This is a genomic window from Pseudomonas fluorescens (assembly GCF_902497855.1).
Classification (GTDB): domain Bacteria; phylum Pseudomonadota; class Gammaproteobacteria; order Pseudomonadales; family Pseudomonadaceae; genus Aquipseudomonas; species Aquipseudomonas fluorescens_BI.
This window is the reverse complement of record NZ_CABVHU010000012.1, coordinates 169559-225443: the sequence shown is the minus strand read 5'-3', so window position 1 is coordinate 225443 and position 55885 is coordinate 169559. Positions and strand designations below refer to the sequence as shown.

General features: G+C 61.0%; 52 protein-coding genes, 4 tRNA genes and 1 pseudogene (1 of these 57 only partly in view). 42 read left to right on the top strand and 15 right to left on the bottom strand.

The window, feature by feature from the left end:
* The 3 genes from relA to F8N96_RS23495 all read left to right on the top strand — a co-directional run.
* On the top strand, positions 1-1060 hold the 3' end of the coding sequence (gene relA, locus F8N96_RS23505; protein WP_150799843.1) for a GTP diphosphokinase. Its footprint begins 1184 nt before the window's first position; 1060 of the gene's 2244 nt are visible here — the last part of the coding sequence; the start codon falls outside the window, past its left edge; its stop codon occupies positions 1058-1060.
* A 150-nt stretch (positions 1061-1210) separates the two neighbouring features.
* The gene (mazG, locus tag F8N96_RS23500; protein ID WP_150799842.1) at positions 1211-2044 is read left to right on the top strand and encodes a nucleoside triphosphate pyrophosphohydrolase; all 834 of its coding nucleotides are present in this window, start codon (positions 1211-1213) and stop codon (positions 2042-2044) included.
* A gap of 28 nt (positions 2045-2072) precedes the next feature.
* Positions 2073-2615 (top strand): DUF2058 domain-containing protein, encoded by a 543-nt coding sequence (locus F8N96_RS23495; RefSeq protein ID WP_150799841.1) that lies wholly within the window; start codon positions 2073-2075, stop codon positions 2613-2615.
* Between the two features lie 157 nt (positions 2616-2772).
* On the opposite strand, the gene F8N96_RS23490 is transcribed toward F8N96_RS23495, so the two are convergent.
* From F8N96_RS23490 to F8N96_RS23470, 5 genes are all read right to left on the bottom strand, one after another.
* Positions 2773-2961, bottom strand: a complete 189-nt coding sequence (locus F8N96_RS23490; protein WP_150799840.1) for a hypothetical protein — start codon at positions 2959-2961, stop codon at positions 2773-2775.
* A 401-nt stretch (positions 2962-3362) separates the two neighbouring features.
* Positions 3363-4583 carry a beta-ketoacyl-ACP synthase I gene (gene fabB, locus F8N96_RS23485; RefSeq protein WP_150799839.1) on the bottom strand — a complete coding sequence of 407 codons (1221 nt, stop codon included), beginning with the start codon at positions 4581-4583 and terminating at the stop codon, positions 3363-3365.
* Between the two features lie 11 nt (positions 4584-4594).
* A complete protein-coding gene (fabA, locus tag F8N96_RS23480) occupies positions 4595-5110 on the bottom strand; it encodes a 3-hydroxyacyl-[acyl-carrier-protein] dehydratase FabA (RefSeq protein WP_003179264.1) in 516 nt (171 codons plus the stop codon).
* A 247-nt stretch (positions 5111-5357) separates the two neighbouring features.
* Positions 5358-7259 carry an ATP-binding protein gene (locus tag F8N96_RS23475; protein WP_150799838.1) on the bottom strand — a complete coding sequence of 634 codons (1902 nt, stop codon included), beginning with the start codon at positions 7257-7259 and terminating at the stop codon, positions 5358-5360.
* The gene (locus F8N96_RS23470; protein ID WP_150799837.1) at positions 7256-8185 is read right to left on the bottom strand and encodes an ABC transporter substrate-binding protein; all 930 of its coding nucleotides are present in this window, start codon (positions 8183-8185) and stop codon (positions 7256-7258) included. Before F8N96_RS23470 ends, F8N96_RS23475 begins: the two co-directional genes overlap by 4 nt.
* A 290-nt stretch (positions 8186-8475) precedes the next feature.
* Here F8N96_RS23470 and F8N96_RS23465 point away from each other — a divergent pair, with 290 nt between their 5' ends.
* The 11 genes from F8N96_RS23465 (at position 8476) to pyrF (ending at position 18047) form a co-directional block, all read left to right on the top strand.
* Complete coding sequence (locus tag F8N96_RS23465) at positions 8476-9501, top strand: NAD(P)H-dependent glycerol-3-phosphate dehydrogenase (protein ID WP_150799836.1); 1026 nt, start codon at positions 8476-8478, stop codon at positions 9499-9501.
* A gap of 31 nt (positions 9502-9532) precedes the next feature.
* Complete coding sequence (locus tag F8N96_RS23460) at positions 9533-9880, top strand: DUF4389 domain-containing protein (protein WP_150799835.1); 348 nt, start codon at positions 9533-9535, stop codon at positions 9878-9880.
* Entirely contained in the window at positions 9877-10329 is a 453-nt protein-coding gene (gene sixA / locus F8N96_RS23455) for a phosphohistidine phosphatase SixA (protein ID WP_150799834.1), read from the top strand. Before F8N96_RS23460 ends, sixA begins: the two co-directional genes overlap by 4 nt.
* A 203-nt stretch (positions 10330-10532) precedes the next feature.
* The gene (locus tag F8N96_RS23450; RefSeq protein ID WP_150799833.1) at positions 10533-12200 is read left to right on the top strand and encodes an AMP-binding protein; all 1668 of its coding nucleotides are present in this window, start codon (positions 10533-10535) and stop codon (positions 12198-12200) included.
* A gap of 33 nt (positions 12201-12233) precedes the next feature.
* Positions 12234-12677, top strand: a complete 444-nt coding sequence (locus F8N96_RS23445; protein ID WP_150799832.1) for a hotdog fold thioesterase — start codon at positions 12234-12236, stop codon at positions 12675-12677.
* A 175-nt stretch (positions 12678-12852) separates the two neighbouring features.
* Positions 12853-13659, top strand: coding sequence for an alpha/beta fold hydrolase (locus tag F8N96_RS23440; protein WP_150799831.1), 807 nt, complete (start codon positions 12853-12855; stop codon positions 13657-13659).
* Complete coding sequence (locus tag F8N96_RS23435) at positions 13656-14510, top strand: alpha/beta hydrolase (RefSeq protein WP_150799830.1); 855 nt, start codon at positions 13656-13658, stop codon at positions 14508-14510. The genes F8N96_RS23440 and F8N96_RS23435 overlap by 4 nt, the downstream gene beginning before the upstream one ends.
* A 50-nt stretch (positions 14511-14560) precedes the next feature.
* Positions 14561-15220, top strand: a complete 660-nt coding sequence (locus F8N96_RS23430) for a glutathione S-transferase family protein (protein ID WP_150765727.1) — start codon at positions 14561-14563, stop codon at positions 15218-15220.
* Positions 15221-15228: 8 nt separating this feature from the next.
* Positions 15229-16035 carry a DUF4892 domain-containing protein gene (locus F8N96_RS23425; protein ID WP_150799829.1) on the top strand — a complete coding sequence of 269 codons (807 nt, stop codon included), beginning with the start codon at positions 15229-15231 and terminating at the stop codon, positions 16033-16035.
* A 68-nt stretch (positions 16036-16103) separates the two neighbouring features.
* Entirely contained in the window at positions 16104-17159 is a 1056-nt protein-coding gene (locus F8N96_RS23420) for an AI-2E family transporter (RefSeq protein ID WP_150799828.1), read from the top strand.
* 189 nt (positions 17160-17348) lie between these two features.
* On the top strand, positions 17349-18047 hold the full coding sequence (gene pyrF / locus F8N96_RS23415; protein WP_008148060.1) for an orotidine-5'-phosphate decarboxylase: 699 nt from the start codon (positions 17349-17351) through the stop codon (positions 18045-18047).
* Positions 18048-18283: 236 nt separating this feature from the next.
* Here pyrF and F8N96_RS23410 read toward each other — a convergent pair whose 3' ends face one another.
* Positions 18284-19288: an NADP-dependent oxidoreductase gene (locus tag F8N96_RS23410; protein WP_150799827.1), complete on the bottom strand. Its 1005-nt coding sequence runs from the start codon at positions 19286-19288 to the stop codon at positions 18284-18286.
* 234 nt (positions 19289-19522) lie between these two features.
* Between F8N96_RS23410 and F8N96_RS23405 the strand changes: the two genes are divergently transcribed.
* From F8N96_RS23405 to F8N96_RS35900, 4 genes and pseudogenes are all read left to right on the top strand, one after another.
* A complete protein-coding gene (locus F8N96_RS23405) occupies positions 19523-20284 on the top strand; it encodes an SDR family oxidoreductase (RefSeq protein ID WP_150799826.1) in 762 nt (253 codons plus the stop codon).
* A 154-nt stretch (positions 20285-20438) separates the two neighbouring features.
* Positions 20439-21830, top strand: coding sequence for a PLP-dependent aminotransferase family protein (locus F8N96_RS23400; RefSeq protein ID WP_150799825.1), 1392 nt, complete (start codon positions 20439-20441; stop codon positions 21828-21830).
* Between the two features lie 108 nt (positions 21831-21938).
* Positions 21939-23042: pseudogene (locus F8N96_RS35905) on the top strand (HAMP domain-containing protein); the annotation flags it as partial.
* Positions 23022-23903: a methyl-accepting chemotaxis protein gene (locus tag F8N96_RS35900; RefSeq protein WP_412071823.1), complete on the top strand. Its 882-nt coding sequence runs from the start codon at positions 23022-23024 to the stop codon at positions 23901-23903. The pseudogene F8N96_RS35905 and the gene F8N96_RS35900, both read left to right, overlap by 21 nt.
* A gap of 170 nt (positions 23904-24073) precedes the next feature.
* Here the strand turns inward: F8N96_RS35900 and F8N96_RS23390 are convergent, their stop codons facing one another.
* The gene (locus tag F8N96_RS23390) at positions 24074-24832 is read right to left on the bottom strand and encodes a hypothetical protein (protein ID WP_191635383.1); all 759 of its coding nucleotides are present in this window, start codon (positions 24830-24832) and stop codon (positions 24074-24076) included.
* Positions 24833-25233: 401 nt separating this feature from the next.
* On the opposite strand from F8N96_RS23390, the gene F8N96_RS23385 reads away from it, so the two are divergent.
* The 4 genes from F8N96_RS23385 to F8N96_RS23370 all read left to right on the top strand — a co-directional run bounded on the left by F8N96_RS23385 (position 25234) and on the right by F8N96_RS23370 (position 25646).
* A tRNA-Glu gene (locus F8N96_RS23385) sits at positions 25234-25309 on the top strand.
* Between the two features lie 2 nt (positions 25310-25311).
* Positions 25312-25387: transfer RNA gene (locus F8N96_RS23380), tRNA-Gly, on the top strand.
* 104 nt (positions 25388-25491) lie between these two features.
* A tRNA-Glu gene (locus F8N96_RS23375) sits at positions 25492-25567 on the top strand.
* A 3-nt stretch (positions 25568-25570) separates the two neighbouring features.
* A tRNA-Gly gene (locus F8N96_RS23370) sits at positions 25571-25646 on the top strand.
* A gap of 147 nt (positions 25647-25793) precedes the next feature.
* On the opposite strand, the gene cqsA is transcribed toward F8N96_RS23370, so the two are convergent.
* From cqsA to F8N96_RS23350, 4 genes are all read right to left on the bottom strand, one after another.
* A complete protein-coding gene (gene cqsA, locus F8N96_RS23365; protein WP_150799822.1) occupies positions 25794-27029 on the bottom strand; it encodes an alpha-hydroxyketone-type quorum-sensing autoinducer synthase in 1236 nt (411 codons plus the stop codon).
* A 215-nt stretch (positions 27030-27244) separates the two neighbouring features.
* Positions 27245-27883, bottom strand: a complete 639-nt coding sequence (locus tag F8N96_RS23360; protein ID WP_150799821.1) for a LysE family translocator — start codon at positions 27881-27883, stop codon at positions 27245-27247.
* 1 nt (position 27884) lies between these two features.
* Positions 27885-28655, bottom strand: a complete 771-nt coding sequence (locus tag F8N96_RS23355; RefSeq protein ID WP_150799820.1) for a 2OG-Fe(II) oxygenase — start codon at positions 28653-28655, stop codon at positions 27885-27887.
* A gap of 92 nt (positions 28656-28747) precedes the next feature.
* Positions 28748-29374 (bottom strand): alanyl-tRNA editing protein, encoded by a 627-nt coding sequence (locus F8N96_RS23350; protein WP_150799819.1) that lies wholly within the window; start codon positions 29372-29374, stop codon positions 28748-28750.
* Positions 29375-29465: 91 nt separating this feature from the next.
* Between F8N96_RS23350 and F8N96_RS23345 the strand changes: the two genes are divergently transcribed.
* Complete coding sequence (locus F8N96_RS23345; protein WP_150799818.1) at positions 29466-30464, top strand: LysR family transcriptional regulator; 999 nt, start codon at positions 29466-29468, stop codon at positions 30462-30464.
* Between the two features lie 66 nt (positions 30465-30530).
* Here F8N96_RS23345 and F8N96_RS23340 read toward each other — a convergent pair whose 3' ends face one another.
* Positions 30531-30938, bottom strand: a complete 408-nt coding sequence (locus F8N96_RS23340) for a PA2817 family protein (protein WP_150799817.1) — start codon at positions 30936-30938, stop codon at positions 30531-30533.
* A 74-nt stretch (positions 30939-31012) separates the two neighbouring features.
* The gene (locus F8N96_RS23335; RefSeq protein ID WP_150799816.1) at positions 31013-33460 is read right to left on the bottom strand and encodes an acyl-CoA dehydrogenase; all 2448 of its coding nucleotides are present in this window, start codon (positions 33458-33460) and stop codon (positions 31013-31015) included.
* 249 nt (positions 33461-33709) lie between these two features.
* Here F8N96_RS23335 and F8N96_RS23330 point away from each other — a divergent pair, with 249 nt between their 5' ends.
* The 4 genes from F8N96_RS23330 (at position 33710) to F8N96_RS23315 (ending at position 36878) form a co-directional block, all read left to right on the top strand.
* On the top strand, positions 33710-34369 hold the full coding sequence (locus F8N96_RS23330) for a transglutaminase-like domain-containing protein (protein ID WP_150799815.1): 660 nt from the start codon (positions 33710-33712) through the stop codon (positions 34367-34369).
* 43 nt (positions 34370-34412) lie between these two features.
* Positions 34413-35036, top strand: coding sequence for a glutathione S-transferase family protein (locus tag F8N96_RS23325; RefSeq protein WP_150799814.1), 624 nt, complete (start codon positions 34413-34415; stop codon positions 35034-35036).
* Between the two features lie 133 nt (positions 35037-35169).
* Positions 35170-36102: an ABC transporter ATP-binding protein gene (locus tag F8N96_RS23320; protein ID WP_150799813.1), complete on the top strand. Its 933-nt coding sequence runs from the start codon at positions 35170-35172 to the stop codon at positions 36100-36102.
* Entirely contained in the window at positions 36099-36878 is a 780-nt protein-coding gene (locus F8N96_RS23315; RefSeq protein ID WP_129437484.1) for an ABC transporter permease, read from the top strand. The genes F8N96_RS23320 and F8N96_RS23315 overlap by 4 nt, the downstream gene beginning before the upstream one ends.
* Before the next feature lie 108 nt (positions 36879-36986).
* Here the strand turns inward: F8N96_RS23315 and F8N96_RS23310 are convergent, their stop codons facing one another.
* A complete protein-coding gene (locus F8N96_RS23310; protein WP_150799812.1) occupies positions 36987-37505 on the bottom strand; it encodes a DUF2062 domain-containing protein in 519 nt (172 codons plus the stop codon).
* A gap of 136 nt (positions 37506-37641) precedes the next feature.
* Here F8N96_RS23310 and F8N96_RS23305 point away from each other — a divergent pair, with 136 nt between their 5' ends.
* The 12 genes from F8N96_RS23305 to F8N96_RS23250 all read left to right on the top strand — a co-directional run bounded on the left by F8N96_RS23305 (position 37642) and on the right by F8N96_RS23250 (position 49098).
* Positions 37642-39864: a DNA internalization-related competence protein ComEC/Rec2 gene (locus tag F8N96_RS23305; RefSeq protein WP_150799811.1), complete on the top strand. Its 2223-nt coding sequence runs from the start codon at positions 37642-37644 to the stop codon at positions 39862-39864.
* Between the two features lie 97 nt (positions 39865-39961).
* Positions 39962-40600 (top strand): MotA/TolQ/ExbB proton channel family protein, encoded by a 639-nt coding sequence (locus F8N96_RS23300; protein ID WP_191627561.1) that lies wholly within the window; start codon positions 39962-39964, stop codon positions 40598-40600.
* Positions 40597-41028: an ExbD/TolR family protein gene (locus F8N96_RS23295; protein ID WP_150765707.1), complete on the top strand. Its 432-nt coding sequence runs from the start codon at positions 40597-40599 to the stop codon at positions 41026-41028. The genes F8N96_RS23300 and F8N96_RS23295 overlap by 4 nt, the downstream gene beginning before the upstream one ends.
* Positions 41028-42038, top strand: a complete 1011-nt coding sequence (lpxK, locus tag F8N96_RS23290) for a tetraacyldisaccharide 4'-kinase (RefSeq protein WP_150799810.1) — start codon at positions 41028-41030, stop codon at positions 42036-42038. The genes F8N96_RS23295 and lpxK overlap by 1 nt, the downstream gene beginning before the upstream one ends.
* A 25-nt stretch (positions 42039-42063) precedes the next feature.
* Positions 42064-42249 (top strand): Trm112 family protein, encoded by a 186-nt coding sequence (locus F8N96_RS23285; protein WP_007945752.1) that lies wholly within the window; start codon positions 42064-42066, stop codon positions 42247-42249.
* The gene (kdsB, locus tag F8N96_RS23280; RefSeq protein ID WP_150799809.1) at positions 42246-43010 is read left to right on the top strand and encodes a 3-deoxy-manno-octulosonate cytidylyltransferase; all 765 of its coding nucleotides are present in this window, start codon (positions 42246-42248) and stop codon (positions 43008-43010) included. The genes F8N96_RS23285 and kdsB overlap by 4 nt, the downstream gene beginning before the upstream one ends.
* A complete protein-coding gene (locus F8N96_RS23275) occupies positions 43010-43474 on the top strand; it encodes a low molecular weight protein-tyrosine-phosphatase (protein WP_150799808.1) in 465 nt (154 codons plus the stop codon). The genes kdsB and F8N96_RS23275 overlap by 1 nt, the downstream gene beginning before the upstream one ends.
* Complete coding sequence (gene murB, locus F8N96_RS23270) at positions 43471-44490, top strand: UDP-N-acetylmuramate dehydrogenase (RefSeq protein ID WP_150799807.1); 1020 nt, start codon at positions 43471-43473, stop codon at positions 44488-44490. Before F8N96_RS23275 ends, murB begins: the two co-directional genes overlap by 4 nt.
* Before the next feature lie 246 nt (positions 44491-44736).
* Positions 44737-45207 carry a (2Fe-2S)-binding protein gene (locus F8N96_RS23265; RefSeq protein WP_150799806.1) on the top strand — a complete coding sequence of 157 codons (471 nt, stop codon included), beginning with the start codon at positions 44737-44739 and terminating at the stop codon, positions 45205-45207.
* On the top strand, positions 45204-47525 hold the full coding sequence (locus F8N96_RS23260; RefSeq protein WP_150799805.1) for a xanthine dehydrogenase family protein molybdopterin-binding subunit: 2322 nt from the start codon (positions 45204-45206) through the stop codon (positions 47523-47525). The genes F8N96_RS23265 and F8N96_RS23260 overlap by 4 nt, the downstream gene beginning before the upstream one ends.
* The gene (locus tag F8N96_RS23255) at positions 47525-48508 is read left to right on the top strand and encodes an XdhC family protein (protein WP_150799804.1); all 984 of its coding nucleotides are present in this window, start codon (positions 47525-47527) and stop codon (positions 48506-48508) included. The genes F8N96_RS23260 and F8N96_RS23255 overlap by 1 nt, the downstream gene beginning before the upstream one ends.
* A complete protein-coding gene (locus F8N96_RS23250; RefSeq protein WP_150799803.1) occupies positions 48505-49098 on the top strand; it encodes an NTP transferase domain-containing protein in 594 nt (197 codons plus the stop codon). Before F8N96_RS23255 ends, F8N96_RS23250 begins: the two co-directional genes overlap by 4 nt.
* A 185-nt stretch (positions 49099-49283) precedes the next feature.
* On the opposite strand, the gene rne is transcribed toward F8N96_RS23250, so the two are convergent.
* The gene (gene rne, locus F8N96_RS23245; protein ID WP_150799802.1) at positions 49284-52559 is read right to left on the bottom strand and encodes a ribonuclease E; all 3276 of its coding nucleotides are present in this window, start codon (positions 52557-52559) and stop codon (positions 49284-49286) included.
* Between the two features lie 700 nt (positions 52560-53259).
* Between rne and rluC the strand changes: the two genes are divergently transcribed.
* From rluC to sppA, 3 genes are read left to right on the top strand one after another with little or no spacing between them, the layout of a single operon-like run.
* Complete coding sequence (gene rluC / locus F8N96_RS23235) at positions 53260-54222, top strand: 23S rRNA pseudouridine(955/2504/2580) synthase RluC (RefSeq protein ID WP_150744418.1); 963 nt, start codon at positions 53260-53262, stop codon at positions 54220-54222.
* Positions 54209-54871, top strand: a complete 663-nt coding sequence (locus F8N96_RS23230; RefSeq protein WP_150799801.1) for an HAD-IA family hydrolase — start codon at positions 54209-54211, stop codon at positions 54869-54871. The genes rluC and F8N96_RS23230 overlap by 14 nt, the downstream gene beginning before the upstream one ends.
* A gap of 24 nt (positions 54872-54895) precedes the next feature.
* Positions 54896-55885 (top strand): signal peptide peptidase SppA, encoded by a 990-nt coding sequence (gene sppA / locus F8N96_RS23225; protein WP_150799800.1) that lies wholly within the window; start codon positions 54896-54898, stop codon positions 55883-55885.

Sequence of the window (55885 nt, the reverse complement as noted above, 5' to 3'; positions counted from 1 at the left end):
AGAGCTGGGCGACATTGGTGGTCTGGCTGACCAGCTACGGGTCGATATCGAACCGGACCGGGTCTACATCTTCACCCCGGACGGTCACGCCATCGATTTGCCGAAGGGCGCGACGCCACTGGACTTCGCCTACCGGGTGCACACCGAGATCGGTCACAACTGCCGTGGCGCGAAGATCAACGGACGGATCGTCCCGCTCAACTACAGCCTGCAAACCGGTGAACAGGTCGAGATCATCACCAGCAAGCACGGGACGCCGAGTCGCGACTGGCTGAACCCGAACCTGGGGTACATCACCACTTCGCGGGCACGGGCGAAGATCGTTCACTGGTTCAAACTGCAGGCGCGGGATCAGAACGTCGCAGCGGGTAAAACCTTGCTCGAGCGTGAACTCAGTCGTCTGGGTCTGCCCGCGGTGGACTTCGACAAGCTGGCCGACAAGGCCAACATGAAGACGGCCGAGGACATGTACGCCGCATTGGGTGCCGGCGATTTGCGCCTGGCGCAACTGGTCAACCTGGCCCAGCAGCTGGTGGAGCCGGAACGCGGCAACGAGCAGCTCGAACTCATCCCGCGCAAGGCCACCGGCTACAAACCGGGCAAGCGCGGCGATATCCAGATCCAGGGCGTCGGCAACCTGATGACGCAGATGGCCGGCTGCTGCCAGCCGCTGCCGGGGGATGCGATCGTCGGTTACATCACCGTGGGCCGCGGCGTGAGCATTCACCGTCAGGACTGCGCCTCGGTCTTGCAATTGGGCGGGCGCGAGCCTGAGCGGATCATCCAGGTCAGCTGGGGCCCGGTGCCGGTGCTCACCTACCCGGTGGACATCATCATCCGGGCCTACGACCGGTCCGGCTTGCTGCGTGACGTTTCGCAAGTGCTGCTCAACGAGCGAATCAACGTGCTGGCGGTCAACACCCGCTCGAACAAGGAGGACAACACCGCGTTGATGTCCCTGACCATCGAGATTCCGGGGCTGGATGCACTGGGGCGGTTGCTGGGACGGATTTCCCAGTTGCCGAACATCATCGAAACCCGGCGTAACCGTACGCCGTGATGGCGACCCCTGTAGGAGCGAGGCTTGCCCGCGAAGAACGATAACGCGGTCTTTCAGAAAGACTGCGTCAACGTTCTTCGCGGGCAAGCCTCGCTCCTACAGGGCTACGGTTTGCCTGACATAGCGCGTTGCAGATGTAGAGATTGATTGATGTACACACTTGAAGACTTGCTGCACCTGATGAACCGCCTGCGCGACCCGCAGTTCGGCTGCCCGTGGGACATCAGGCAAACCTACGCCACCATCGTCCCGCACACCCTTGAAGAGGCCTACGAAGTCGCCGATGCCATCGAGCGCGGTGATTTCGATCACTTGCAGGGTGAGTTGGGGGATCTGCTGTTCCAGGTGGTTTATTACAGCCAACTGGCCCGGGAAGAAGGGCGCTTCGAATTCGCGGGTGTGGTCGACAGCATCACCCGCAAGTTGATCCGCCGCCATCCTCACGTATTCCCCACCGGCGATCTGTACGCGCCGCTGGATGTTCCGCGCCTGAGTGAAGAACAGGTCAAGCAGCGCTGGGAAGAGATCAAGGCCGAAGAACGGGCGGAGAAATCCTCGGCGCCCGAACAGCTGTCCTTGCTCGACGACGTGCCCGCAGCATTGCCGGCGTTGTCTCGTTCGGCGAAGTTGCAAAAGCGCGCAGGGCAGGTCGGTTTCGACTGGCCCGACGCCTTGCCGGTGCTGGACAAGGTCCGCGAAGAGCTTGATGAAGTGCTCGAAGCCATGGCCGACAATGACTCGGCGGCGATTGCCGATGAGGTCGGCGATCTGCTGTTTTCCGTGGTCAATCTGGCGCGCCATCTCAAGGTCGACCCGGAAACTGCCTTGCGCGGTGCCAACAGCAAGTTCGAAAGACGCTTCCGATTTATCGAACAGGCATTGCGCGACACCCACCGTCCCATGGAAGATTGCACCCTCGAAGAGTTGGACGCCTTGTGGGGCGAAGCCAAACGTCAGGAAAAGAATATGCCCAGCTGCGGTTGAGCAGTTGCCTAAGTGAGAAATAAGCACCATGAGCATTTCCCTTCGCGACCAGTTGCTTAAAGCAGGGCTGGTCAACCAGAAGCAGGCCAAGCAGGTCGGCAAAGAGAAACAGAAGCAGCAACGTCTGGCCCACAAAGGCCAGATCGAACTGGATGACTCGCAGCAGCGGGCGGCTCAGGAAGCCATGGCCGAGAAGGTCAAGCGCGACCAGGAGCTGAACCGTCAGCAACAGGAAAAGGCCGAAGCGAAAGCCCGCGCCGCCCAGGTCAAGCAATTGATCGAAGTCTCGCGCCTGCCGAAGCTGACCACCGAGGATTACTACAACTTCGTTGACGACAAGAAGGTCAAGCGTCTCTCCGTCAATGCGCTGATGCGCAACAAGCTCAGCAACGGTTCGCTGGCGATCGTGCACCACGCCGGCGGCTACGAAGTGATCCCCCGTGAGGCGGCCCTGAAGATTCAGGAGCGCGATCCGCAACGTATCGTGCAGTTGAATGTGCAGACCGCAGAAGCGGCCGCCGAGGACGATCCGTACGCGGCCTTCCAGATCCCTGACGATCTGATGTGGTAAGTCGTCAAGGCTGCAACAATGGTAAACCCCGCTCATGGCGGTAATGCCATTCTGTAGGAGCAAGCTTGCTCGCGATGGACGTTAACGATAACGCGTGTTTACTGATTAAACGCGGCGCTCTTGAGTCCTTCGCGAGCAAGCTCGCTCCTACAATTGCTTATGCGGAACGCGCTTCGCGTTGCTGCTCCTGTTTTTCCAGTTCGGCCTTGTAATTGTGGGCGTCGAATTCGGAATGAAACATCCCCACCAGCATGTCTTGTTGATGTACATCCCAGATCCGGATGCCGGCGGCTACACCTTCATGGGATTTATGTGAATCGTCGCGTTCAGTTACTTTTACAGTCATCTGCTAGCTCCAATCTCTGTTATCTGCAGCAAGGCGTGTGCAGGCCTTTGTTATATATTTTGGTAGCTTGCTAAGTAAACGACAGAGTTTGGCAACTCATTTTTGCAGAATCGGTAAAAGTCCTGCAGCCCGCCAAACACGCGGCATTCGGTCGCAGGGCGTTAAGTTTCATGACAAAAGCTTCATGTTTGCATTGAAGAAAATGTCTGGCTTCACACAAAACCTGTGGGAGTGAGCCTGCTCGCGATAGCGGTTTTACTCATACAGAAATGTTGAATGTGATGCCGTCATCGCGAGCAGGCTCGCTCCCACAAGGTCAGTGGTGTTCTCCATTATTCAGGCACAAAAAAACGCCCCGAACCAGTCGGGGCGTTTTTGTGTGCAGCAGAGCGGCGGGAGTATTACTTACCCGACCAGCGCTTCAGTACCAGTGTGGCATTGGTGCCACCGAAACCGAAGCTGTTGCTCATCACGGTGTTGATGGTGGCGTCTTCACGAGTCTTGGTCAGGATCGGCATGTCAGCCACTTCCGGGTCCAGTTCGTCGATGTTGGCCGAACCGGCCATGAAGTTGCCTTCCATCATCAGCATGCAGTAGATCGCTTCGTGAACGCCGGCGGCGCCCAGGGAGTGACCCGACAGGCTCTTGGTGGAGCTGATGGCCGGTGCCTTGTCGCCGAACACTTCACGTACACCTTTCATTTCCATGACGTCGCCGACCGGAGTCGAGGTGCCGTGGGTGTTCAGGTAATCGATTGGCGCGTCAACGGTGGACATGGCCATCTGCATGCAGCGGATGGCGCCTTCGCCGCTTGGGGCGACCATGTCGTAGCCGTCGGAGGTCGCGCCGTAGCCAACGATTTCAGCGTAGATCTTCGCGCCGCGGGCCAGAGCGTGTTCCAGCTCTTCGACCACGACCATGCCGCCACCGCCGGCGATGACGAAACCGTCACGCTTGTTGTCGTAGGCACGGGAAGCTTTTTCCGGGGTTTCGTTGTACTGGCTGGACAGGGCGCCCATGGCGTCGAACAGGAACGATTGGCTCCAGTGTTCCTCTTCACCGCCGCCGGCGAACACGATGTCCTGCTTGCCCATCTGGATCTGTTCCATGGCGGTACCGATGCAGTGAGCACTGGTGGCGCAGGCAGAAGCGATGGAGTAGTTCAGGCCCTTGATCTTGAACGGCGTGGCCAGGCAGGCGGAAACGGTGCTGCTCATGGTCCGCGTTACACGGTATGGGCCGACGCGCTTGACGCCTTTCTCGCGCAGGATGTCCAGCGCTTCCATCTGGTTCAGCGTGGAGGCGCCACCGGAGCCGGCGATCAGGCCGGTACGCGGGTTGGAGACTTGCTCATCGGTCAGGCCGGAGTCGGCGATGGCGTCTTTCATGGCCAGGTAGGCGTATGCCGCCGCGTGGCCGACGAAGCGAAAGATCTTGCGATCAATCAGCTCTTCGAGGGGAAGGTCAATGGAGCCGGAAACCTGGCTACGCAGACCCATTTCGGCATATTCCGGGTTGAACCGGATGCCAGGGCGGCTTGCACGCAGGTTAGCGGAGACGGTCTCTTTGTCATTGCCCAGGCACGAAACGATGCCCAGACCAGTGATAACGACGCGGCGCATGCGGATAACCCTTAGAAGTTGTCAGTGGAGGTGAAAACGCCGACCCGAAGGCCTTCGGCGGTATAGATCTCGCGACCGTCGACAGTCACCGAACCATCGGCGATGGCCAGGTTCAGCTTGCCTTTGAGGACGCGCTTGATATGAATGTTATAGGTTACTTTCTTCGCAGTCGGCAGAACCTGACCAAAGAACTTCACTTCGCCCGAACCCAGGGCGCGGCCGCGGCCCGGCAGACCTTGCCAGCCAAGGAAGAAACCGACCAATTGCCACATGGCGTCGAGGCCCAGGCAGCCTGGCATCACAGGGTCGCCTTCGAAGTGACAGGCGAAAAACCACAGATCCGGAGTGATATCCAGCTCGGCGACCAATTCACCTTTGCCGTACTTGCCGCCTTCTTCGCTGATCAGGGTGATGCGATCGACCATCAGCATGTTCGGGGCGGGCAGTTGCGCGTTACCTGGGCCGAACAGCTCACCGCGACTGCAGCGCAGCAGGTCTTCCCGGGTAAAGGCGTTTTGTTTGGTCATGCGAGCTCCTCAATAGTCCCGTGCGGCAGGTGGGGCAAATCTTCCCGGCCGGTCGAAGCATTCATGCCTCGAGCCAGCAGCCTACTCATAGACTATTGCGTTGTGGTGAAAGTCACAGCACCAAGGACACGAATGTACACTTGTGCACTGAAATTATTATTCAAGCCCCTTTTCGGGCCTGTTCGGGTGCCTAAGACTGCCGCACTTTCGCCTTTCACGCCAGTCGCAGATAGCCGAAAGGCCAGCACTACTGCACCCATCGCTGCAGAATCTGCTGCAGATCGGTACGTTTGAAGGGCTTGGCCAGGTAATCGTTCATTCCCGCCGATAAACAGGCTTCCCGGTCGCCCTGCAAGGCATTGGCGGTCAGGGCGATGATCGGCAAGCCCGCGCAGCCGGGCAATTGGCGAATCTGTCGGGTCGCCTCATAGCCATCGATGATCGGCAATCGACAATCCATTAGGATCGCTTCGAATATCAGGCTCTCGGCACTGCGCACCGCTTGTGCGCCATCGGTCGCGACGCTGACAGTAAAGCCCAGGCTGCGCAACATTGCCTCGATAACGGTCTGGTTGACCGGATTGTCCTCGACCAGCAGCACATTGCGCCCCTCGCCATCACCGGTGCCGGTTGGCGTTCGTGGCGTCAGTATCGGCAGCGTCTGTTTATAAAGCGCCAGCGGGATTTCCAGGGTGAACACCGAACCGCGACCTTCTTCGCTCCGGGCACGCAAGGTGCCGCCCATGCGCTCGGCCAGGGTGCGGGCGATCGGGAGGCCCAGCCCGGTGCCGCCGTAGCGCCTTGAAATCGAACTGTCGGCCTGCTGGAAGGCATTGAACATCGATTCCAGGTGTTTGCTGGAAATTCCGATCCCGCTGTCTCGCACCGTGCAGGTGAACCAGAGCAGTTCGTGATCCAGCGATTGCCATTGCGGTTCGAGGGTAATGCGACCTTTCTCGGTGAACTTCAGCGCATTGCCGATCAGGTTGACCAGGATCTGCCGGATCCGCGTCGGGTCGCCCTGCACCTGCAACGCGCGCATGTTATCGGGAATCAGCAGGGCCAGATCCAGCCCGCGTTGCGCCGCGCTGTGCGAGAACGCCTGGGTGCAACTGCCGATCAGGTCCGCGAGGTTGAACGGAATGTGCTCGAGCTCCAATTCCGAGCGCTCGATGCGCGAGAAGTCGAGAATGTCGTTGATGACCTTGAGCAGGTGTTCGGTGGACTCCGATGCCAGCGCCGCGTATTCGAGCTGTTCCTCGGTCATCTCGGTGGTTTCCAGCAGTTGCAGCATGCCCAGTACGCCATTCATCGGTGTGCGCAGTTCATGGCTCATCATCGCGAGGAAATCGGTTTTGGCGTTGTTGGCCTTTTCCGCCTCTTCGCGGGTCTGGATCAACTGCGCCATCGCCTGATGCTGTTCGCGGCTGGCTTGTTCGAGACCGCTGGCGAGGTTATTGATATGTTGCGACAGCGCCCCGAGTTCGGTGTCGTCGACGATGGGCAGCGGGGTTTTGTAGTCGCCGTCCTGGATCGCCTTGACCGCATTGCCGATGTCGCGCAGCGGCTGCGACAGGCTGCCCGCCAGGCGTCGGGCGATCAGAAAGGTAAACAGCAGGGCGAACAATGCCAGAATCCCGGCCTTGAACAGGATTTCCTGCTGGCGCTGGCTGAAGGCGTCGTTGGACAGGCCGACAATGACCCGGCCCAGATAATCCTCGGTGGACGTGACGCCGGGGGCTTTGCTGCCCTGGAAAAAATCGCTGTGCAACGCAATGCGTTGCAGTCGCACCGGGGCCTGGAAGACTTCGACCTGATGCGAACGGGTGTGGGTTTCCGACGGTTGTTCCACGTACACCAGAATCCGGTTGGCGCTGTCCTGGACTTCCAGGAAACGCACATTGGGCGTGGCCAGCGTGGCCTTGAGCAAACTGTCGAGCACTTCGTTGTTGCCCGAAATCACCCCGTATTCGGTGGCCGGCGCCAGTTGGTTGGCAATCAACTGGCCGGTGTGGTTGAGTTCCTGGCGCAAGTCCTGGATTCGCACGAAGGTGAAAAAGCTGATCAACAGCAACGTCAGCAGCAGGGCAGGGCCGAGGCTGATGATTTGCGTGCGGGTATTGATGTCCCAGCGACGATGGAAAGTCATGGGTGGCTTTCTCCTGCGGCCAACTGTGTTGCGACAGAGGCTTGATCTATCTGTTCCATACCTAATGAACGAGCCACTTGTGGATTACTCAAGACCTGGAAGCGCTGGGGGTAGTACGCGCGTGGCCAGTTGACCGGTGGCTGGTCGAGCAGTGTGTCAAGAGTCGCCAGCCAGTCGTCCTGGTCGCTGTAGGTACTGGCCAGGCTCCCGGCCATGACGAAACCGGCATTGGGGCCGATCAGCGCCAGTTGCCGTGCGTAGCTGCTGAGCAACAGGTTTTTCGCGGTTTTCGGGTTGAACACATCGGGATCGTCGAGTCCCAGCAGCACGTCGCTGTTTTTCAGCAGAGACTGCAGCGGGCGGCTGTCACTGGTGTTGTTCCAGCGCTCGGTGACGATTTCCAGGCCGAGCGGCAGGGCGGCCTGGCGCAGTTCCTTCAACAGAAACGCACTGTGACTGTCGTAGAGCACGCCGATTCGTCGGGCCTGGGGTAGAAGAATACCGGTCAGGCGCAATTGCCGAGCCAGCGGCGGATCGCTCCACAGCAGGCTCAAGTATGGGGGCAGGCTGGCCCCCAGGCGTTGGCGCGCCTGCAGGCGGCTGATGCGCAATACCAGGGTCGCCGGGCCTTCGGCCTCTTGCAGGCGCCAGTCGAGACTCGGCAGGTCAAGCAGGATCAAGCGGGTGCTGGCAAGCAGTTTGCCCGGTGCCGGCAGGTTGGACAGTGGCTGGAAGCGCACGCGGTCGGCGGGGCGCAACTCGCTCAGGGCCCGGGTGAAGGATTGTACGCCGGGGCTGTCTTCGGCGGCGGTCAACAGAATGTCGGCGGCCCATGTCGGCAGGCTGCACAGCAAACAGGCAAACACCAGGCATAGCCCGGCCAGCAGGCGGCCAGGGGGTGGCGTCTTCTGTGAGCAGTGGCGCATCTTAGGGCGCCAGCTCCGCGCTTCCCGACAAGGGCGGGCTGAAAATCAGCGCCAGAACCAGCGGCAAACGGGGTGATTGAGAGCCAAGCGACACGACTCATCCTTGATAGCGAACAGTTGGCGCGCATGTTAACCGAGCCGGTTGACTTTTCCAGTCACGATGGCGGCATTTTCCGCGGATTTATTGGTCTTCTTCGTACAGGTGCCGGTAATTGATACAGGGGCTGGCCGCCACTGGACGGCTCCGTATAATGCCGACATCGCCACTGGTATGGATTAACGGATTGCATATGACTGAACAGCGCCCAATTGCGGTCCTGGGAGGCGGAAGTTTTGGTACCGCCGTGGCTAATCTGCTGGCCGAGAACGGGCACCAGGTGCGGCTGTGGATGCGCGACCCCGAGCAGGCCGAGGCCATTCGGGTCAATCGCGAAAACCCGCGCTACCTCAAAGGCATCAAGATTCTGTCGGCCGTGGAAGCGGTCACCGACCTGCAAGCCACCCTGGAAGCCTGCGACCTGAGTTTCGTGGCGCTGCCCTCCAGCGCGCTGCGCTCGGTGCTGGCGCCGCATGCCGAACGTCTGCGCGGCAAATTGCTGGTAAGCCTGACCAAAGGCATCGAGGCCCACACCTTCAAGCTGATGAGCGAAATCCTCGAAGAGATCGCCCCGCAAGCGCGCATCGGCGTCCTGTCGGGGCCGAACCTGGCCCGTGAAATAGCCGAACACGCCTTGACCGCCACGGTGGTCGCCAGCGAAGACGAAGACCTCTGCCAACAGGTCCAGGCCGCGCTGCACGGTCGCACCTTTCGCGTCTACGCCAGCGCCGACCGCTTCGGCGTGGAGTTGGGCGGGGCGCTGAAAAACGTCTACGCGATCATCGCCGGCATGGCGGTGGCGCTGGGCATGGGTGAAAACACCAAGAGCATGTTGATTACCCGGGCGCTGGCGGAAATGACCCGCTTCGCGGTGAATCAGGGCGCCAACCCCATGACGTTCCTCGGGCTGGCGGGCGTGGGCGATTTGATCGTCACCTGTTCGTCGCCGAAAAGCCGCAACTACCAGGTCGGGTTCGCCCTGGGCCAGGGGTTGAGCCTGGAAGACGCGGTGACCCGCCTGGGCGAGGTGGCCGAAGGCGTCAACACCCTGAAAGTGCTCAAGGCCAAGGCCCAGGAAGTTGGCGTGTACATGCCGCTGGTCGCCGGACTCCATGCCATCCTGTTCGAAGGGCGCACGCTGGAGCAGGTGATCGGTCTATTGATGCGTGCCGAGCCGAAAACCGACGTCGACTTTATTTCCACCAGTGGTTTTAACTGAATACTTATATCGACAGGGCAGGGAGCTGGACATGAACGATCCGAAAGTAGAAGCCAAGTACGAATCCATCCTGCTGCGTGTGCTATGGATGATCGTCTTCTTGCTGGTCTGGCAAGTGGCGCAGTTCATCCTCGGTGCGGTGGTGCTGGTGCAGTTGATCTATCGTTTAATTTATGGCGCCCCGAGCGCCAGCCTGATGAACTTCGGCGACAGCCTGAGCCAGTTCCTGGCACAGATCGGTCGTTTCGGCAGTTTCCACAGCGACCAGAAGCCCTGGCCGTTCGCCGACTGGCCGATGCCGCGTACGCCGGAAGGTGAAGCGCCGCACGTTGTGGCGCCCGCGCCGCATCCGGTTCGAGATGAGGAACCGAAACTATGAAACTCTGGGTATTGCGTCATGGTGAGGCCGAGCCGCACGGCAAACGTCCCGATTCCGAGCGGGCGCTGACCGCCCACGGTCGTGAAGAAGTGCTGCGCACCGCCGCCGAGTTGATCGGCCAGCCGCTTACCGCGATCTATGCCAGCCCTTTCCTGCGAGCGCAGGAAACCGCCTTGCTGGTGCGTGAAGCGCTGGGCTTTCAACCGGAGATTCGCACCGTCGAATGGCTGACACCCGACTACCGCCCGCAAGCGGTGGCGGAACAGTTGGTGTCGGTCGATCATGCGCTGCTGGTCAGTCATAACCCGCTGGTGGGCAACCTGCTGGGCTACCTTCAGAATGGACATGTGCAGGACCCGGAAGCGGTCCCCACCGCCGGCCTTGCCGAGCTTGAAGGCGAAGGGCCTTTGGCCGGGGCGATGAAGCTCAACGGCATCAAGCACCCATAGCTGAAGAAACCGGCCCCTGTGGGAGCGTGGCTTGCCCGCGATGCAGACACCGCGGTTTTCCAGGAAGACCGAGTCGATTCAATCGCGGGCAAGCCACGCTCCCACAAGAGCGGCGGCGTTGCTGGTTTTGTGTGAAATAGTCGACCAAGCAACTGCTTGGTTGACTACGCTTGCTCCATAGCAGAACCACAGGAGCGAGTCGCATGTCAGCCGCTTTTCGTTTGCCGCTGGACGTCTTCTACGAGCGCGAAGCCCGCCATCCCCGCCAGCGCTTCCTGGTTCAGCCCATGGGCGGCGGACAGGTCGAGACCCTGGCCTGGGAAGACGTCGGGCATCAGGCCCGATGCGCCGCGCATTGGCTACGCGCGCAAGAACTGCCCCAAGGCAGCCACATCGCCCTGATCTCGAAAAACTGCGCGCACTGGATTATCACCGACCTGGCGATCTGGATGGCCGGGCATGTCTCGGTGCCTTTGTACCCGAATCTCACGGCCGAGTCCGTCGCCCAAGTACTGGAACATTCGCAAGCGACGTTGGCGTTCATCGGCAAGCTCGACGACTGGCCGGGCATGTCCCGCGGGATCAATCCCGATCTGCCGACCATCAGCCTGCCCTTGCACCCGCCCGGCACTTTCGATTTCAGCTGGGCCGACCTGCAAGCGAGCTCGCCGATCCAGGATGATCCCAAGCCGTCCGCCGACCAGTTGGCGACGATCATCTACACCTCCGGCACCACCGGCTTGCCCAAGGGCGTGATGCACAGCTTCGCCAACCTGGGGTTTGCCACCACCCGCGGCACGCAGATGTTCGGTCTCAACGAGTCGGACCGGCTGCTGTCCTACCTGCCGCTGTGCCACGTCGCCGAGCGGATGTTCGTCGAACTGGCAGCGATCTATAGCGGGCAGACGGTATTCTTTGCCGAAAGCCTCGACACCTTCCTGACCGATCTGCAGCGTGCACGGCCGACCGCCATGTTCGGCGTACCGCGAATCTGGACCCGGTTCCAGATGGGCGTGTACAGCAAAATTGCGGCAAAGCGTCTCGACTTTCTGCTGGGCTTGCCGGTCATCGGCAAGCGGGTGGGGCACAAAGTCCTCGCCGGATTGGGGCTGGATGCCTTGCGCTTAGCCTTGTCCGGCGCCGCGCCCGTGCCGCAGTCCTTGCTGCTGTGGTACCAGAAACTGGGGCTGGATGTGCTGGAGGTCTACGGCATGACCGAAAACTGCGGCTATTCGCACGTTGGCCGGCCCGGTGAGAACAAACCCGGCTGGATCGGCAAGCCATGCCCTGAGGTGGAGGTGCGCATCGAGCCGTCCGGCGAAGTGCTGGTGCGCAGCGGCGCAACAATGCTCGGGTATTTCAAGGACCCTGTGAAAACCGCCGAAACCCTCACGGAAGACGGCTTCCTGCGCACCGGTGACAAGGGCGAGCAAGACGCCGAAGGCAACCTGCGCCTGACCGGACGCCTGAAGGAAATCTTCAAGACCAGCACAGGCAAATACGTCGCCCCGGCACCGATCGAAAATCGGCTGGCGGTGCATTCACGGATCGAGCAGGTGTGCGTGGTCGGCGATGGATTGAGTGCGCCGCTGGGTTTGTGCGTGCTTTCGGCGGTCGGGCAACAGGACGCGGGCGGCACCGCGCGCGCAGGCCTGCATGCCAGTCTGGAAAAGCTCCTGGAGGAGGTCAACGCAGTGCTCGACAACCATGAGCGCTTGCGCCGGCTGGTGGTCGTCAAGGACAGTTGGGCCGTGGAAAACGGCTTCCTGACGCCGACCCTGAAGATCAAGCGCAACATGATCGAAGCGGCTTACGGTGCCCGGTTCGAAGAATGGAGCGAGCGCAGCGAAGCAGTGCTGTGGCAGGATTGAGCGACGAATAAAAACCAACAAAGGATGTCAGCAATGAGTTTGTGGCGTACCACTCCCAACATCGAGACGTTGAACGCACTCCAGAAAAACACCATCGGCGAAGTGCTGGATATCCGCTTCGAAGACTTCGATGAAGCGTCCCTGACCGCCAGCATGGTCATCGACCACCGCACTCACCAACCTTACGGCCTGCTGCACGGCGGCGCCTCGGTGGTGCTGGCCGAATCCGTCGGCTCCATGGCCAGTTACCTGTGCATCGATACCAGCAAGTTTTATTGCGTGGGCCTGGAAATCAACGCCAACCATTTGCGTGGCTTGCGCAGCGGGCGGGTGACGGCGGTGGCCAGGGCAATTCACATTGGACGTACGACCCATGTCTGGGACATTCGGCTGACCAGCGATGAGGGCAAGGCCAGTTGCGTGTCGCGGTTGACCATGGCCGTGGTGCCGTTGGGTGAGAATCCGCCGGCACGTTGATTGAGGGTTGATGGATCAAAAGATCGCAGCCTGCGGCAGCTCGTGCACCGTGTACCCTGCGATCTTTTTGAGATTTGCGACATTTCCTACCACCATTGCTGACAGTTATGGTCATTGCTGTAGGACCTCGTCTTACGGACAATCAACGCCTGCTCTCGCTCATGGATTTGCCTGTATGTCGCAACAGATTTTTTTCGCCCACGCCAATGGCTTTCCTTCGGGAACCTACGGCAAATTGTTCGCGGCGCTGGCGCCCGAGTATCAGGTGACGCATCTGGAGCAGCACGCCCACGACCCGCGTTTCCCGGCGGACGACAATTGGCACAACCTGGTCGACGAGTTGATACATCACCTCAAGCAGCAACCGGAACCGGTGTGGGGTGTCGGGCATTCTTTCGGTGGCGTGTTGCATTTGCATGCGGCCCTGCGTTGCCCCGAGCTGTATCGCGGGGTGGTGATGCTCGATTCGCCGGTGCTGACCCGTACTGATCAATGGGTCATCCGCGCCGCCAAGCGCTTTGGTTTCATCGACCGCCTGACCCCGGCCGGTCGCACCCTGGGCCGTCGGGAAGAGTTCGGCGATCTGGACGCTGCGCGAGTGTATTTTGCCGGCAAGACCCTGTTTCGCAGCTTCGACCCGGAATGCTTCGATGCTTATCTGCAACATGGATTGCAAAAGGTCGGCGACAAGTTGCGCCTGCGCTTCGACCCGGCCACGGAAATCAGCATCTACCGCGGCGTGCCCCACACCAGCCCTGGCCGGGCACGGCAGCTGAAAGTGCCATTGGCGGTGGTTCGCGGACACAAGAGCCGAGTGGTGATGCGTCATCACGTCAACTCCGTGGGGCGCATGCCCTTGGGCGAGTCACTGACCATGCCCGGCGGCCACATGTTTCCGCTGGAGCGTCCCCAGGATACGGCCGTGCTGCTTAAGAATCTGTTCAGCCGCTGGGAAGATCGCCGCCAGCAGGATTGCGCATGAGCCCTGTCGTCGAAGAAGTTCGCCTGAGCCTGCCACATATCGAATTGGCGGCGCATCTGTTCGGCCCCGAGGACGGATTACCCGTGATCGCCTTGCACGGCTGGCTGGACAACGCCAACAGCTTTGCCCGGCTGGCACCCAAGCTCAAGGGGCTGCGCATCGTCGCTCTGGACATGGCCGGTCACGGTCACTCCGGGCATCGGCCTGCGGGTGCCGGTTACGCGCTCTGGGATTATGCCCATGACGTGCTGCAAGTGGCCGAACAACTGGGCTGGAAACGCTTCGGATTACTGGGGCACTCGTTGGGGGCGATTGTTTCACTGGTGCTGGCCGGGTCATTGCCGGAGCGGGTAACCCATCTGGCCTTGATCGACGGCATCATTCCTCCTACAGACAAAGGCGAAAATGCCGCCGAGCGCATGGGCATGGCCCTGCAAGCACAGCTGGATCTGCGGGACAAACGCAAACCGGTCTACCACACCCTCGACCGCGCCATCGAAGCGCGCATGAAAGGCCTGGTGGCGGTCAGTCGCGAAGCCGCCGAGCTGTTGGCGCAACGGGGCCTGATGCCGGTGCCGGGTGGTTACACCTGGCGCACCGATAACCGTCTTACCTTGCCGTCGCCGCTGCGTCTGACCAACGAACAGGCGATGGCTTTTGTCCTGCGGGTCGGTTGTCCTGCAAAACTGGTGGTCGCGGCCGACGGCATGCTCGCCAAACATTCCGAGTTGCTGGAACGTCTACCCTTTAGCCGTGAACAGCTGCCTGGCGGCCATCATTTACACCTGAATGACGCAACCGGCGCCGACCTTGTCGCAGACTGTTTCAATCGGTTCTTCGCCGTTCCTTGACTTGCGCCGGGCAACTGTCGAGGCTGGGCGGGTTGAAATGGGAGACAACCATGATAGATCTCTATACCGCTGCGACCCCGAATGGCCACAAGGTCTCTATCGTGCTCGAGGAGCTCGGCCTGCCCTACAGGGTGCACGCCTTGAGTTTCGACAAGAAGGAACAGAAATCCGAGGACTTCCTCAAGATCAATCCCAATGGCCGGATCCCGGCGATTGTCGACCGCGCCAATGGCGATTTTGCCGTGTTCGAGTCCGGCGCCATCCTGATTTATCTCGCCGAACTGAGCGGCAAGCTGCTGCCCACGGACCCGAAAGGGCGCTCGGTGGTGTTGCAGTGGCTGATGTTCCAGATGGGCGGAATCGGCCCGATGCAGGGGCAGGCCAACGTGTTTTTCCGCTATTTTCCTGAGAAACTGCAGGGTGCCATCGACCGTTACCAGCATGAAACCCGTCGTCTCTATGAAGTGCTCGACACGCGCCTGCAAGCGGTAGAGTTTCTGGCGGGCGAGTACAGCATTGCCGATATCGCGACCTTTCCCTGGGTGCGTGGCCACGAGTGGTCCGGCGTCGAGGTGGAGGGCTTGTCCGCCTTGCAACGCTGGATGGCGACCATGGAGGCGCGCCCGGCCGTGCAGCGTGGTCTGCTGGTGCCCGAACGCATCGACGATGCCAGCGTCGTCAAAGGCGCCCAGGCCATGCTGATCCGATGAGCCCGAGCATGCGTTCATTCAGTCTGCTGGCGCTGTGCTGTTTCAGTTCTTCATCTTTTGCCGCCGATATCCCGGGCAGTCAGGACCTGCCGATCGTGCCGCGCATGGCCGATGCGCAGATCGTCGACTATCGTCCGGCCGCCGAGCTCGAGCGGATCTACCCGCTGGGATCGATCCGAAAGATCAGCGGCCAGTTGCGCTTCGATGGTCAGGTCAGCGCCCGTGGCAATGCGACCTCGGTCACCTACGAGTTGCCACCGGAGCACTCGTCGATCGACGCCTTCACGGCCGCCCGCGAATCCCTGCAGAAGCAGGATGCCCAGTTGCTGTTCTGGTGCCAGGCGCGGGATTGCGGGGAAAGCAGCCTGTGGGCCAACGATGTCTTCGGCAACGCCAAGCTCTATGGCGCCGACGATCAGCAAGCGTATCTGCTGTTGCGTCTGGCGGCGCCGCAGGACAACACCCTGGTGGCGCTGTACAGCATCACTCGCGGCAATCGCAAAGCCTATCTGCACGTAGAACAATTCGATGCCGCGGCACCGCTGGGGGATTTGCTGCCGACGTCCGCGACCTTATTGCGCGAGCTAAAGAGCACCGGTGAGCTCGATTTCCCCAAACTGACCGGCGATCCCGACGAGACCTGGCTGCGCTTGATCTCCCGTGGATTGAATCTTGATACCACCTTGCGGGTCAGTATTTCCGGGCCCAAGGCCGAAGCCTGGCGCCAGGCCCTGATCGGGCAGGGCGTGCGCACGGCCAGAATGGAAGCCGGCAGTGTCGAAGGCTCTGGCCTGCACCTCGAACTGTTGCGATAAGCTATATCGGGTGAACGCGCTCGCGTGTTCACCTACTTTTTGGCTGACTGACTTTTTTCGAGACTGGGATGATCAATAACGATCGGCTGTTGGTGCAGATCCTGCTCCTGGTGCTGTTTGGCGCGAGCTTCTGGGTGATGGCGCCTTTCTGGTCCGCGTTGTTCTGGGGCGCGGTGCTGGCCTTCGCCAGCTGGCCGCTGATGCGTTTGCTGACCCGCTGGCTCAACGGGCGCGAATCCCTGGCGGCGGCGCTCCTGACCATGGGCTGGATGGTGCTGGTGGCGGCGCCTCTGGTATGGCTGGGGTTCAACCTGGCGGATCATGTGCGCGACGCTACGGCGTTCATCAAGGATGTGCAGGTCGATGGCCTGCCCGAAGCACCGGTCTGGCTGGGCAGTATTCCCTTGGTGGGCGAGCGGCTGGTGGGCATCTGGAACAGTATCGATCAGCAGGGCGCGGCGATGATGCTGGCGATCAAGCCCTATCTGGGCCAGGTCGGTAACTGGTTGCTGGCGCGCAGCGCGCAGATCGGTGGCGGGATTCTCGAACTGACGTTGAGCATTGTCTTTGTGTTCTTTTTCTACCGCGACGGGCCGCGGCTGGCGGCGTTTGTTCATGGGTTGCTGCAGCGGCTGATCGGCGATCGAGCCGGCTATTACATCGAACTGGTGGCGGGAACGGTACAACGCGTGGTGAACGGGGTGATCGGGACGGCGGCGGCCCAGGCGGTTCTGGCGTTGATCGGGTTCCTGATTGCCGGGGTTCCCGGGGCGCTGGTGCTGGGGATCGTCACGTTCCTGCTGAGCCTGATTCCGATGGGGCCACCGCTGGTGTGGATTCCGGCCACGGCCTGGCTGGCCTGGAAGGGGGATTACGGGATGGCGGTGTTCCTCGGGTGCTGGGGGATGTTCATCATCAGCGGGGTCGACAACGTGCTCAAGCCTTACCTGATCAGTCGGGGCGGGAATTTGCCCTTGGTGATTGTGTTGCTCGGGGTGTTTGGCGGGCTGATTGCGTTTGGCTTCATCGGTTTGTTTATCGGGCCGACCTTGTTGGCCGTGGCTTACAGCTTGCTGACCGACTGGAGCAAGTCTCAGGCCCGGGTTGAGGATCGCCGGCCTTGAGAGGCCTCGGTGGTGCGCGGTTCGACCTGGCAGCTGATGGCGTGGGCGTGTTGAATCGAACTCGACACATCGGGCGCAAGGGGCCAGGCTTGCTGGAGCCGCCTCGACGATTTACCGATCATCGGGTCCCGCAGCGCCGCTGGTTCCGCTACAATGCGCGCCGATTTCGACCTGCCTGAGAGCCCACTCATGTCCGCCTGCCAGACTCCCATCATCGTCGCCCTGGATTTCCCTACCCGTGACGCCGCACTGAAGCTGGCCGATCAGTTGGACCCGAAGCTGTGCCGGGTCAAAGTCGGTAAGGAACTGTTTACCAGCTGCGCCTCGGAAATCGTCGGCACCCTGCGTGACAAGGGTTTCGAAGTATTCCTGGACCTCAAGTTCCACGACATACCGAATACCACCGCCATGGCCGTCAAGGCGGCTGCGGAAATGGGCGTGTGGATGGTCAACGTGCACTGTTCCGGTGGTCTGCGCATGATGGCCGCTTGCCGCGAAGTGCTCGACCAGCGCACCGGCCCGAAGCCGCTGTTGATCGGCGTGACCGTGCTGACCAGCATGGAACGTGAGGACCTGGCAGGTATCGGCCTGGACATCGAGCCACAGGAGCAGGTGCTGCGTCTGGCCGCCCTGGCGGAAAAAGCCGGGATGGACGGTCTGGTCTGTTCGGCCCTGGAAGCCCAGGCCCTGAAATCGGCTCACCCGTCGCTGCAACTGGTGACCCCGGGGATTCGTCCGGCGGGCAGCGCCCAGGACGATCAGCGCCGTATCCTGACCCCGCGTCAAGCGCTGGATGCCGGCTCCGACTATCTGGTGATCGGCCGTCCGATCAGCCAGGCGGCAGATCCGGCCAAGGCCCTCGCCGCCGTAGTGGCCGAACTCGCCTGACCCCCTGTAGGAGCCGGCTTGCTGGCGAAGATATCACCGCGGTGTATCTGAATCACCGCGGTGCTGCTATCGCTGTAGGAGCCGGCTTGCTGGCGAAGGCATCACCGCGGTGTATCTGAACCACCGCGGTGCTGCTATCGCTGTAGGAGCCGGCTTGCTGGCGAAGGCGTCACCGCGGTGTATCTGAACCACCTCGGTGCCTGCATCGCCAGCAAGCCGGCTCCTACGGGCCTGCGTTAAACCTTCAGAACCAACTTCCCGAAATTCTCCCCGCTGAACAACTTCATCAGCGTCTCCGGGAACGTCTCGAGCCCTTCGACGATGTCTTCCTTGCTCTTGAGCTGCCCGTTGGCCATCCAGCCAGCCATTTCCTGCGCGGCAGCGGCGTACTGTGCGGCGTAATCCATCACCACGAAACCTTCCATCCGCGCGCGGTTGACCAGCAGCGACAGGTAGTTGGCCGGACCTTTGACCGCTTCCTTGTTGTTGTACTGGCTGATGGCGCCGCAAATCACCACCCGTGCCTTCAGGTTCAGGCGGCTCAGCACGGCGTCGAGGATATCGCCGCCGACGTTATCGAAGTACACATCCACACCTTTCGGGCACTCGCGCTTGAGCCCGGCGTGGACGTCTTCGTTCTTGTAATCGATGGCACCGTCAAAACCCAGTTCGTCGATCAGGAACCGGCACTTGTCGGCACCCCCCGCGATGCCGACGACGCGGCAACCCTTGAGCTTGGCAATCTGCCCGGCAATGCTGCCCACCGCACCGGCCGCGCCCGAGAGCACCACGGTGTCGCCGGCCTTGGGCGCACCGACATCGAGCAGGGCGAAGTAAGCGGTCATCCCGGTCATGCCCAGTGCCGAAAGATAGCGCGGCAGCGGCGCCAGTTTCGGATCGACTTTGTAGAAGCCACGTGGCTCGCCGAGGAAATAATCCTGCACCCCCAGAGCACCGTTGACGTAGTCCCCGACCGCAAACCCCGGATTGCTCGAGGCAATGACCTGGCCTACACCCAAGGCGCGCATCACTTCACCGATACCGACTGGCGGAATATAGGACTTGCCCTCGTTCATCCAGCCGCGCATGGCCGGGTCCAGGGACAGGTATTCGTTCTTGACCAGAATCTGACCCGCGGCCGGTTCGCCGACCGGTACTTGCTGATAGGTAAAGGTCTCGCGGGTTGCCGCACCCACCGGACGTTTGGCGAGCAGGAACTGGCGATTGGTCTGGGTAGTCATGACAGGCACTCAAGATGAATGAAGTCTTGTTGATAGCCCTTGATGAGCAATGCCGCAAGTCAGGCCGATGCGGCGAATGCAGGCCGATCCAGAACAGTGATGGCTGGCCTGGCGGGTTTATCACTGCCACTCATGGGCACTCAACCGGCCTTCTGATAGTGCTGCCGCGTCAGGGATGCCTGTGGCTAGACTGCGGCTTGCGAACCCCCGCATCTTCTCTACAAGGACATAACAATGAGCATGACGTTTTCCGGCCAGGTGGCAGTGGTGACAGGAGCGGCGGCCGGAATTGGCCGTGCGACCGCCCAGGCGTTCGCCGCCGAGGGCTTGAAAGTGGTGGTTGCCGACCTCGACACGGCGGGTGGCGAGGGCACGGTGGCGTTGATTCGCACGGCTGGCGGTGAAGCAACCTTCGTGCGTTGCAACGTCACACTGGAAAGCGATGTGAAAAACCTGATGGACCAAGTCGTGAATACCTACGGCCGTCTCGACTATGCCTTCAACAACGCCGGCATCGAGATCGAAAAAGGCAAACTGGCCGAAGGTACGATCGACGAGTTCGACGCGATCATGGGCGTCAATGTCAAAGGTGTCTGGTTGTGCATGAAGTACCAATTGCCCTTGCTGCTGGCTCAGGGCGGTGGTGCGATCGTCAACACCGCTTCGGTGGCCGGCCTGGGAGCGGCACCGAAGATGAGTATCTACGCGGCCTCGAAGCATGCAGTGATCGGTCTGACCAAATCGGCGGCCATCGAATACGCCAAGAAAAAGATTCGCGTGAATGCGGTGTGTCCGGCTGTGATCGATACCGACATGTTCCGCCGCGCCCATGAAGCGGATCCCAGGAAGGGCGAGTTCGCCAATGCCATGCATCCGGTGGGTCGCATTGGCAAGGTCGAGGAGATTGCCAGCGCGGTGCTGTACCTGTGCAGCGATGGTGCCGCGTTCACCACCGGCCACTCATTGGCGGTGGACGGTGGCGTCACGGCATTCTGACCCACACCCATGTGGTTTTTTTATCTTCGGTGAAAACGCCGGACAATGTGTTTCCAATGGTTAGAACCGAAGATTCTGGCGGCGTTGTCGCACATCCCATCGAGCACTCCTGTGATTAACTGTTCCAGCAAAACGAACAGGAGTTTGCTTGCTCATGGAATTGAGAATCGATCGACAGGCCCTGGTGCCGCTCGTCCACCAAATTGTCGATGCGCTGGCGGGCTGGCTCCGTCAAAGCGAGGTATTGCCGGGGACGCGTTTACCTTCTGCGCGGCAAATCGCGCGGGATAATCTGCTCAGTCAATCCAGCGTCGTTGAAGCGTGTGAGCGTCTGGTCGCTGAAGGGGTGCTGGCGTCGCGACATGGCAGCGGTTTTTTTGTCGCCGACCCGGCATTGGCTGCTCGCAGGCAACGGGACTACCCCTGGTTCGAAGGCGCGGCGGTCAGGCACGCTGGCGTCCTGGGTGAACTGAAGCTGGGCTGTGGTGGATTGCCCGTCAGCTGGCGCGAGACTGACGACCTGGGTTACGCGATCCGTCAGGTCAGTCGCACCGACATGGCAGGCCTGTTCAACTATGGCACCCCGCTGGGGCTGCCAGCCCTGCGCCAACACATTCTCAAGCGCCTGCTTCAACTGGATATCGCCGTGCAGGAGTGCCAGATCCTGACAACGGCGGGCGCCAGCCAGGGGCTTGACCTGATTGTGCGCACCTTGCTCAAGCCGGGGGAGTGCGTGGTGGTGGAAAGTCCCGGGTACTCGATGCTGTTCAAGCTGCTCAGGCTGCATGGCGTCAACATGATCGAGGTGCCGCGAACGCCGAGCGGGCCCGATCTCGAAGTGCTCGAGGCGCTGCTCCTGCAGTACCGGCCCCGTGCAGTGTTCATCAACAGTTTCTATCACAATCCAACGGGCAGCAGCCTGACGCCGAAGGTGGCCCGGCGGGTTTTGCAACTGGCGAAAATCCACAGGGTGCTGGTGGTCGAAGATGACGTCTATGCGGATTTATCCAGCGGACCCGGTACGCGACTCGCCGCGCTGGATACCACGGACAACGTGATCTATGTCGGCAGTTTCTCCAAAACCCTCAGCAGCTCGTTACGGGTCGGTTTTGTGGCAGCCGGTGCCGGGGTTATTTCACGATTGGCCGAGGTCAAGATGATCAGCAGCATGGGCGCGTCACGGTTTTGCGAATCGGTGCTGGCGTGTCTGTTGGCCAGTGGCGCCTATCGCAAGCTGGTGCAGCGCCAACGCCAGCGTTTGCACAGCGACCGGTTGGCCGCGTTGCAGTTGCTCGAAGACGCTGAGTGGGAAGTTTTCGGCAAGCCCGCCGGGGGCTTGTTCATCTGGGCGCGCTCGCGGATGGCCGACTACGCTCAGGTGCGGGCCCAGGCACAGCGCTTCGGTGTCCTGCTGTCTTCTGCGACGGCCTTCAGTCCCGCCGGCGAACCCGGTGACTGGCAGCGTATCAACGTGGCCTATGCCAGTGATCCGCGAGCCCGGGCGTTTTTCCAAGCTACTGCCTTGGATCGACCTCAAGCGTTCTGAAAACGACGGTGGCGTAGCTTTTTGCCATTATTCCGTTGCCAGAGACTTGTGTTGATACAGGCCCGTTGCGACTCTGCGTCGACAGACGCTACCAGGGGACCCAGTGCAATGAATTCGGCCGTGCAAGGACGTTTTGCCAACCTCGGTATGGCGAAAAAGCTGGGGATCGGGTTTGCACTCGTATTGCTGTTGACCGCCGTGGTGGCGGCCATCGGCGTAGCGTCCCTGCAGACCATCAGTCAGCGCTTCGACGGGCTCAAAAAAATGTCGTCGCTCAACAGCGGTCTGCTCAAGGTGCGCTTGCTTGAACAGGAGTACGCGTTGCACGGCAACCCGAAAACCGCCGACGCCCTGCACAAGGGCGTTGACGGCCTGATCGCCCTGGCAACCGAACTCAAGGCACAATCGGCGGCCAACGTGCCGGTGATGAATGATGTCGAACAAGCCCTGGGTGCCTATCGCAAGGCCTTCGACGAGTTCGTCTCGCTCAGCCAGGCCAAGGACCTGGCGTTGGAAATGGCCAGTTGGTCGGTGTCCAGCGTGGCCAATAACCTCGATGTGCTGCAGGCCGGGCTGGCCGATGACGGTGCCTATACCTTGAAAGAATCCGCAGGCAATGACGGCGCGCAGTTCATCGAGCAAGCCAGTCAGGTCAGCCAGGTGTCGCGGCTGATGTTGCAGGCCATGAACGAAGCGCGCGTGCGCCTGGACCAGAGCCGCAAGGGGGACGACAGCGCCGCGCAGGGCAAGATCGAACAGGCCGACCAGGCGCTGACCCAAGCTGAGCAACTGAAAACCACGGTCAAGGATGAGGGCTACCAGACGGTGCTCAATGAAGTGGCCGGCCACATCGGCGGTTTCAGCGAAAAACTCGCCGAATACACGGGCCTGCTGGCCCAGGAAAAAATCGTCTATGAGCAACTGCATCAGCGCGCCGCGCAAGTGGTGGAGCGGGTGGACAAGGCCTATGTCACCGAAGACCAGTCGATGCAGACCGAGCTGAAAAAGAATTCGTGGCTGATCATCGGCTCCTCCGCGCTGGCCTTGCTGGTCGGGTTGATTGCGGCATGGGTGATTACCCGGTTGATCGTGACACCGTTGCGCAGTGTGATCCGTGTTGCGCAACAGATCGCCGCCGGCGATTTGAGTGCGACGGTCGAAGTGGCCCGTCGTGACGAGATCGGTCAATTGATGCAGGCCATGCAACAGATGGGGGCCGGGCTCAGCACTATTGTCAGCGGGTTGCAGGCCGGCATCGAGCAGCTGGCCAGTTCGGCGCAAACCCTGTCGGCGGTGACCGAGCAGACCAATCTGGAAGTCAGCAGCCAGAAGGAAGAAACCGAACAGGTCGCTACGGCGATGAATCAGATGACCGCGACCGTACACGACGTTGCGCGTAATGCGGAAGAGGCGGCTCAGGCCGCGCAGACGGCGGACGACAAGGTGGAAAGCGGTCAGCAGGTGGTACGCCAGAACATGGCCCGGATCGAGCAACTGGCAGATTCTGCGACCTCGGCCAGTTCGAGCATCGAAAGCTTGAGTGCGCAAATCCACAACATCGGCACGGTGCTCGGTGTCATCAAGAGCGTGGCCGAGCAAACCAACCTGTTGGCGCTCAACGCCGCTATCGAGGCGGCACGGGCCGGCGAGCAGGGCCGGGGCTTTGCGGTGGTGGCCGATGAGGTGCGAGCGTTGGCCAAGCGGACCCAGCAATCGACCGAGGAGATCGAGCGACTGGTCAGCGCCTTGCGTTCGGCGGCGCAGTCATCGGTACAGCAGATTGAGAACAGTGGTGAGTTGGTGAAGCTGGCGGTCAGCGATGCGCTGCAGACTGAGAGTGCGCTGGGCAGTATTGCCGCGGCGGTATCCTTGATTCAGCAAATGAACCAGCAGATCGCGGCGGCTGCCGAGGAGCAGAGTTCGGTGGCGGATGAGATCAATCGCAGCGTGACGAGTATTCGCGCCAGTGCGGATCAGTCTTCGTTGGCGATGCGGGGCAATGCGGCGTCCAGTATTGAGCTGGCGCAGCTGGGGGTTGAGTTGAAGGGGATGGTCGGGCACTTTCGGCTTTGAGTGGTGAAGAGCTTAGGTGTACCCAGCCCCTTTGTAGGCGCTGGCTTGTCGGATCGCCGCACCGCAGCGAAGGCGGCCTGCCAGCCGACCAATCTTTATCGGATGTACTCACCGATAAACCCCAAGCCAAAAAAAAGCCACCTGTTCGGTGGCTCTCCTGCTTCCCTTGATTAGTCGTAAATCACTTTCTTCTTCCAGTCCGCATCAGCCTCGACATCCTTGAGACCTTCGGTCAGCTGGTTCACTTCACCTTCAGCCGGCGCGTTGTTATCCACGACCTGGCCGTTGGCCCGGGCCAGGAGTTTTTCCAGGTGTTCCAGTTGTTCGGCATAGACCTTGGGTTCCTGCTGTTTGCGCAGGTACTGCACACCGCGCTCGAACGCCAGGCGGGCTTGGTCGGGCTGGTTCTGTTGCAGGGCGTGCTGGCCAAGGTTGTTGAAGAATTCGATGTGCAGCAGGGCCAGGATATGGCGGACTTCGCGGATCCAGCGCTTCGCTTCGTTGGTTGGCAGGAAGCCATCATGGGCGGCGCGGGTGATCTGGCCGTGCAGGGCTTCGAGCAGGAAGCGTACGTCTTTGGCCTTGGCTTCGGTCTGGATCGGTGCCGGCGGATTGTTGACCGGGATCGATTCGCCTTGGGCGACCAGGGCATTCAGTTCGGCAATGCGTTCCTTCATTGTGGCGTTGGACTTTTCCAGGTTGAGCAGGCGCTGGCAGACGTTAAGCTCCAGGCGGGTCAACAGCAGTTTGAGTTCCGCTGTCATCAACTGACCGGGAAAAGTCTCGGTGATTTCGCCACAGCGACGCAGGCGGTCGTTCAGCTCGATCCGGGTGCGGGCCTTTTCCAGCTTGTTGTTTTCCACCACATGGCTCAGGTAGCCAATGGCGATCAATAGTGCGATCCCGGCTACGACGAGCAGGGTGATCATGAGTGGTGTCACCGGTAAGACCTCTTTATGGGTTTATGGGGTCGCGTGCGAGTAGTAGTGGCTTGGCAGGGGAGTCGCCCGGGACCGCCGACGGGATGAATCGGCTATCCTTATGCTGTATCGGCCTCAACCCTGATTACTATAAGTAATAGTCGCTGGAGAGGCATATTGCCATCATTCAGGGCGTGGATGGACTATAACGCCTGCCTGGCGTCAGAATATAGGCGTCAATCGTCGGGCAGCGGACAACCAGGATCGGTGTCCTAAAGCAGGGCGAAGTCATTGATTTAAATAAATTTATATCAGGGGGTTGACGACCCCTCAATCCATCCATAGAATGCGCGCCACTTACAGCGGAAAGCACACAGCGAAACGCGGTAGGGAGTGAATGTTGTACGTGTGTCCCCTTCGTCTAGTGGCCTAGGACACCGCCCTTTCACGGCGGTAACAGGGGTTCGAGTCCCCTAGGGGACGCCAATGCGGGAATAGCTCAGTTGGTAGAGCACGACCTTGCCAAGGTCGGGGTCGCGAGTTCGAGTCTCGTTTCCCGCTCCATTTTTAAACAGCGTTGCTTTCGGGCAGGGCTGAGTGAAACCAGAACCAAGTCTTCGGATGCGGGTCTGGGCACCGAAACACACACCATGTGTTCCGGGCAGCGTGTCCCCTTCGTCTAGTGGCCTAGGACACCGCCCTTTCACGGCGGTAACAGGGGTTCGAGTCCCCTAGGGGACGCCATTTGCGGGAATAGCTCAGTTGGTAGAGCACGACCTTGCCAAGGTCGGGGTCGCGAGTTCGAGTCTCGTTTCCCGCTCCAATTTCACAAAAACGCCGCTCATTGAGCGGCGTTTTTGTTTGTGCGCGATTTGTGTCCGTTGCAGTAAAAAAGGTTTTTCCAGTCAGGCTGAGAGGTTTTTGCATTGATGGTGGCGCCCGATAACGGCCCTGCACCAGGGGGTATCAGTCAGACAGCTGCTGAAGAACGTCTCCAACGCTTCAGGCTGACTTCATCTCGAATATCCGAGCAGGCCCTGATGAGATGGTCGAGTTCCTCATCAGTGAGTCCGCAGTTCATGGAAAATCGCATTAACGACCGGTTGAGCCCGGTCGCCGGGGCGCAGAAAGCCGAGCCGAATATGCCTCGTGCCTGTAAGGCGTCCCGCAGGCGAAGGGTCAGTAATTCGGGCCCAGGTTCCAGGGCGATAATCTGTTCGGTTCCAGCGCTGACGTCATACCCCAACTGCGTCAATGCCGCTCTGACTTGATAGGTAATCGCATGCAGCCGCCTGCGACGTTCTTCGGCGTGTTGTAGAAAGTCGGCAGCCTGTTCGAACCATGTCAATTCGTGATCCAGCAGGCTGGAGCTGAAAATGGCGGGATAGGACTCCATGGCAAAGTAGTCCTTGAAACTGCCTGGACAGGTGATCAGGCCCGCCCGTCCTGCGAAGGCCTTGGCCAGGCTGACGGTTTGGAAATGGACCTTGTCAAATAATTGATTCTGCGCGACCAATCCCGCGCCATGTGCCCCGTGGGTCCCGAGTGAATGGGATTCATCGACCACCAGCACGCATTTGTTTCGTTGAGCAATATCAGCGAAATCTGTCAGAGGACAAAGACTGCCATTGGTGCTGTAGATCGCATCGACTGCAATAACCCCTTGGCCATGTTTCTTTATCTGCCGCTCCGCATGGGCGGCATCGTTGTGGGCAAATGCAATTGAGTGTGCATGAGCGGCGTGTGCTCCTTGCCAGAAGGACATGTGCGCGTGGATATCCAGATAAACGGGGGTATATGGACCGGCGATCGCCTGCATCAGCCCCACATTCGCGGCCCAACCTGATTGGCAAAGAATACTGTCTTGCGCACCGATAAATTGCGCCAGGTGTTGCTCTAACCTGGCGATGGGCGTATCGCCCTGGAGAAAAACGGCAGACATCAGGAGTTGGTGGCGGGTCTGAAGGATCGCGCGGGCTTGGGCTTCGATCATGTGTCGCTCGTTTGCCAGGCAAAGATAGTCATTGCTCGACAAATGCAGTGCATCGGGGCCAGGAAATGCGCCGCGCAGCAGGTGCTGGCCTGCCCATCGCTGCTGGATACGTCCAATTGTGTGGCTTTCGATGCGCGCCTGAACAAAGTCAGGCAATACAGCGCTGACGGTTTGTTGTAGCGCATGTTGGGGAGGTTGGTGTGGCACAGGCATGGATGAGCTCCTTTCCCTGAGCGATGAGTTCGTTCTGAATGCCATGCACCCAGTTGATCGCACTACACGCCTGGTCGCGTTCCTTGCCTACTGTCAGAGTTGACAGTTTTTAGAAAAAAGCGACGGGTGACCTTGTTTGCATGCGATGTATAGCCGCGACAATAAAAAAGGCCCGCCAGTCAGACTGTGCGGGCCTTTTGCATGTTCGGCGTGTTTTACATCGACAGAATCAAACGCCCGGCAAACAAAATCAGAATCACCCCCATCGACCGCTCGAACCAGTGCCCCATGCGCATGAACAGCAATCGCACCCGGGCGCTGGAAAAGAACAGGGCGACGATGACAAACCACAGTGCATTCACGAAACACATCCAGACCCCATACAACGCCTGAACCTTGAGCGGTGTCGTGGCGCTGATGAGACTGGTGAAGATCGCCAGGAAAAACAGCGTGGCCTTGGGGTTGGTGGCGTTGGTCAGGAAACCTGTGGTGAACGCCTTCAACAGCGTTTGCTCGATCACCGGTTGGTCCGCACCTTTGTCGCCTTCCAGCACGGTCTTGGGTTTGCTGCGTATCAGGCTGACGCCGAGGTAAAGGATGTAGGCGCCGCCCACCACCTTGGCCACTGTCAACAGCCAGGGGGTGGTGTGCATCAATGCGCCGACACCGAGCAGGGTGTAGAGCACGTGCACCGAAATGCCCGCCCCGATGCCCAGCGCCGTGCAGATCCCGACCAGCCGGCCGAAACGCACGCTTTGACGGATGGTGACCGCGAAGTCCGGTCCCGGTGCGACCACGGCGAGGAAGTGGATGATCGCCAGCGCCAGAAACTCGCCCATGTAATTGGAAAGCATCTCAACTCCAGAAAGTAAGGGGTGAAGCATTGCCGCGATAGCCGACAAAGAAGGAAAGGCTCAAGCGCGGGTCAGCCACACCCGGCGTTACCGAGTGCATGCGGCGCGAGTTGAACATGATGAAGTCGCCGGGTTCGGGACGAATTTCCAGAGTCGCAGGGCCGAGCAGGGCCGGGTCGATGCCGTAGCTGTCGCCACGCATCTCGTCGAATCGGTCCGGGGAAATGTCGTCGTCCCACATCTGCAATGCGCCACCTTCGGTGGGCATGTTCAGGTAAACGTTGCAGGCGAATTGCGCTTCCAGGCTTCTGGCCTGGTAACTGTCCGGGGCGTCCTTGGCGAAAATGTCGTGGTGGGCGAGGAAGCACACGCCAGGCTTCACCACCCGGGACAGCCCGACATACATTTTGCGCCCGTAAAGATTTTCCAGGTGCGCCCCCGCTGGCCAGGATTCGTCAAGCATGCAGCGCAGGGTGTCGACCGGGGATGAGTAGGGCGCACAGCGGTTGCGCAACTCCTCGATGTTGCGGGTGGCGCGGGTGAAATAGTCCTCGATCAACAGCGGCTGGTTTTCCGCTTCATAAAACGCCATGCCGATGCGGCCGATGCTGGGCGCGTTGATGTAGCCTTCGAAGCCGGGGGCGAGGATCTTGTCGCCAATCTGAATCGCCAGCGAGCGGGGCAGCAAGCCTTTGACGCGAATGGCGAGGACTTCTTCGTTGGCCAGTTTTTTTATGCACGTCTCATCGAGACGCTCGACATCAAGCATCATGGTTCAGGTCCATCTATCAGAGAGGCAACGGAGCCTGCGGATGCGGGCTGCCCCGGCGTCAGGCGATGCCGGGCTCGGCATCGCCAACATGCTCAGTTCACATCGTAGTGAACTGACAGCGTTCCTTTCTTTTGCGAAACGGCAGTGATCGAGACTGCGCCTAAATCCTTCAGGCTGCGGACATGGGTGCCGCCGCAACCGTAGGCAGGCAGCTCACCGAAACCGATTTCCCTGGCGCCTTCGCGCAATGACGTCAGGCGTGGCAGGTCGTGGGCGATCCACTGTTCGATGCCGTGCTGGACAGTTTGGGCATCAACGTCCTGTGCCGAATCCTGCGGCTTGAATTGCACTCGTCCTTCGCCTGGCCAGTGATGCCCCTTGATCGGCATCCAGCCCATGGCCTGAACGAAGTGACCGATCAGATGGCCGGCGGAGTGCATGCGCGTGTTGAACTGGCGACGCTGTTCGTCGACCCGAATCTGGGTCATGCCGAGTTTTACCTGGCGATCGACGAAATGGATGATTCGGTCCGGATCCTGAACCACGCGCAGCACCTGGCTGCCACCGATCCAGCCGGTGTCGAAGGGTTGTCCGCCCCCCTGAGGATGAAACAGCGTGGCACGCAGCACCACCGCGAATTCGTTCTCGCAGGGCGTGCAATCGAGCACTTCCACGTTGGCCTTGAGATCATCACTATGGAAAAACAGGCGAAGCGTCATAGTCCATGACCTTATTGAAATTTCTATTTTTTATTATATGGAGTGCACAATTGCGTGATAATCCGTTCAAACATCAAAGGACTGTTGCGCTGTGAGCATAAATCTTCCGCTGCCACTGCTGGGTGAAATGGCGATTTTCGTCAAGGTGGTCGAAACCGGCAGTTTCTCCGAGGCCGCGCGCCAGCTGGGTTCCTCACCCTCTGCAATCAGTCGCAGCATTTCGCGTCTGGAGAAGGCGCTCGCCACCCGTCTGCTGCAACGCACCACCCGTAAACTGCGCCTGAGCGACGGTGGCGAGGAAGTGTTCAAGCGCTGCCAGGAAATGGTCAGCGCGGCCAAGTCGGTGATGGAAATCAGCGGCCAGTTCACCCATGAAGCGGAAGGGTTGGTGCGCGTCAGCGTGCCTAAAGCGGTGGGGCGGTTCGTGATTCATCCGCATATGCCGGAATTTTTGCGGCGTTACCCCAAAGTCGATGTGGAGTTGTTGCTCGAAGACCGTCAGGTGGACTTGATCGACGACAACGTCGACCTGGCGATTCGCATTACCGATCGGCCACCTGCCGGTCTGGTGGGACGGCAACTGCTGACCATCGACCATTTGCTCTGCGCAACGCCGCAGTACCTGGCCGAACACGGTACGCCGACCCATCCCCACGACCTGCTCAATCACAGCTGCATCTACCTGGGTGAAACCCCGAGCGATGCGCGGTGGAAATTCAAGAAAGGCTCCAAGGCTGTGACCGTCGGTGTACGTGGGCGGTATGCGGCCAATCACACCGGTGTGCGACTGGGCGCGGTGTTGCAGCACATAGGGATTGGCAGCCTGCCGTATTTCACTGCGCGTTATGCGCTGGAGCAAGGGCTCATCGTGCAGGTGTTGCCGGACTGGACTTTCCTGGCGTCCTACCACGGCGGCGCCTGGCTGCTGCATTCGCCGACCCGCTATCTGCCGCCCAAGCTTCGGGTGTTGATCGATTATCTGGTGGAGTGCCTGGAGAAGGAGCCGACCCTGAGTAAGCCGGGCAAGCCAGGGGCGTCGGCCAAAGACGCGGCGCAATATGAGTTGCCCGAAAGTGATGGGTTCTTTTAAAACAAGCAGCTAATAAAAAAGGCCCGCATGAATCACCATGCGGGCCTTTTGATTGCTGACCGTGGATCAGTGCTTGCTGTCGTCGTTCGACATCGCCAGCAGCTGTTTTTCCTGGTTCCAGTCGAAGGGTTCGTCGTTCTGCTCGGCTTCGAAGCGACGCTCTTCCAGTGCCTGGTACAGGCCGATTTCATCGTCGGGCATGTAGTGCAGGCAGTCACCGGCGAAGTACCACAGCAGGTCGCGCGGGACCAGGTGGGCGATTTGTGGATAGCGGGTGATCACCTGGCACAGAATGTCCTGGCCCAGGTATTGGCTTTCGATCGGATCGACCGGCAGCAACGCGCGCAGTTCGTCAAAGCGCTCCAGGAACAAGGCATGGCTTTCTTCGGGCACCTGATCGGCCTCACCTACGGCGACCAGGATGCTGCGCAGGTGGTCGAGCAAAACGAGATGATCGGCAACGATGTTGGACACGAGATAAGTCCTCAAGAGCAAAACGGGCGCGGGAGTATAAAGCGCCCGCGCCCTTTTTTACATGGTGGACGGGATCAGCGGACCTTTCCTTTGGTCAGCGCCAGCTCCTCTTTGTCGAAATCATCGACATCGATCACCTTGCGCCGCGCTGCTTCGACATCACGCAGGGTTTGCGCCTCCACGGGCTGCAACACGCCGGCTTCCAGCGCTGCATCGATGACATGTTCGCCGACCTCCGGTTTGACCTGGCCGCTTTTGAGGGCCACATGCAGTTTTTTCTGCACGGGCTGCGCCGCGTTCAACAGGTTGCAGGCGTGTTGCAGCGCGCCGACGGCGTCATCGGCCGATTGCGGACGGTAGCAACCGCCGAGCAATTCTTCGAGGGCAGGATCGCCCTTGGCCCGGCCAATCACCGCCGCGACTTCTGCGCCGAGCTTGTCCGAGGGGCCTTTGTGACGACGACCAAGCGGGAATACGATTGCCCGCAGCAGACAACCCAGCACCTTGTTCGGGAAGTTGCTCAGCAGTTCATCGAGTGCGCGCTCGGACTGCCCCAGGCTTTCTTCCATGGCCCAGGTAAACAATGGGGCCATATGGTCCGGTGAGTCGAGGTCGTGGTAACGCTTGAGTGCGGCGGAGGCGAGGTACATGTTGCTGAGTACGTCCCCCAGACGCGCCGACAAGCGTTCGCGGCGTTTCAGTTCACCGCCCAGCAGCATCATGCTCAGGTCGGCGAGCATGGCGAACGCAGCGGCCTGGCGATTGAGGGCACGGAAGTAACCCTGGCTGAGCGTATTGCCCGGCGCGTGTTCGAAATGCCCCAGGCCGAGGTTCAGCACCAGGGTGCTGGCGGCGTTGCCCACGGCAAAACCGATGTGCTTGAGCAGCAGGCCATCGAACTCGGTGAGTGCCTGGTCCTTGTCTTCGCGGCCGGCGAGGGCCATTTCCTTGAGCACGAAAGGATGGCAGCGAATCGCGCCCTGGCCGAAGATCATCAGGTTGCGCGAGAGAATGTTCGCGCCTTCCACGGTGATGAAGATCGGCGCGCCATTCCAGCTGCGCCCCAGGTAGTTGTTCGGCCCCATGATGATCGCCTTGCCGCCGTGCACGTCCATGGCGTGGCTGATGCACTCGCGACCGCGTTCGGTGAGGTGGTACTTGAGAATCGCCGACAGCACCGACGGTTTCTCGCCCAGGTCTACTGCGTTGGCAGTCAGCATTCGCGCGGCGTCCATCATCCAGGCATTGCCACCGATGCGCGCCATGGCTTCCTGGATGCCTTCGAAAGCCGCCAGCGGAACGTTGAACTGCTCACGAATCTGCGCATATTGGCCCGTCACCAGGCTGGTGAATTTGGCCGCGCCGGTACCGACCGCAGGCAGGGAAATCGAACGCCCGACCGACAGGCAGTTCATCAGCATCATCCAGCCTTTACCGAGCATTTCCTGGCCGCCGATAAGGAAGTCCAGGGGAATGAACACATCCTTGCCCGAGTTCGGGCCGTTCATGAACGAAGCGCCCAGGGGCAGGTGGCGGCGGCCGATCTCGACGCCGGCGGTATCGGTGGGGACCAGCGCCAGGCTGATGCCCAGGTCTTCTTCGTCCCCCAGCAGGTGATCCGGGTCGTAGGCCTTGAACGCCAGGCCGAGCAAGGTGGCTACAGGGCCCAGCGTGATGTAGCGTTTTTCCCAGTTCAGGCGCAGGCCGAGGGTTTCCTGGCCTTCCCATTGCCCTTTGCAGATCACCCCGGTGTCGGGCATCGCGCCTGCGTCGGAACCGGCCAGAGGACCGGTCAAGGCGAAACAGGGGATGTCGTCACCCCGCGCCAGTCGTGGCAGGTAGTGGTTGCGTTGTTCATCGGTGCCGTAATGCAGCAACAGTTCGGCCGGGCCGAGGGAGTTGGGGACCATCACCGTGGAGGCGAGGTCGCCGCTGTGGGTCGCCAGTTTCATTGCCACTTGCGAGTGGGCATAGGCGGAAAACCCTTTGCCGCCGAACTCCTTGGGAATGATCAGGGCGAAGAAGCCGTTTTCCTTGATGTGGGCCCAGGCTTCTGGCGGCAGGTCCATGTCTTGCCCGATCTGCCAGTCGCTGACCATGGCGCAGAGTGCTTCGGTCGGGCCGTCGATAAAGGCCTGTTCTTCTTCGCTCAGTTGCGCTTTGGGGTAGGACAGCAGTTTGTCCCAGTCCGGACGACCGCTGAACAGCTCGCCGTCCCACCACACCGTGCCGGCGTCGATGGCGTCGCGTTCGGTTGGCGACATCGGCGGCAGGGTTTTCTGGAACCAGTTGAACATCGGCGCACTGAAGTATTTGCGACGCAGGTCGGGCAGCAATAGCGGGGCCGCGGTGGCCGCAAGCAACACCCAGAAAATCAGCAGCAGCCAACCCGGTGCACGGCTGAAAATACCCATCGCCAACAGGTAGACAGCCACGATACCCATGGCGGGCAGCGGGGCGATGCGCCGGTGAGCCAAATAAGCGATCCCGACAACCAGAACCAGTATCCACAACAGCAGCATATTTAATCCTCCGTGAAACCAGGGCAAAACCAGCCTTCAGAGCTTAGACGGCATCCGTAAAACAAGGTGGTCAGAGCGATGTGATTGAAATCGTGGGAAACCGTGATGAATTTTGTAGGACTGATGGGCGACAGGCCGTCAAAAATCATGCATGGAGCGAGCGACAATGCGCTTAAGTTTGGCCGAAACGTCGTTATCTCTGTGCTGAACCTGTCGCTAGACTCGTGGCTTCCCCAGGAGAGTGTTCTCATGCACGAGTATCTGAGCCCCGGCCGCTTCATCGATAGTGACCATCCGTCGGTGGTGGAGTTCGCCGAAAAACATCGAGGCAGCAGTCGCGACCCGCTCGAGCAGGCGATCAATCTCTATTACGCGGTGCGCGAGGCCGTGCGCTACAACCCTTACACCTTCAGTCGCGACCCGCAGACCTTGCGTGGCAGTCATGCACTGGCAGCCGGGATGAGTTACTGCGTGCCCAAAGCCACGCTGCTGGCCGGATGCGCGCGGCATTGCTCGATCCCCGCACGCATCGGCCTGGCGGATGTGCGCAACCATTTATCGACGCCACGCCTGCTCGAATTGCTCAAGAGCGACGTGTTCGCCATGCACGGTTATACCGAACTGTACCTGAACGGAAGCTGGGTCAAAGCCACCCCGGCGTTCAACCAGGACTTGTGCGAACTGTTCAATGTCGAACCCTTGGAATTCGACGGCATCCACGACAGCGTATTCCATCCGTTCAATCGCGACGGAGCGCAATTGATGGAGTACCTGATCGATCACGGCCAATTCCCCGACGTGCCTGAAACGTTCTTTTTCGAGCACCTGGAAAAGTGCTACCCGCATCTGTTCAGCGAGCCACTGCCGGTGTTGTTGGGTGATATGCAGAGCGATTTGAGTCGCGCCTGATCCGGCGTATGCTGCCTGCGCATTCATCCATAAAGAGGCGGTCATGCTGAAGATCTGGGGTCGGAAAAATTCGTCGAATGTCAGGAAACCTTTGTGGGCTGCCGAGGAGCTGGGCCTGGCCTATGAAGCGATCGATGCCGGCGGCGCCTTTGGTGTAGTCGATACGCCGCAGTACCGCGCGATGAATCCCAATGGTCGCGTGCCGGTGATTGAAGACGACGGTTTCGTGCTGTGGGAATCCAACACCATCGTGCGTTACCTGATGGCCCTGCATGCCAACGGCACGGCCTGGTACCCGGAGAATCCCCAGGCCCGCGCCGCTGCCGAGAAGTGGATGGACTGGACCACTTCAAGTTTTGCCGGCCCGTTCCGCACGGTGTTCTGGGGTGTATTGCGCACGCCGGCAGACAAGCAGGACTGGCCCGCCATCAAGGCGGCGATCAAGGAATGTGACGATCTGCTGTCGATGGCCGATCAAGTGCTGGCGACCCAACCGTACCTGTCGGGCAACGACATCGGCATGGGCGACATTCCCCTCGGCAGTTTCATTTATGCCTGGTTCGAGATGCCGATCGAGCGCGCGCCACAGCCTCATGTCGAAGCCTGGTACGCACGACTGAAGCAGCGTCCGGCCTATCAGAAAGCCGTCATGACCGCGTTGACTTAATACTCACTATCGACACACTTGACTGTACTTGTGAGACGGCGACAAGCACCATTGTGTCCACGCGCTGCGGTTGCATTGCTCGCCGTCCGCCCTTATTTGTTCCTTTCTTCCCTTCTTGGTGCGTAAATCCGATATGAGTTCCGCTCTGTCCATCCGGCAGCTAACCAAAACCTACGGCAACGGTTTCCAGGCCTTGAGTGGTATCGATCTGGACGTCGCCGAAGGTGATTTTTTCGCCTTGCTCGGCCCTAACGGCGCCGGCAAATCCACGACCATCGGCATTCTCTCGACCCTGGTGAACAAGACCAGCGGAACGGTGAATATCTTCGGCAACGACCTGGACAAGAATCCTGCGCAGCTCAAGCGCTCCATCGGCGTGGTGCCGCAGGAATTCAACTTCAACCAGTTCGAAAAGACCTTCGACATCGTCGTGACCCAGGCCGGTTACTACGGGATCCCGCCAAAAATCGCCAAGGAGCGGGCCGAGCAATACCTGACCCAGCTCGGCCTGTGGGACAAGCGCGATGTGCCATCGCGTTCGCTGTCCGGCGGCATGAAGCGGCGGCTGATGATCGCCCGGGCGCTGGTCCACGAACCACGCCTGCTGATCCTCGACGAACCAACGGCGGGTGTGGATATCGAACTGCGTCGCTCGATGTGGACGTTCCTTACCGAGCTGAACAAGAAAGGCATCACCATCATCCTCACCACCCACTACCTGGAAGAGGCTGAGCAGTTGTGCCGCAACATCGGCATCATCGACCACGGCACCATCGTCGAGAACACCAGCATGAAGCAGTTGCTCGGCCAACTGCATGTTGAAACCTTCTTGCTAGACATGAAAAACGATCTGAAAGTGGCGCCGCAGTTACTCGGTTACGCCACCAAATTGCTCGACAGTCACACCCTGGAAGTCCAGGTGGACAAGGCCATGGGCATCACCGCGCTGTTTACTCAGCTTGCTCAACAGAACATCGAAGTGCTGAGCCTGCGTAACAAAACCAATCGCCTCGAGGAGTTGTTCGTGTCCCTGGTGGAGAAAAATCTGTCGAAGGTGGCGGTATGAGTTCCGAGCTGCAACCCAATCTCGTTGCCCTCAATACCATCGTCTACCGCGAGGTCAAACGCTTTACCCGGATCTGGCCGCAGACCTTGCTGCCGCCGGCCATCACCATGGTTCTGTACTTCGTGATCTTCGGCAATCTGATTGGTCGGCAGATCGGCGACATGGGTGGCTTCACTTACATGGAGTACATCGTGCCGGGACTGATCATGATGTCGGTGATCACCAACTCCTACGGCAATGTGGTCTCGAGTTTCTTCGGCAGCAAGTTCCAGCGTTCCATCGAGGAATTGATGGTGTCGCCGGTGTCGCCGCATACGATTCTGATCGGCTACACCCTGGGTGGCGTGCTGCGTGGGTTGATGGTCGGGGTCATCGTGACGCTGCTGTCGCTGTTCTTCACCCAGCTACAGGTGCATCACCTGGGGGTGACCATTCTGGTGGTGGTGCTGACGGCGACGATCTTTTCACTGCTGGGCTTCATCAACGCGGTGTTTGCGCGCAACTTCGATGATATCTCGATCATTCCGACCTTCGTGCTGACACCGCTGACGTACCTGGGCGGGGTGTTCTACTCGATCAGCCTGCTGCCGCCGTTCTGGCAGACCGTGTCCCTGGCCAACCCGGTGCTGCACATGGTCAACGCCTTCCGTTACGGGATCCTGGGCGTTTCGGATATCCGGATCAGCGTGGCGATTACCTTCATGCTGGTGGCGACTGTGGTGTTGTACATCGGTTGTGCGCGGTTGCTGGTGAGTGGTCGCGGGATGCGTACCTGACGAGCGACCGCGTCGTCTGGTTCGCGGGCAAGCCTCGCTCCTACAGCGAAGGCGTCAGCCCAGGCACCACAAAAAAACGGCCTCCCCAAAAAGGAGGCCGTTTTGCATTCACTGCATCCGCTTTTTCTTGCGCCGCGCCCATTGCCGCCCCACCCACCAGCGCCAATACATCATCACCAGGCAATAAGCCAAGCCACCGAGTACCAGCCCCACCACCACCGATCCCAGCAGGAACGGTTGCCACAACGTCGAGAGTTGGCCGCTGATCCACTCCCAGGTCAATTCATCCGGCAAATGCCGGGCAGGGACATCCATCAACCAGGCACCGGTCTGGTACGTACAGAAGAACACGGCCGGCATGGTGATCGGGTTGGTCAGCCAGACCAGGCTGACGGCGATCGGCATGTTGCCGCGCACCATGATGGCGAGGATGGCGGCCACCAGCATTTGCAAGGGGATCGGCAGAAAAGCCGCGAACAGACCCACGGCCATGGCCCGGGCGACGGAGTGTCGGTTGAGGTGCCAGAGGTTTGGATCATGCAGCAGCGTGCCGAGAAAGCGTAAGGACTTGTGTTCCCTGATGCTCGTCGGGTCTGGCATGTAACGTTTGAATAAGCGCCGGGGCATAAGGCTTCTCGGTCGGTTAAGGCGGCAAGTATGTCTGGATTCCATGAACCGCCCATTCAGACTTTGTGACAATTGATAACCACAGTCGTGCGATAAGCCGGCTATGCCTAGGGCTGGAACTCTCAAGGACGGGCTTATGCGCATAGGGATGACGGCGCTGGCGCTGGGTTTGCTGGCCCTGCGTTTTTTACCTGTACTACCGCCGGTCTGGTTTTGGCTGGCGTTGCCGGTCGCGGCTTTGATGATGCTGCCGTTTCGGACGTATCCATTGGCCTTTTTTCTGTTCGGCTTCAGTTGGGCGTGTGCGAATGCGCAGTGGGCGCTGGATGATCGCCTGCCTGTCAATCTGGATGGCGAAACCCGCTGGGTTGAAGGGCGGGTGGTGGGATTGCCCCAGAACGGTGAGGCGGTGGTGCGTTTCGAATTGGCAGACGCCCGCTCGCGACGCGAGACTGTTCCGCCATTGTTGCGCCTGGCCTGGTACGGCGGGCCGCCAGTCAACAGCGGCGAACACTGGCGACTGGCGGTGAAACTCAAACGTCCTGCCGGGCTACTCAATCCCCATGCCTTCGATTACGACGCCTGGCTGCTGGCGCAACGCATCGGCGCCACCGGGACGGTCAAGGATGGCGTGCGCCTGAAGGAAGCCCGATGGGCCTGGCGCGACGGCATCCGCCAACGCTTGCAGGCCGTGGATGCCCAAGGCCGAACGGGGGCGCTGACGGCCTTGGTGCTGGGGGATGGCGCCGGGCTCAGTCGCGAGGATTGGCAAGTGTTGCAAGACACCGGCACCGTGCATTTGCTGGTGATATCCGGGCAGCACATCGGCTTGCTGGCGGGGCTGGTGTACGTGCTGATCGCCGGCCTGGCCCGTTATGGCCTGTGGCCGGGCCGTTTGCCCTGGCTGCCATGGGCCTGCGGCCTGGCGTTCGCCGCAGCGCTCGGTTATGGCTTGCTGGCCGGCTTCGACGTGCCCGTGCGGCGGGCCTGCTTGATGATCGGCCTGGTGCTGTTGTGGCGACTGCGTTTTCGTCACCTTGGTGCCTGGTGGCCGTTGCTGCTGGCGCTCAACGGCGTTCTGCTGCTGGACCCGCTGGCGAGTCTGCAACCGGGTTTCTGGTTGTCCTTCGCGGCGGTGGCCGTGTTGATCTTCATTTTCGGCGGCCGCCTGGGGCCCTGGCGCTGGTGGCACGCCTGGACTCGCGCCCAGTGGCTGATCGCGATCGGGCTGGGCCCGTTGTTGCTGGTACTGGGCTTGCCGATCAGTCTCAGCGGGCCGCTGGTCAATCTGCTGGCCGTGCCCTGGATCAGTCTGGTGGTGCTGCCGCCAGCCTTGTTGGGGACGTTGCTGTTGCCCATCCCTTTGGTGGGCGAAGGGTTGCTGTGGGTGGCGGGTGGCTTGATCGATCTGTTGTTCAGAGGCCTTGCACTGATGGCCGGGCGTTTCCCTGCGTGGGTGCCGGCGGCGGTGCCGTGGTGGATAGGGGCCTTGGGCGCACTGGGTGCGTTGCTGCTGTTGATGCCTCGTGGGGTACCTCTTCGCCTGCTGGGTTGGCCGCTGCTGCTGTTGCTGGTGTTTCCACCGCGGCAACTGTTGCCGGAGGGCACGGCTGAAATCTGGCAACTGGACGTCGGCCAAGGGCTGGCCATCCTGGTGCGTACACGTCATCACACGCTGCTGTACGACGCCGGGCCACGTTTTGGTGATAACGACCTCGGCGAGCGTGTGGTACTGCCGACGCTGCGCAAACTGGGCGTGAGCGCCCTCGATCTGATGCTGATCAGCCACGCCCATGCCGATCACGCCGGCGGGGCGCAGGCTGTCGCCAAAGGGTTGCCGGTGATGCGCGTACTCAGTGGCGAACCCTTGGAGTTGCCTGCCGAGCTACAAGCCGAGGCCTGCGAGAGCGGTCGGCAATGGACCTGGGATGACGTGCAGTTCACGCTGTGGCAATGGGCCGCAGCCCGGGAGAGCAATCCAAAATCCTGCGTGTTGCAGATCGAAGCCAACGGCGAGCGGCTGCTGTTGACCGGTGACATCGACACAGCGGCCGAGCGAGCCCTGCTCGGCAGTGCCCTGGCGGTGACCACCGATTGGTTGCAGTCACCCCATCACGGCAGTCGCAGTTCATCTTCGCCGGCGCTGCTTGCCGCGCTGCAACCCGCGGCGGCATTGATTTCCCGTGGTCAGGGCAATGCCTTCGGCCATCCCCATCCCACGGTAGTGGCGCGCTATAAACAGCGAGGCATGGCGATTCATGACAGCGCCGAACAGGGTGCCATCCGTCTGCAACTGGGACAATTCAAGCCGGCCTGGACAATGCGTCAGGAACGGCGTTTCTGGCGGCCTGCACCTTGATCGCGATTGAACGAAGCCCACCGGAGGCGATATCCCGGCCTTCGGTGCGCCCACCCCCTATGTTAGAGTGGCGCACTTTTTCGAGGGGACTGTCACTGTGTGGGAATTGGTCAAATCCGGCGGCTGGATGATGCTGCCGATCATTCTGAGTTCCATCGCGGCCATGGCAATCGTTGCCGAACGTCTCTGGACCCTGCGCGCCAGCCGTGTGACCCCGGAGCATTTGCTCGGGCAGGTCTGGGTCTGGATCAAGGACAAGCAACTCAATAAAGAGAAGCTCAAGGAACTGCGCGCCAACTCGCCGTTGGGCGAGATCCTGGCGGCGGGCCTGGCCAACTCCAAACATGGTCGCGAGATCATGAAAGAGTGCATCGAAGAGGCCGCCGCCCGGGTCATTCATGACCTCGAACGCTACATCAACGCCCTGGGCACCATCGCCGCCATGGCCCCGTTACTGGGCTTGCTCGGTACTGTGCTGGGCATGATCGACATTTTCAGTGCGTTCATGGGCTCGGGCATGGGCACCAACGCTGCGGTGCTGGCCGGCGGTATTTCCAAAGCGCTGATCACCACCGCCGCGGGCCTGATGGTCGGCATTCCCGCCGTGTTCTTCCACCGCTTCCTGCAACGCCGGATCGATGAGCTGGTGGTGGGCATGGAGCAGGAAGCGATCAAGCTGGTCGAGGTTGTGCAAGGTGATCGTGACGTTGACCTGTCCGAGGGCAAAAAAGCGTGAAATTCCGCCGCAAGCAACGGGAGAATGTGGACATCAACCTCGCGTCGCTGATCGACGTGGTGTTTATCCTGCTGCTGTTTTTCGTCGTGACCACCACCTTCACCCGTGAAACCCAGTTACGCGTCGATCTGCCGGAAGCGGTCAGCGGTGCGCCTGCCGAAGATCAGCAGGTCAAGCACCTGGACGTTGCCATCAGTGCCGAAGGGGTGTTCTCGCTGAACAACCAGGTGCTGCCGAAGAATGACCTGGCGACCCTGATGGATGCGCTGCAGAAAGAGTCCAGCGGTGACACCACTCTGCCGCTGTCCATCAGCGCCGACGGCAAGACCCAGCACCAGGCCGTCATCACCGCCATGGACGCCGCCGGTAAACTCGGCTTCAGTCACCTGCGCATGACCACTGTCGAGGCGGCGCCGCCCGCGCCCTGATGGCCATGTCCGATCGCTTGCTCGCCGCGTGGTACCAGGGTCATCCGGCCTTGAAGCTGTTGCAGCCGCTGGAGTGGCTGTACCGGCGCGTGGTCGACAACAAGCGCAAGCGCTTCCTGGCGGGTGAGGGCGAGATCTATCAGCCGCCGGTGCCATTGATCGTGGTCGGTAACATCACCGTCGGCGGCACCGGCAAGACGCCGTTGATACTATGGATGATCCAGCACTGTCAGCGTAGCGGTTTGCGGGTGGGCGTGGTCAGTCGCGGATACGGCGCCAAACCGCCGCACCTGCCGTGGCGGGTCGAAGCCGAGCAGGGCGCCGAAATCGCCGGGGATGAGCCTTTGTTGATCGTCCAGCGCACCGGCGTGCCGTTGATGATCGATCCGGACCGCAGCCGCGCGGTCAAAGCCTTGCTGGCGAGTGAACCGCTGGACCTGATCCTGTCCGATGACGGCCTGCAGCATTATCGCCTGGCCCGCGACCTGGAACTGGTGCTGATCGACGCCGCCCGTGGCCTTGGCAATAGACGCTGCCTGCCGGCCGGGCCGTTGCGCGAGCCGGCCGAGCGCCTGCAAAGCGTCGACGCGGTGCTCTACAACGGCGCCACGACCGACCGCGACGGCGGTTTTTCCTTCCAGCTACGGCCCACCGCGCTGGTCAACCTGCAAAGCGGCGAACGACGTCCCCTCGACCACTTTGCCGCCGGCCAGGCCTTGCACGCGGTGGCCGGGATCGGCAATCCGCAACGTTTCTTCACGACCCTCGAAACGCTACACTGGCAGCCAGTCCCCCATGCGTTTGCCGACCACGCCGACTACAGCGTCCAGGCCTTGAACTTCACCCCGTCGTTGCCGTTGGTGATGACTGAAAAGGACGCGGTGAAGTGCCGTGCCTTCGCCGCCGCCGATTGGTGGTACCTGGCGGTCGATGCTGCGCCATCACCGGCCTTCGTGGCCTGGTTCGATACGCAGCTGATGCGCCTGTTGCCGGCTCGACTTTTGCCTTGAAACCGACTTTATCCAGGGAATGCACATGGACACCAAATTGCTCGATATCCTCGCTTGCCCGGTCTGCAAAGGCCCACTCAAGCTCAGTGCCGACAAGACCGAGCTGATCAGCAAGGGCGCCGGCCTGGCCTACCCGATTCGCGACGGCATTCCGGTGATGCTCGAAACCGAAGCCCGCACCCTGACCACCGACGAGCGCCTGGATAAATGACCACAGCCTTTACCGTTGTCATCCCGTCGCGTTACGCCTCGACCCGTTTGCCGGGCAAACCGCTGCTGCTGATCGCCGGCAAGCCGATGATCCAGCACGTCTGGGAACAGGCCAGCAAGAGCAGCGCCGAGCGCGTGGTGGTGGCCACTGACGATGCGCGCATCGTCGAGGCTTGCCAGGGGTTTGGCGCCGAAGTGGTACTGACCCGTGAAGACCACAATTCCGGCACCGATCGCCTGGCCGAGGTCGCGGCGAAACTGGGCCTGGCGCCCGACGCGATCGTGGTCAACGTCCAGGGTGACGAACCGCTGATCCCGCCGAGCGTGATCGATCAGGTCGCCGCCAACCTGGCCGCCCACACCGAAGCGCGCATGGCCACCCTGGCCGAGCCGATCGAGGATGTGCAAACCCTGTTCAACCCCAACGTGGTCAAGGTCGTCAGCGACCTCAACGGCCTGGCGCTGACCTTCAGTCGTGCCACCTTGCCTTGGGCCCGGGATGCCTTCGCCAAGAACCGCGAGCAACTGCCGGAAGGCGTACCGTATCGCCGTCATATCGGCATCTATGCCTACCGCGCCGGTTTCCTGCATGACTTCGTCAGCTGGGGCCCGTGCTGGCTGGAAAACACCGAATCCCTGGAACAGCTGCGGGCCCTGTGGCACGGCGTGCGGATTCACGTCGCCGATGCGCTGATCGCACCACCCACCGGCGTCGACACCGTTGAAGACCTCGAGCGCGTTCGTCGCCTGTTGGAGGCCTGATGCGGGTCCTGTTCGTCTGTCTGGGCAATATCTGCCGTTCGCCCACGGCGGAAGGGGTGCTGCGGCATAAGCTGCGCGAAGCAGGGCTGGCCGATCACATCGAAGTCGCCTCCGCCGGCACCGGTGACTGGCACGTCGGCAAGGCGCCGGACAAGCGCAGCCAGGCCGCGGCCAGGCTGCGCGGCTACGACCTGTCCGCGCAACGCGCCCAGCAAGTCACCCGTGCCGATTTCGCCGCCTACGACCTGATCCTGGCGATGGATAACAGCAACCTGCGCAACCTCAAGGCCCTGCAACCGACCAAGGGCAAGGCCGAGCTGGACCTGTTCCTGCGTCGCTACGAGTCGGAAATCGACGAAGTCCCCGATCCGTATTACGACGGCGACCAGGGCTTTGAGCAGGTGCTCGACTTGATCGAGCGCGCCAGTGATCGGCTGGTGATCGAATTGAAGGGGCGGTTATGAGTTTGCAGGTACTGCCCCAGGTGTCGCTCAAACCGTTCAATACCTTCGGGGTGGACGTCCAGGCCCGGTTGTTCGCCGAGGCCCACAGCGATGCCGACGTGCGCGAAGCCCTGGCCTATGCGGCGCAACATCAGGTGCCCTTGCTGGTGATCGGCGGCGGCAGCAACCTGCTGCTGACCGCCGATATCCAGGCGTTGGTGCTGCGCATGGCCACCCGCGGGATTCGCCTCCTGAGCGAAGCCGGTGGCAAGGTCGTGATCGAAGCCGAGGCCGGCGAGCCTTGGCATCCTTTTGTGCAACACACCCTGGCCCTGGGGTTGTCGGGGCTGGAGAACCTCAGCCTGATTCCCGGCACCGTCGGCGCGGCACCGATGCAAAACATTGGCGCCTACGGCGTGGAAATCAAGGACGTGTTCGCCGGCCTGACCGCGCTGGATCGCCAGACCGGTAACCTGCGGGACTTCACCCTGGAAGAATGCAACTTCGCCTACCGCGACAGTCTGTTCAAGCAGGAGCCGGGACGCTGGTTGATCCTGCGGGTTCGTTTCCTCCTCGACCGCGCCGCGCACCTGCATCTGGAATACGGCCCGGTGCGGCAGCGCCTGACCGAGCAGGGCATCGATCACCCCACGGCCACCGATGTCAGCCAGGCCATTTGCAGCATCCGCAACGAAAAACTGCCGGACCCGGCGGTGCTCGGCAATGCCGGCAGTTTCTTCAAGAACCCCTTGGTGCCCGCCGCACTCGTGGCGCAGTTGAAGGGTGAATTCCCGGACCTGGTGGCCTACGCGCAACCCGACGGGCAAATGAAGCTGGCGGCGGGCTGGCTGATCGAGCGCGCGGGATGGAAAGGTTTCCGCGAGGCCGACGCCGGCGTGCATAAGCTGCAGGCGCTGGTGCTGGTCAACTACGGCAACGCCACCGGCCTGCAATTGCTGCATCTGGCGCAGCGCATCCAGAAAGACATTTCTGAACGTTTCCACGTTGACCTGGAAATGGAGCCCAATCGTTATTGAAGCTAAGCTTTAGTGGATGATTCCAAAGCCCTGCACACCTTCAACTGTGCAGGGCTTTTTTGTTAATGCTGGGTTAACTTAGCCACCTAACGATGCAACTCTTTGCTGCACCAAAGGCCCGATGCAGACCCTGCCGTCTGCATAAGAGAGCCCATTAGCCTGAGTCGATCTGTGTGATGCCAACCGCCATCCTCATGGCGGCAGATTGCTCGACCCCATAACCTCCAGAAATATGCGGGCGTGCCCATGATTACCCTGAAGCTCAATGGTCAAGACCATCAACTCGACGTCACCGAGGATATGCCGCTGCTCTGGGCGATCCGCGATGTGGCCGGTTACAACGGCACCAAATTCGGCTGCGGCATGGGCCTGTGCGGCGCCTGCACCATTCATATCGAAGGCGCTCCGGCGCGCAGTTGCATCACGCCGATCGGCTCGGTGGCCGGCCAGAACGTCACCACCATCGAAAACCTGCACGTCGACCCGGTCGGGCAGGTCGTCCAGCAAGCCTGGCTCGACACCGCCGTGGCGCAGTGCGGTTACTGCCAGGGCGGGCAGATCATGTCCGCCACCGCCTTGCTCAAGACCCACCCGAACCCCAGTGATGAACAGATCGAAGAGGCGATGGTCGGCAACATTTGTCGTTGCGGCACTTACAACCGCATCAAGACTGCCATCCGCCAGGCATCCACTCACCTGAAGGAGGCCAAGGCATGAGCCGGTTACCCAATGATTTCGCCCTGAGCAACCTCAGTCGCCGTGGTTTTCTCAAAGGTGTCGGTGCCACCAGCGCCCTGGTGCTGGTGGCCAGCTGGGGCTGGCAGGACGCGTTCGCTGCCGGGGAACAGAAGAAATTCGGTGCCGACGGCATGCCCCACGGCTGGATCGATGACCCGAAGGTGTACATCAGTATCGCTGATGACGGCACGGTGACCGTGGTCTGCAACCGCTCGGAAATGGGCCAGGGAGTGCGCACCAGCCTGACCATGGTGGTGGCCGATGAGCTGGAAGCGGACTGGGCGATGATGAAGGTGCAACAGGCGCCGGGGGACGAAGTACGCTTCGGCAACCAGGACACCGACGGTTCGCGCAGCATGCGCCACTGGTACGAGCCGATGCGTCGCTGCGGTGCGGCCGCACGGACCATGCTCGAACAGGCCGCCGCGCAGCAGTGGAAAGTGCCGGTCAGCGAGTGCCGGGCGCAATTGCATAAAGTCATCCACCAGCCGACCGGTCGCGAACTGGGTTACGGCGCCCTGGCCGCCGCTGCCGGCGCGCTGGCGGTGCCGGCCCGCGACAGTCTGCGGCTCAAGCAACCGTCGGAATTTCGCTACATCGGCAAGGAAGGCAGCAAGGCGATCGACGGTGACGACATCGTCAACGGTCGCGCGGTCTACGGCGCCGATGTGCATTTCGAGGGCATGCTCTACGCGACCATTGCCCGACCTGCGGTGTATGGCGGCAAGGTCAAATCCTTCGACGCCAGCGCGGCGATGAAAGTCCCCGGGGTGATCAAGGTCATTCAGATCGAAGATCGGCCGCTGCCGCTGGAGTTTCAACCGCTGGGCGGCGTGGCGGTGGTCGCCAGCAATACCTGGGCGGCGATCAAGGGCCGCGATGCGTTGAAAATCGAGTGGGACGACGGTCCTCATGCCAGTTACGACTCGATCGCCTACCGCAAGGAACTGGAAGCCGCATCCCTCAAGCCCGGCAAAGTGGTGCGCAATACCGGTAACATCGAGGAGGCCATGGGCAACGCCGACAGTACCCTGGAAGCGTCCTACTACCTGCCGCACCTCACGCAGGCACCGATGGAACCGATGGTCGCCATCGCGCGCTTCAAGGACGGCCTGTGCGAAGCCTGGGCACCGAGCCAGGCGCCGCAAGTCAGCCGCGAGCGCATCGGCGAACGCCTGGGCATTCCCTTCGAAAAGGTTACCTTCAACGTGACGTTGTTGGGCGGCGGTTTCGGTCGCAAGTCCAAACCGGACTTCATCATCGAAGCGGCCATTCTCGCCAAGGAGTTCCCGGGCAAGGCGGTGCGGGTGCAATGGACCCGTGAAGACGACATCCATTGTTCCTATTTTCACACGGTCTCGGCCGAATACCTGAAGGCGAGCCTGAGCAAGGACGGCCTGCCGTCCGCCTGGCTGCACCGCACCGTAGCGCCGAGCATCACTGCACTCTTCGCGCCGGGGATGAATCACGAAGCGGCCTTCGAGTTGGGCATGGGGTTCACCAACATGGCGTATGCGATCCCCAACGTGCGCCTGGAAAACCCTGAAGCGGCGATCCATACCCGGGTCGGCTGGTACCGCTCGGTGTCGAACATCCCCCACGGCTTTGCAATCCAGAGCTTTGTCGATGAGCTGGCGCACAAGGCCGGGCAGGACCCGCTCAAGTACCAGATCAAATTGCTCGGTCCGGATCGGCAGATCGATCCGCGCACACTGAGTGAAGAGTGGAACTACGGCGAATCGCCCGAGCGTTATCCGATCGACACCGGGCGGATGCGCACGGTGCTGGAAACCGCGGCCAAAGCCGCCGGTTGGGGCCGTGAAATGCCCAAGGGCCGAGGCCTGGGGCTGGCGGTGCATTACAGCTTCGTCACCTACGTGGCCGCGGTGATCGAGGTCGAAGTCAAAGACGACGGCACCTTGATCGTGCACAAGGCTGACATCGCCGTGGATTGCGGTCCGCAGATCAATCCGGAACGGATCCGCGCGCAGTTCGAAGGCGCCTGCGTGATGGGCCTGGGCAACGCGGTGCTGGGCGAGATCAGCTTCAAGGATGGCAAGGTCCAGCAGGACAACTTCCATATGTACGAAGTGGCGCGCATGTCCCTGGCACCCAAGGAAGTCGCGGTGCATCTGGTGACGCCGCCGGGCGATGTGCCGTTGGGCGGTGTCGGCGAACCGGGCGTGCCGCCGATTGCGCCGGCGCTGTGCAACGCGATCTTCGCCGCTACCGGCAAACGCATCCGCGATCTGCCGGTGCGTTACCAGTTGCAGGATTGGCAGAAGGCTCGGGCCTGATGGACAGCGTCGATCTGAACGTACTGCGCAGTGTGTTGCAGTGGCGTCGCGCCGGTCAGCGGGTGGTGTTGTACAGCGTGGTCCAGACCTGGGGCACCGCGCCCCGGGCCCCTGGCGCCATGCTGGCCTTGCGTGAAGACGGGGTGGTGATCGGCTCGGTGTCGGGAGGCTGTGTCGAAGACGATCTGATCGCCCGGCTGCACGATGGGCGGATTCCGGCCGATGGGCCGCCGGTGCAGCTGATCACCTACGGCGTCACCCGTGAGGAGGCCGCGCGATTCGGCTTGCCCTGCGGCGGCACCTTGCGGCTGACCGAGGAGCGAGTCGGTGACCCGGCCTGGGTTGCCGAGCTGTTGACACGTTGCGAGGCCCACGACATCGTGGCGCGGGCGCTGGATATAGAGACCGGTGCAGTGGTTTTGCAACCGGCCAGCAAGACCGACGCGCTGACGTTCGATGGCAAGACCTTGCGCGCCATCTACGGGCCGCGCTGGCGGTTGTTGCTGATCGGTGCGGGGCAATTGTCCCGGTATGTCGCCGAAATGGCGCGGCTGCTGGATTTCGAAGTGCTGATCTGCGATCCACGCACCGAGTTCGTCTACGGCTGGGAAGAACAGCACGGGCGCTTCGTGTCGGGTATGCCGGATGAAGCAGTGCTGAACATCCAGACCGACGAACGCACCGCCATCGTTGCCCTGACCCACGACCCTCGACTGGACGACATGGCGTTGCTCACCGCCCTGGACTCCAGGGCTTTTTATGTCGGTGCATTGGGTTCCCGGGTCAACAGCCGCAAGCGCCGGGACAACCTGGCTCAGCTAGGCTTGTCAGATCAGGCCATCGGGCGGCTGCATGGCCCGATCGGCTTGCACATCGGCAGCCATACCCCGGCGGAAATCGCCTTGTCGCTGCTGGCCGAAATTGTCGCGATCAAGAACGGTATCGAGCTGAAGCAGAAGAAGCCGTTGCAGGAGGAAGTATGATTGAACCCATCGGCGTGATTGTGCTGGCGGCGGGGCGGGGCAGCCGTTTCCGCGAGGTGGCGGGTGACGAAAAGGACAAGTTGTTGGCGGACTGTACCGGGCGTGATGGCGCTGTTCATTCGGTGATCGAGCAGGTGCTGGTGAATTTGCCCGCCCGCCTGGAAAAGCGCGTCCTGGTGACGACCGTCGACCGCCCGCAAGTGATTCGCATGGCCAAGGCTTATGGTTGCGAGATTGTACTGGTCGAGTCGACCGGCATGGGTGACAGCATTGCGGCCGGGGTGGCGGCGTGTTCGCAGCTCGCTGGATGGTTGATTGTGTTGGGGGATATGCCGTTTATTCTGCCTTCGAGCATCGAACAGGTGCTGGACGGGATTGCCGATGACGCTGTCAGTGTGCCGGTGCAGGACGGTGAGTACGGGCATCCGGTGGGTTTCGGGCGCACGCTCGGGCCGGGGTTGATGGCGTTATCGGGCGATCATGGGGCCAAGCCATTGTTTGCGCAGGCGCGGGTGGTTGAAGTCGCGGTGGACGATCCCGGGGTGTTGTGGGATGTGGATGTGCCTGAGGCGTTGGTCTTTGCCTTATAGACCGCTTTCGCTGGCAAGCCAGCTCCTACAGAGGGTGTGTCGTTCACCTGACCGGAATACGACGCAAACCCTGTAGGAGCTGGCTTGCCAGCGAAGAACGATAATACGGTTTGCCTGCATGACAACGGACATAAAAAAAGCCCCGCCTGGATTCACCAGGCGGGGCTTTTCAATGGCCGATGGAATCAGGCGAGGGGTTTAGTCTCGTGCTCTTTTTCCTGGGCTTGCTCGCGTTGCTCTACTGCTTCCTGAACGGAGCGTGGCGCTTCGTCGATCGCGGAGTCAACCGGCTCGGCAGCGACTTCGGCAGCCGGGGCAGGAGCTGCCTCGACCACTTCAGCAACAACCGGTGCCGCCTCGACCACTGCCGGTGCAGCAGCGGCCGCCAGTTCGGCTTCCTTCTGCAGACGCTCGGCTTCACGCTTGCGACGACGCACTTCACGTGGGTCGTTCGGCGCACGGCCGCTTGGCGTCAGGGCGCTGACAGGCGCCGCTTCGACTTCAGGTTCCGCCACTTCGGCGACAACCGGCGCTGGCGCTTCGACTGCCGGTGCAGCTTCCACCACCGGTGCAGGTTCGGCAGCTGCCACCACTGGCTCGGAAACCATGGCTTCAGCTTCTGGGGCTTCGGCGGCAGTTGGCTCGGCAACCCAATTGAAGGCGGTCTGCTCTTCGCGAACTTCACGAACGGTTTCGGTCACGGTTTCGGCGACTGTTTCAGCTGCCGGCTCTGCAGCCACGGTTGGCGCTTCGGCGACGACTGCCGGCTCAGCCACAGCTTCAACTTCAGGCTGGGCTTCAGGCGTCGGCGCGACTTCGATTTCCGGGGACGCGGTGACTTCGACCGGCGTGGTCGCTTCAACGACTGGCGCCTCCACTGGAGCTGTGTCCAGGTTGGCGGCAGTGGCGCGTTCGGCTTGCTCGTTGGCCTGGGCCTCGGCTGGAGCGCTGATCACGCTGCTGGCAACGGCTGCGGTAACCGCCAGGCCGGCGGCCAGATCGGCAGCGCTTGGCGCTTCGCGGGTTTCGCTGGCTTCGCCTTCGGCGGACTCGGACTCATCCGACCCTTCGATCACGTTGCCATTGGCATCGCGTTGACGCTCGCGGCGGTTGCTGCGACGACGCTGGCCACGGGAGCGGCGGCGTGGACGATCGCCTTCGGCGCCTTCCTGACCGTCTTCCGACAGTTGCTCTTCGTTACCGGTCAGCTCTTCTTCGGCAACGGCGGCAGCCGCTGGTTCGGCACGTGGTTGACGTTCTTCACGCGGCGGGCGTGGAGCACGTTCTTCCCGTGGCGGACGGGCTGGACGTTCTTCGGCGGTAGCGGTAGCGGCAGCGGCGGCAGCCGGAGCCGGAGCGATGGCATCCAGCGGCTCACGCAGTTCACGAACCCGCTCTTCACGTTCGCCACGGGGCTTGCGATCTTCGCGAGGAGCACGGGGTGCGCGTTCTTCACCGCGCGGTGCACGTTCTTCACGAGGGGCACGTGGAGCGCGTTCTTCGCGAGCGACTACTGGCGTGGTGGTCTCTTCACGGGCTTCGCGTGGTTGACGCTCTTCGCGTGGCTCACGGGGTGCGCGCTCTTCACGCGGTGCACGTTCTTCGCGAGGCTTGCGTTCTTCGTCGCGGCGACCGTTACGGTTGCGGCTTTGCTGACGACCGTTGCGACGCTCTTCGTTACGGGCCGGACGCTCGGTGGTCGCTGGCTTCTCAACCACAACCGGAGCAGCTGGCTCTTGCTTGGTCGCGAACAGGCTGACCAGCGACTTCACCAGGCCTTTGAACAGGCTGGGCTCTGGCGCGGCGACCGGTGCGGCAACGGGGGCGGCAGCGACGACTTCGGCTGGAACCGGAGCGTTGGCGCGGACCGGTGCAGTCTTCACCGCGGCTTCCTGGCGAACCAGGGTGCGGGTCGCGGCGGCAGGCTGGACTTCTTCGACTTCGGCAGCGGCAGCAGCGATTTCGTAGCTGGACTGGCCGACTGCGGCTTCCGGGCTATCATCGCGCAGACGCTGAACTTCGAAGTGCGGCGTTTCGAGGTGATCGTTCGGCAGGATGACGATGCGGGCACGGGTGCGCAGTTCGATCTTGGTGATCGAGTTGCGTTTTTCGTTGAGCAGGAACGCGGCGACCGGGATCGGCACTTGGGCGCGAACTTCGGCGGTGCGGTCTTTCAGGGCTTCTTCTTCGATCAGGCGCAGGATCGCCAGCGACAGCGATTCGACGTCACGGATGATGCCGGTGCCGTTGCAGCGCGGGCAGACGATGCCGCTGCTTTCGCCCAGGGATGGACGCAGGCGCTGACGGGACATTTCCAGCAGGCCGAAGCGCGAGATGCGACCGACTTGCACGCGAGCACGGTCGGCTTCCAGGCATTCGCGGACTTTCTCTTCCACGGCGCGCTGGTTCTTGGCCGGGGTCATGTCGATGAAGTCGATGACGATCAGGCCGCCGATGTCGCGCAGGCGCAACTGACGGGCGATTTCTTCGGCGGCTTCAAGGTTGGTCTGCAGCGCGGTTTCTTCGATGTCGCTGCCTTTGGTGGCGCGCGCCGAGTTGATGTCGATGGACACCAGGGCTTCGGTCGGATCGATGACGATGGAGCCGCCGGAAGGCAGTTCGACGACGCGCTGGAAGGCGGTCTCGATCTGGCTTTCGATCTGGAAGCGGTTGAACAGCGGCACGCTGTCTTCGTACAGCTTGATCTTGCTGGCGTACTGCGGCATCACCTGGCGGATGAAGGTCAGGGCTTCGTCCTGGGCTTCAACGCTGTCGATCAGCACTTCGCCGATGTCCTGGCGCAGGTAATCGCGGATGGCGCGGATGATCACGTTGCTTTCCTGGTAGATCAGGAACGGCGCGGAACGATCCAGCGAAGCTTCTTTGATGGCGGTCCAGAGTTGCAGCAGGTAATCGAGGTCCCACTGCATTTCTTCGCTGCTGCGGCCCAGGCCGGCAGTGCGCACGATCAGGCCCATGTCGGCTGGCGCAACCAGGCCGTTCAGGGCTTCACGCAGTTCGTTGCGCTCTTCACCTTCGATGCGACGGGAGATACCGCCGGCACGCGGGTTGTTCGGCATCAGCACCAGGTAACGACCGGCCAGGCTGATGAAGGTGGTCAGGGCGGCGCCCTTGTTGCCACGTTCTTCTTTTTCGACCTGAACGATGACTTCCTGGCCTTCGCTCAGGACGTCCTTGATGTTGACGCGGCCTTCGGGGGCTTTTTTGAAGTATTCGCGGGAGATTTCTTTGAGGGGCAGGAAGCCATGGCGCTCAGAGCCGAAATCGACAAAGGCAGCCTCGAGGCTTGGTTCGATGCGAGTAATCCGGCCTTTATAGATGTTGGCCTTTTTCTGCTCGCGTGCACCGGATTCGATGTCCAGGTCGTAGAGGCGCTGGCCATCTACCAGTGCAACACGCAACTCTTCGGGTTGGGTTGCGTTAATCAGCATTCTTTTCATGTAGTACCGTCGGTTTCCGGGCTGCCGGAAACGGCGTTCGGCACACACGACTTCTCACGGTCGGTGTCAGGTGCGTCGGGAATGGTTGGCCATTCCCGTGTCCAGCGAAGTCCGGCCAATGTGGGCCTTCATCGCGACGTACGCGTCCTGCTTGCTGTGGCTACTTAAGCACTCAGTCAGGAGGAGGAATCAACCGGCGGCTGTGGACGAGATGAAGCGTCTTGATAAAGCCTAGTGCTACACAGTCCAGCGGTTGTGCATCTCCACCCTACACGTATCCCTGATAATTCGGGTGCTGCCGCGCGCAGAATCCGCAGCGGGTTGGCATTTACCGTGAGCTCCGAAGGGGGAGGTCACGCATCATGGCTAATTTAGGCGTTGTTTCCGAAGCGTTCGCTCGGGGTTGTTCGCAGCTGACTGCACTTTGTGAACTGGCCGTGAATATTTGCTCGCAAGGCGAGTGAAAACTCTGCTTTGCGGCATGATTCAGGCCTCATGTCACCTGCGCTTGTTACACCTGCAAACTCTACCGTTACGTAGCGAAAGCCCCGTAGGACGGCCTCTCGTCCTCGTGAATTGCGATGGTCAGGGCCGGTTTTTGACCGTTGGTCCGCTGTCCAGGCCACTTTTGGCGGCGTTCGCGACTATAGCAGCAATGATTAAGTGCTTCAATTCCATAAAAAATTGTTATCATCGCGGGATGACGACTACTGCCCCTTCGACCCCAGCGGTACAACTGCTGGAGGTCTCGCCGGAATATGCCGGCCAACGTATTGACAATTTCCTTCTCGCTCGGCTCAAAGGCGTGCCCAAGACCTTGATTTACCGCATTTTGCGCAAAGGCGAAGTGCGGGTGAACAAGGGTCGGATCAAGCCTGAATACAAGCTGCAGGCGGGTGATATCGTGCGCGTGCCGCCGGTTCGCGTGCCTGAGCGCGACGAACCGGTGCCGCTGGCCCAGGGTCTGCTGCAGCGACTCGAAGCCTCGATTGTCTTCGAAGACAAGGCGCTGATCGTGATCAACAAGCCTTGCGGCATTGCGGTTCACGGTGGCAGCGGCTTGACTTACGGGGTGATCGAAGCCTTTCGTCAGTTGCGTCCCGATTGCAAGGAGCTCGAACTGGTTCACCGTCTCGACCGTGATACCTCCGGCCTGTTGATGATCGCCAAGAAGCGCAGCATGTTGCGCCACTTGCACGCTGCCTTGCGCGGCGACGGTGTCGACAAGCGCTATATGGCGCTGGTTCGCGGTAACTGGGCGGCCTCGATCAAGCAAGTACGGGCGTCGCTCGGCAAGAGCAATCTGCGCTCCGGCGAGCGCATGGTCGAGGTCGACGAGGAGGAAGGCAAGGAGTCTGTGACCGTGTTCAAGGTCCTGCGCCGCTTCGGCGACTTTGCCACCCTGGTCGAAGCCAAGCCGATCACCGGCCGCACCCACCAGATTCGGGTTCACACCTTGCATGCCGGGCATTGCATTGCCGGCGACACCAAGTACGGTGACGAGGGCTTCAGCAAAGAGATTCGTGACCTGGGCGGCAAACGCCTGTTCCTGCACGCCTATCTGTTGACCGTGCCGCTGCCCGATGGTGGCGAGCTGAAATTACAGGCACCGGTCGACGAGATGTGGGCCAAGACCGTGGAGCGATTGAGTGCGCCCATCTGATTACAAGCTGCTGATTTTCGATTGGGATGGCACCCTGGCCGACTCCATTGGCCGAATCGTCGAGGCGATGCATGTAGCGTCCGAGCGATCCGGGTTTCAGTTGCGCGATGATTTTGCCGTCAAAGGCATCATCGGCCTGGGCTTGCCGGAAGCGATTCGTACGTTGTATCCGGAAATTGGCGATGATGAATTGGTCGCCTTCCGTCAGCACTATGCCGATCACTACATCGCCTCCGAAGCCGTGCCCTCGCCATTGTTCGAGGGTGTGGTCGAGTCGATGGAAGCGTTTCGCGCCGACGGGTATCACTTGGCGGTTGCCACCGGCAAGGCCCGCCGCGGTCTGGATCGGGTGCTGAAGTCCCACGGCTGGGAAGATTATTTCGACATCACCCGGGCTGCCGATGAAACTGCGAGCAAGCCCCATCCTCTGATGCTGGAGCAGATCGTCACGCATTGCGGGGTCCGTCCGGAGCAGGCGTTGATGGTGGGCGATTCGTCCTTCGACCTGCAGATGGCCCGCAACGCCGGCATGGACTCGGTGGCCGTCAGCTATGGCGCGCAATCGATCGAGGCGCTGAAGCTGTTCGAGCCGCGCCTGGCGATCGACCGTTTTTCAGAATTACATACCTGGCTGAGTCAGCGGGTTTAACAGGGTTTTGCTGGGGTAGATGTCATGGTTGACGAATGGAAAGCGCCCGCCAAGGCGAGCGCAGAGAGCGGTGACGAGAAAAGCTGGAAGCTGCTGGAAAAGACCCTGCTGGCCAGCGTGCAGGAGCAGCGCCGGTCCCGTCGCTGGGGGATCTTCTTCAAGCTGCTGACCTTTGTGTACCTGATTGGCGCGCTGATCCTGTTCACGCCGCTGATGGACATGGAAAAAGCCGCGACCCGCAGTGGCAACTACACCGCGCTGATCGACGTGACCGGCATGATTGCCGACAAGGAGCCCGCCAGCGCTGACAACATCGTCGGCAGCCTGCGTGCCGCTTTCGAGGATGAGAAGGTCAAGGGCGTTATCCTGCGAATCAACAGCCCCGGCGGCAGTCCGGTGCAGTCGGGTTACGTCTATGACGAGATCCGCCGCTTGCGCGGTCTGCATCCGGACACCAGGGTTTACGCGGTGATCTCCGACCTGGGCGCTTCCGGTGCCTATTACATTGCCAGCGCGGCCGATCAGATCTATGCCGACAAGGCGAGCCTGGTGGGCTCCATCGGTGTGACGGCGGCCGGTTATGGTTTTGTCGGGACCATGGAGAAACTGGGCGTCGAGCGGCGTACCTACACCTCGGGGGAGCACAAGTCGTTCCTCGATCCGTTCCAGCCGCAGAAACCTGAAGAAACGCAGTTCTGGCAGGGTGTGCTCGACACCACGCACCAGCAGTTCATCAACAGCGTCAAGAAGGGGCGTGGCGATCGGCTCAAGGACAAGGAGCATCCGGAGCTGTTCTCCGGCCTGGTCTGGTCTGGCGAGCAGGCGCTGCCGCTGGGGCTGATCGATGGTCTGGGGAATGCCAGTTCCGTGGCGCGTGATGTGATTGGCGAGAAAGAGCTGGTGGACTTCACTGTCCAGGAATCGCCGTTCGATCGCTTCTCGAAGAAGCTCGGTGCCAGTGTGGCCGAGCATCTGGCCATGTGGATGGGGTTTCAGGGGCCGTCGCTGCGCTGA

What these genes read in the sequence shown, in the direction of transcription:
- F8N96_RS23410 (WP_150799827.1), bottom strand. Translation starts at nt 19,288, where the DNA reads ATGACTACCCAGACCAATCGCCAGTTCCTGCTCGCCAAACGTCCGGTG.
- F8N96_RS23285 (WP_007945752.1), top strand. Translation starts at nt 42,064, where the DNA reads ATGGACACCAAATTGCTCGATATCCTCGCTTGCCCGGTCTGCAAAGGC.
- F8N96_RS23305 (WP_150799811.1), top strand. Translation starts at nt 37,642, where the DNA reads ATGCGCATAGGGATGACGGCGCTGGCGCTGGGTTTGCTGGCCCTGCGT.
- F8N96_RS23310 (WP_150799812.1), bottom strand. Translation starts at nt 37,505, where the DNA reads ATGCCCCGGCGCTTATTCAAACGTTACATGCCAGACCCGACGAGCATC.
- F8N96_RS35900 (WP_412071823.1), top strand. Translation starts at nt 23,022, where the DNA reads ATGCAGGCCATGCAACAGATGGGGGCCGGGCTCAGCACTATTGTCAGC.
- F8N96_RS23255 (WP_150799804.1), top strand. Translation starts at nt 47,525, where the DNA reads ATGGACAGCGTCGATCTGAACGTACTGCGCAGTGTGTTGCAGTGGCGT.
- F8N96_RS23320 (WP_150799813.1), top strand. Translation starts at nt 35,170, where the DNA reads ATGAGTTCCGCTCTGTCCATCCGGCAGCTAACCAAAACCTACGGCAAC.
- sppA (WP_150799800.1), top strand. Translation starts at nt 54,896, where the DNA reads ATGGTTGACGAATGGAAAGCGCCCGCCAAGGCGAGCGCAGAGAGCGGT.
- F8N96_RS23470 (WP_150799837.1), bottom strand. Translation starts at nt 8,185, where the DNA reads ATGCGCCACTGCTCACAGAAGACGCCACCCCCTGGCCGCCTGCTGGCC.
- fabA (WP_003179264.1), bottom strand. Translation starts at nt 5,110, where the DNA reads ATGACCAAACAAAACGCCTTTACCCGGGAAGACCTGCTGCGCTGCAGT.
- F8N96_RS23490 (WP_150799840.1), bottom strand. Translation starts at nt 2,961, where the DNA reads ATGACTGTAAAAGTAACTGAACGCGACGATTCACATAAATCCCATGAA.
- F8N96_RS23440 (WP_150799831.1), top strand. Translation starts at nt 12,853, where the DNA reads ATGTCGCAACAGATTTTTTTCGCCCACGCCAATGGCTTTCCTTCGGGA.
- F8N96_RS23420 (WP_150799828.1), top strand. Translation starts at nt 16,104, where the DNA reads ATGATCAATAACGATCGGCTGTTGGTGCAGATCCTGCTCCTGGTGCTG.
- rluC (WP_150744418.1), top strand. Translation starts at nt 53,260, where the DNA reads ATGACGACTACTGCCCCTTCGACCCCAGCGGTACAACTGCTGGAGGTC.
- murB (WP_150799807.1), top strand. Translation starts at nt 43,471, where the DNA reads ATGAGTTTGCAGGTACTGCCCCAGGTGTCGCTCAAACCGTTCAATACC.
- F8N96_RS23265 (WP_150799806.1), top strand. Translation starts at nt 44,737, where the DNA reads ATGATTACCCTGAAGCTCAATGGTCAAGACCATCAACTCGACGTCACC.
- F8N96_RS23425 (WP_150799829.1), top strand. Translation starts at nt 15,229, where the DNA reads ATGCGTTCATTCAGTCTGCTGGCGCTGTGCTGTTTCAGTTCTTCATCT.
- F8N96_RS23360 (WP_150799821.1), bottom strand. Translation starts at nt 27,883, where the DNA reads ATGCTTTCCAATTACATGGGCGAGTTTCTGGCGCTGGCGATCATCCAC.
- F8N96_RS23465 (WP_150799836.1), top strand. Translation starts at nt 8,476, where the DNA reads ATGACTGAACAGCGCCCAATTGCGGTCCTGGGAGGCGGAAGTTTTGGT.
- F8N96_RS23350 (WP_150799819.1), bottom strand. Translation starts at nt 29,374, where the DNA reads ATGACGCTTCGCCTGTTTTTCCATAGTGATGATCTCAAGGCCAACGTG.
- F8N96_RS23275 (WP_150799808.1), top strand. Translation starts at nt 43,010, where the DNA reads ATGCGGGTCCTGTTCGTCTGTCTGGGCAATATCTGCCGTTCGCCCACG.
- fabB (WP_150799839.1), bottom strand. Translation starts at nt 4,583, where the DNA reads ATGCGCCGCGTCGTTATCACTGGTCTGGGCATCGTTTCGTGCCTGGGC.
- F8N96_RS23325 (WP_150799814.1), top strand. Translation starts at nt 34,413, where the DNA reads ATGCTGAAGATCTGGGGTCGGAAAAATTCGTCGAATGTCAGGAAACCT.
- F8N96_RS23330 (WP_150799815.1), top strand. Translation starts at nt 33,710, where the DNA reads ATGCACGAGTATCTGAGCCCCGGCCGCTTCATCGATAGTGACCATCCG.
- F8N96_RS23475 (WP_150799838.1), bottom strand. Translation starts at nt 7,259, where the DNA reads ATGACTTTCCATCGTCGCTGGGACATCAATACCCGCACGCAAATCATC.
- F8N96_RS23460 (WP_150799835.1), top strand. Translation starts at nt 9,533, where the DNA reads ATGAACGATCCGAAAGTAGAAGCCAAGTACGAATCCATCCTGCTGCGT.
- F8N96_RS23335 (WP_150799816.1), bottom strand. Translation starts at nt 33,460, where the DNA reads ATGCTGCTGTTGTGGATACTGGTTCTGGTTGTCGGGATCGCTTATTTG.
- F8N96_RS23355 (WP_150799820.1), bottom strand. Translation starts at nt 28,655, where the DNA reads ATGATGCTTGATGTCGAGCGTCTCGATGAGACGTGCATAAAAAAACTG.
- lpxK (WP_150799810.1), top strand. Translation starts at nt 41,028, where the DNA reads ATGGCCATGTCCGATCGCTTGCTCGCCGCGTGGTACCAGGGTCATCCG.
- F8N96_RS23445 (WP_150799832.1), top strand. Translation starts at nt 12,234, where the DNA reads ATGAGTTTGTGGCGTACCACTCCCAACATCGAGACGTTGAACGCACTC.
- F8N96_RS23400 (WP_150799825.1), top strand. Translation starts at nt 20,439, where the DNA reads ATGGAATTGAGAATCGATCGACAGGCCCTGGTGCCGCTCGTCCACCAA.
- kdsB (WP_150799809.1), top strand. Translation starts at nt 42,246, where the DNA reads ATGACCACAGCCTTTACCGTTGTCATCCCGTCGCGTTACGCCTCGACC.
- F8N96_RS23435 (WP_150799830.1), top strand. Translation starts at nt 13,656, where the DNA reads ATGAGCCCTGTCGTCGAAGAAGTTCGCCTGAGCCTGCCACATATCGAA.
- F8N96_RS23495 (WP_150799841.1), top strand. Translation starts at nt 2,073, where the DNA reads ATGAGCATTTCCCTTCGCGACCAGTTGCTTAAAGCAGGGCTGGTCAAC.
- F8N96_RS23430 (WP_150765727.1), top strand. Translation starts at nt 14,561, where the DNA reads ATGATAGATCTCTATACCGCTGCGACCCCGAATGGCCACAAGGTCTCT.
- cqsA (WP_150799822.1), bottom strand. Translation starts at nt 27,029, where the DNA reads ATGCCTGTGCCACACCAACCTCCCCAACATGCGCTACAACAAACCGTC.
- F8N96_RS23450 (WP_150799833.1), top strand. Translation starts at nt 10,533, where the DNA reads ATGTCAGCCGCTTTTCGTTTGCCGCTGGACGTCTTCTACGAGCGCGAA.
- F8N96_RS23250 (WP_150799803.1), top strand. Translation starts at nt 48,505, where the DNA reads ATGATTGAACCCATCGGCGTGATTGTGCTGGCGGCGGGGCGGGGCAGC.
- pyrF (WP_008148060.1), top strand. Translation starts at nt 17,349, where the DNA reads ATGTCCGCCTGCCAGACTCCCATCATCGTCGCCCTGGATTTCCCTACC.
- F8N96_RS23260 (WP_150799805.1), top strand. Translation starts at nt 45,204, where the DNA reads ATGAGCCGGTTACCCAATGATTTCGCCCTGAGCAACCTCAGTCGCCGT.
- mazG (WP_150799842.1), top strand. Translation starts at nt 1,211, where the DNA reads ATGTACACACTTGAAGACTTGCTGCACCTGATGAACCGCCTGCGCGAC.
- F8N96_RS23315 (WP_129437484.1), top strand. Translation starts at nt 36,099, where the DNA reads ATGAGTTCCGAGCTGCAACCCAATCTCGTTGCCCTCAATACCATCGTC.
- F8N96_RS23405 (WP_150799826.1), top strand. Translation starts at nt 19,523, where the DNA reads ATGAGCATGACGTTTTCCGGCCAGGTGGCAGTGGTGACAGGAGCGGCG.
- sixA (WP_150799834.1), top strand. Translation starts at nt 9,877, where the DNA reads ATGAAACTCTGGGTATTGCGTCATGGTGAGGCCGAGCCGCACGGCAAA.
- rne (WP_150799802.1), bottom strand. Translation starts at nt 52,559, where the DNA reads ATGAAAAGAATGCTGATTAACGCAACCCAACCCGAAGAGTTGCGTGTT.
- F8N96_RS23390 (WP_191635383.1), bottom strand. Translation starts at nt 24,832, where the DNA reads ATGATCACCCTGCTCGTCGTAGCCGGGATCGCACTATTGATCGCCATT.